The organism is Nonomuraea sp. NPDC047529 (genome assembly GCF_040642995.1).
Taxonomy (GTDB): Bacteria; Actinomycetota; Actinomycetes; order Streptosporangiales; family Streptosporangiaceae; genus Nonomuraea.
The window spans coordinates 113932-171602 of sequence record NZ_JBEYTJ010000008.1; the positions used below are offsets into that span (position 1 = coordinate 113932).

Sequence of the window (57671 nt, forward strand, 5' to 3'; positions counted from 1 at the left end):
ATCACTATATGCATACTCCCCCGCACTTCGCGGTCGGCCGGTTGCTCGACACCAGTATGGCCCGATGGGGGAGCGCCGCGTTTAGGGCATCGGCATGCGGCTAGCATCTCGTTACGTGGCGAAGGTAACGGATCTTGTCAAACGCGTGCTCGTGGGGCGCGCCCTGCGAAGCGGGCAGCTCCACGAGCAACTCCTGCCCAAACGCATCGCCCTGCCGGTCTTCGCCAGTGACGCTCTGTCCTCGGTGGCCTACGCCCCGCAGGAGATTTTGGTCATCCTGTCGCTGGCGGGCGTCTCGTTCTATTCCTACAGTCCCTGGATCGCCGTCGCCGTCGTGGTGGTGATGCTGACGGTCGTGGCGTCGTACCGGCAGAACGTGCACGCCTACCCCAGCGGCGGCGGCGACTACGAGGTGGCCACCACCAACCTCGGCAAGAACGCGGGGCTCACCGTCGCCAGCGCCCTCATGGTCGACTACGTGCTGACCGTCGCCGTGTCGGTGGCCAACGGCGTCGACTACGTCGGCGCGACCATCCCGTTCGTGGCCGACCACCGGCCCGCGATCGCCATCATCATCGTGATCCTGCTCACCGTGGTGAACCTGCGCGGCATCCGCGAGTCCGGGGCCGCCTTCGCCGTCCCCACGTACGCGTTCATGTTCGCGGTGATCGGCCTGGTCGCCTGGGGCGGCATCCGGCTGCTGGTGTTCGGCGACGAGCTGCGGGCGCCCAGCGCCGGGTTCTCCATCCGGCCCGAGCAGGCGAACCTGGCCTCCTTCGCCGCGGCCTTCCTGATCCTGCGCGCCTTCTCCTCCGGCTGCGCCGCGCTGACCGGCGTCGAGGCCATCAGCAACGGCGTGCCCGCCTTCCGCAAGCCCAAGAGCAAGAACGCCGCCACGACCCTGCTCATGATGGGCCTGATCGCCATCACCATGTTCGGCGGCATCATCGCGCTCGGGCTGGCCTCCGGCGTGCGGGTGGCCGAGCCGAGCGTCGTCGCCCACGACCTGCTCAGGCCCGACGGCACGCCGGTCGGCGACGGCTACTACCAGCAGCCGATCATCTCCCAGGTGGCCGACGCGGTGTTCGGCGGCGGCTCGCTGCCGTTCGTGGTGATCTCCGCGGTGACCGCGCTCATCCTGTTCCTGGCCGCGAACACCGCCTTCAACGGCTTCCCCGTGCTCGGCTCGATCCTCGCCCAGGACCGCTACCTGCCGCGCCAGCTCCACACCCGCGGCGACCGGCTGGCCTTCTCCAACGGCATCATCATCCTGGCGCTCGGCGCCTGCCTGCTGCTGTGGGGCTTCCAGGCCGACGTCAGCCGACTGCTCAACCTCTACATCGTCGGCGTGTTCGTCTCCTTCACGCTCAGCCAGATCGGCATGGTCATCCACTGGACCCGTCATCTGAAGACCGAGACCGACCGCCAGGTCCGCCACCAGATGCACCGCTCCCGTGTGATCAACTTCTTCGGCGCCATCATGACCGGCCTGGTGCTGATCGTCGTGCTGCTGACCAAGTTCCTGGTCGGGGCGTGGATCGTGGTCATCGCGATGCCGGTGCTCTTCCTCATGATGAAGGGCATCCGCCGCCACTACGACAAGGTCGCGGCCGAGCTGGAGATCACCGACGACTACGAGCCCGCCATGCTGCCGGCCCGCAACCACGCGATCGTGCTCGTCTCCAAGATCCACAAGCCCACCATGCGCGCGCTCGCCTACGCCCGCGCCACCCGTCCCTCCTCGCTGGAGGCGATCACCGTGGGCGTCGAGGGCGACGAGGCGCGCCGGCTCCAGGAGGAGTGGGAGCGGCTGGGCATCCCGGTGCCGCTCAAGATGCTCGACTCGCCCTACCGCGAGATCACCCAGCCCATCCTCGACTACGTCAAGACCCTGCGCCGCCGCTCGCCGCGCGACGTGGTCACCGTCTTCATCCCCGAGTACGTCGTCGGCCACTGGTGGGAGCACCTGCTGCACAACCAGAGCGCGTTGCGGCTGAAGGCCAGGCTGCTGTTCAAGCCGGGCGTCATGGTGACCAGCGTGCCCTGGCAGCTCCACTCCTCCGACCGGCTCAAGGGCCGCCCCGAGCCGTACGCGCCGGGCGCGGTGCGCCGTCCCTGGCACCAGACCGTCAAGGACGAAGGCGAGATCAAGGCGCGCTGACCAGCGTCCGCAGCCGCCAGGTGTCGGACGCCGTCCAGCCGCGCGGCGCGGCGACGGCGGCCCACCCGTCCACGATGTTGGCGCCGTAGCGGTGGCCGTGGCCGGGCGGCACGGACATCGCCGCCGTCATGTCCACCAGCACCTGCCAGAACGTCACCAGCGGGAACCAGTTCATCTGCGGGTTCACCCCGGGCCCGCGCTCGCCCTCCAGCCAGGCGGGACGGTGGTAGATGAGCGTGGGCGACCACCACACGACGGGATCGGTGGCGTTCTGCAGGTAGACCACGCGGGGGAGCGGCCACGGGCCCTTGGGACGTGACAGGTCGGCCGGGTGCTGGGCGAAGCGGGCCGTCCTGCCGTCCTGGTAGACGGGCCGCCAGATGGGGGTGCCGGGGTCGCGGTGGGCGGTGAGGTGGTTCCAGACGGGGTTGGCGTTCGGCGGGCCGACGAACAGCGCGCCGTCGGTCCGGGTGGCCAGGTCGGCCAGGTCGCGGAAGGAGTTCTCCAGCTCGTAGGAGCCCAGGCTCTCGCCGGCGACCAGCAGCCGGGGCCGGTGGGCGGGCGGGAGCCGGTCCCACCTGGCGCGCACCGCCTCGAACAGGGCCCGGCCCGCGGCCGCCGCCTTGTGCCTGTCGGCCAGGAACGACACCCAGCTCGGCAGGTAGGAGTACTGCACCGCGACCATGGCGGTGTCGCCGTTGTACATGAACTCCAGCGAGTCGGCGATGTGCTGGTCGACCCAGCCGGTGCCGGTCGTGCCGAGCACCGCGAGCACCGGACGGCCGAAGCCGCCCGTCCGCTCCAGCTCCCGTACGGCCACCGCGGCCTGCTCCTGGGGCGAGGTGGTGGCGTCGAGCCCGACGTACACGCGGATGGGCTCGGCGGCCGGACGGCCGGAGAAGGTGGCCAGCTCCGTGACCGTGGAGGCGGTGGCGGTGAAGCGGCGGCCCTCGCGGCCCAGGGAGTCCCAGGTCACCAGCGAGCCGGGGCCGCCGGACACCTTGGCCGAGCCCGGCCTGCGCACGCCCGGGTGGGTGCCCTCGTTGGCGACCGAGGAGACGTCGCTCATCTTGCTGAGGAAGCCGGAGAACAGCACGTCGTCGGCGAACAGCGCGACCATCGAGGCGACGATCAGCACGCCGACGACGTGGCCCACGTACGCGGGGACGTACCGGTCGAGCCAGTCGATCAGCTTGCGGCCGGCCAGCCGTACGAGACGGGACAGCAGCAGGAACAGGGCGAACAGCGTGACCGCCACCGCCAGGATCACCGGCGGGAACCAGGTGATGCGGGTGTCCATGCCCATGAGCGCCCGCACGTCGCGCTGCCAGTCGATGCTGTACCACAGTGCCACGACCGTCAGCCCGCAACAGCCGCCGACCATGATCTGCCAGGCGGCCCGCCGCCCCCGCTCCGGCAGCCGGTACGGGATCATCGCCCGCCCGAGCGCGCCCGCCGCGGCCCCCACCCCGTAGCCGAGGATGCCGGTGACCGCGCCCATCACGCCCTGGAACAGCCACGTGCGTGGCAGCAGCGAGGGTGTCAGCGAGGCGCAGGCGAACAGCACGGCCAGCAGCGTGCCCCCGAATCCGAGCCGCCGGCGCACCACCCGAGTCCTGTCCATCATCACCCACAGTAGTGACTCAAGTCCGGAACGTGGTCGTCCGGGGCGCGAGGCGGGGCACGCGGACGCCGCCCGTGGCGGCTCACCATAGGGTGGGGGTGTGGAACAGGCATCTCTGGAGTTGACGGTCGGTCCGGTCGCGCATGGCGGCTGGTGTGTGGCGCGCCATGAAGGGCGGGTGGTCTTCGTCCGGCACGCGTTGCCCGGCGAGCGGGTGATCGCCGACGTGACCGAGGAGACGAGCCGGTTCCTGCGCGCCGACGCCGTGGAGATCCTGGAGCCCTCGCCCGACCGCGTCGTCCCGCCCTGCCAGTACGCCGGCCCCGGCCGGTGCGGCGGCTGCGACTGGCAGCACGCCACGCTGGAGGCGCAGCGCCGGCTCAAGGCCCAGGTCGTGGCCGAGCAGCTGCACCGCCTGGCGGGCATCGAGCGCGAGATCGTCGTGGAGGAGGTGCCCGGCGCCAAGGACGGGCTCGGCTGGCGCACCCGCGTGCAGTTCGCCGCCACCCCCGCGGGCGAGCTGGGCTTCCGCCGGCACCGCTCGCACGAGATCGAGGTCGTCGACGCCTGCCTGATCGCCCACCCCGAGGTCGAGGCGGTCGCGGCCGAAGACCACGACTGGCCCGGCGCGGCGGGCGTCGAGGTCATCGCCTCCGCCGGCGGCGACCGTGCCGTGGTGGTCTCCCCGCGTCCGCGGCGCAGCGTGAGCGTGCCCGACCTCGACGCGCCGGCTTCGATCCTGCTCGACCAGGGCAAGGGCCGCTCGGTGCCGCGCCGCGGCTCCGGCGTGCTCCACGAGCACGTGGGCGACCGCGAGTTCCGGGTGGCCGGCAGCGGCTTCTGGCAGATCCACCCGGGGGCGGCCGAGACGCTGCTCGACGCGGTGCTCGCCTACGCCGCGCCCGAGCCGGGGGAGTGGGCCCTCGACCTCTACTGCGGGGTCGGCCTGTTCGCGGCCGGGCTGGCCGAGGCGGTCGGGCCGGAGGGCGCGGTGTTCGGGCTGGAGTCCGACGCGGCGGCCGTCCGCGACGCCCGTGCCAACCTGCGCGACCTCCCGCAGGCCAGGGTCGAGCGCGGCCGGGTCGAGGAGGCGCTCGACCGGTTCCAGATCGAGCGCGCCGACCTCGTGGTGGTCGACCCGCCGCGGTCGGGCCTCGGGCGCGAGGTGGTGGAGCGCGTCGCGGGGCTGGAGGCGCTGCGCATCGTCTACGTCTCCTGCGACCCCGCGACGCTGGCCCGAGACCTCAAGTGGCTGGGCGAGCTGGGCTACGATCTGACCGATCTGCGGGCCTTCGACGCCTTCCCGATGACCCACCACGTCGAGTGCGTGGCGCTGCTGGTGAAGCGCTGAGAGCCGCCGCCCGGCCAAGGCGTGACCTCATCGTGACGGTTTGCCGGAACCTCGGGAGGGTGAAGCTGTCTATCGTGCATCCATGGTCGCCTCCGGAGGCACGGGCCGCTCAGGATCGGACAGGCCGCCGATGACACCGCTCGCGATGAGCCATCGGCACCTGCCCGGCGTGACCGTGATCGAGGTGCGCGGTGAGGTCGACGCCACCAACCACACACGATTACGGGAACACGTCCGGCAGGCCAGGGCGCGTCCGGGCGACCACGTGGTGTTCGACCTGAGCGCGATGACGTTCATGGACAGCTCGGGGCTGCACGTCCTGCTCGCCTGCCACCAGGAGGCGCTGGAGCACGACGCGCGCGTCCACCTCGCCGCCCCGCAGGGTGCTCCCGCCCGGCTGCTGGAGATCACCGGGGTCGACGCGCACCTGCCGGTCCACACGACCGTCGACGCCGCCGTGGCCGCCGCGGTCACGGCCGGTCCGCCCTCCTGAGCCTCTGGTCCGAGCCTTTGGTCGCGTCCGGCGAGACCAAGGACGGACGCGCCGCGCGGGGAGGCGTCCCTAGCGTCGGGGCATGACGCACACCACCCTCGCCGGGCGCGTGCAGGAGATCGACGCCGTACGCGGTTTCGCGCTGGCGGGCATCCTGGTCGCGAACATCGGCTTCCTGGCCGACCCCGGGTACGCGCTGTCGGGCGCCATGCCCGCCCCCGACGGGCCCGTGGCCCTGGCCGTCACCGCCTTCGTGCTGACGAAGTTCTACATCATCTTCTCGTTCCTGTTCGGCTACTCCTTCACGCTCCAGATGCGGGCGGCCGAGCGGGCGGGGGCGAGCGTACGGGCCAGGACGCTGCGCCGGTGCCTGGCCCTGTTCGTCATCGGCGTGGCCCACGGCCTGTTGTTGTGGATCGGCGACATCCTCACCCTGTACGCCGCGCTCGGCGTGGTCCTGCTGGCCCTGCGCGGGCTGAAGCCCAGGACGGCCGTCATCGCCGGCTCCTCGATCATCGGCGTGCTGACCCTGTTCTGGCTGGCGCTCGCCTGGCTGTCGACCCTCGACCCGGCCGCGGGGCAGCCCGTTCCGGCCGATCCGGCCGAGGCGGCCCGCGTGCTGGGCCTGGCGACCGGCGGCCCGCTGGACTTCCTGACGATGCAGACCGAGCTGTACCCGCCGCTGGTGACCATGATCTGGCTCTTCCAGGGGCCGGCCGCGCTGGCCATGTTCCTGTTCGGGCTCGCGGCCGGCAAGTCCAGGCTGCTGGAGGACCTCGGACGCTGGTCGCACCTGCTGCCCCGCGTCCAGTGGGTGGGCTTCGGCGTCGGCCTGCCCGGTGGCCTCCTGTACGCCTGGACGTCGGGCCGGAACGGCGCGGTGGAGCTGGTCGGCGGCGCGGTCAACACGATCACCTCGATCCTGCTGGCCGCCGCGTACGTCGCCACCCTGCTCCGGGTGATCGGCCGGTACCCGGCGGCGGGCCGCGTCCTGGCCGCCCCGGGACGGGTGGCCGCCTCCAACTACGTCGGCCAGTCCCTGCTCATCGCCCTGGTCTTCACCGGGTACGGCCTCGCGCTGGCGGGCCGGCTGTCGCCGATCGCGGTGATGGGCGTCGCCCTGGTGATCTACACCCTGCTGGTGTGGGCGAGCGGACGCTGGCTGCGCACCCACCGCCACGGCCCGGTGGAGTACGTGCTGCGCCGGGTCACCAACTGGCGCTGAGGGTCAGAGCCAGCCCATGCGCTGGGCGGTGCGGATCGCCTCCAGCCGGTTCTGGGCGTTGAGCTTGGTCATCGCGCTGGACAGGTAGTTGCGCACGGTGCCCTCGGTGAGATGGAGCTCGCCGGCGATCCTGGAGATCGTCGCCCCGTCGCCCGCCAGGCGCAGCGCGTCGCGCTCCCGCTCGGTCAGCGGGCTGTCGCCGGCCGCCATCGCGGCGGCGGCCAGCTCGGCGTCCAGGTAGCGGCCGCCGGCCATGACCTTGCGGATCGCCATCGCCAGCTCCTCGGCGGAGGCGTCCTTGCCGAGGAATCCGCTCACGCCGGCGGCCATCGCCCTGCGCAGGTAGCCGGGGCGGCCCAGGCTGGTCAGGATGACGATCTTGCACTGCGCGCTGATGTGCTCGGCGGCGCTCAGGCCGTCCATGCCGGGCATCTCGATGTCCAGCACGGCCACGTCGGGGCGGTGCTCGGCGACCGCGGCCACGACCTCGTCGCCCCGGCCCACCTGCGCCACGACCTCGATGCCGTCCTCCAGGTCGAGCAGGGCGGCGATCGCGCCGCGGATCAGGTGCTCGTCGTCGGCGAGCAGCACGCGGGTGGTCATGCCGGCACCGCCGCGCGCAGCAGGTAGCCGCCGTCGCCCGTCGGCTCGGCCCGCAGCACGCCGCCCGCCGCGCCGACCCGCTGGGCCAGGCCCGCCAGCCCGATGGCCGCGTGCTCGCCCACCGGGCCGCTCACCCCGTCGTTGGACATCTCCAGAACCCCGTTCTCGATCGTGATCGTGCAGCGTTCGGCCTTGCTGTGCTTGAGCACGTTGGTGGCGCCCTCGCGGACGACCGTGGCGAGCAGGGTGCGCGCCTCCGGGGCCAGCGCCGCGGTCTCGGCCCGTACCGTGCAGCGGACCTCGGCGGCCTCCAGCACCGCCCGGACGCTGGACAGCACCTCGTCCAGGTCGAGCGCCCGGTAGTTCTGCACCACCGCGCGCACCTCGCGCAGCGACCGCCTGGCCAGGTCGCGCACCTCGAACATGGTCCGCCCGGCGGCGGCCGGGTCGGCCGGCAGCGACCCGGCGGCCTGGGCGGTCCTGGCCGAGACGTCGGCCAGGCTCTGCCCGAGCAGGTCGTTGAGGTCGCGGGCGAAGCGCAGCCGCTCCTCCGAGACCGCCAGCCTGGCCCTGGCCTCCTGCCCTTCGTGCGCCTCCTTGGCCACCCGCCACAACCACAGGTTCGCCAGCACGCCGCCCACGCCGATCGCGGTGAACATCGCCAGGACCACGACCGCCATCAGCATCGCCATGGGCATGCCCATGGTCAGCGCGAGGACGAGCGCGAGCACGGCGATCCAGCCGACGGACAACCAGACGATCGTCCGCCGGCGGACGTAGGGGGCGAGCATGGCCAGCCACACCGGTATGGCGTACAGGACCGTGCAGGCCGAGAGGACCAGGGCGAGCACCCCGGAGACGGCCAGCAGCGCCGTCGGACGCGGGCCGCCGCGCACGGCGATCCGGAACGGCCGCGTGGCCAGCGCCATGAAGACCAGCAGCAGCACCCCGGCGACCACGAACGCCTGCGAGGGCAGGTCGACCGACTGGGCGAGGATGTACAGGTTGTAGAAGCCGGTCGCGGAGACCAGCAGGATGATGTCGGTGGAGTAGACGATCAGCCAGCGGACCTTGTCCAGCCGGGTCGGCCGCCTCATGCGGGCACCGCCGCGCGCAGCAGGAACTCGCCGGTGGGCGTCGGGGCGGCCGAGAACGAGCCGCCCGCCGTGGTCAGGCGCTCCGCCAGGCCGCGCAGGCCGCTGCCGGGGGCCACGGGGAGATCCTTGACGCCGTCGTTGCGCATCTCCAGCACGCCGCCGTCGATCGTGATCGCGCAGGTGGTGGCCGAGCTGTGCTTGAGCACGTTCGTGCCGCCCTCGCGCACGACCCACGCCAGCAGCGCGCGTCCGGCGGGGGACAGGTCGGCGGCCCTGGTCTCGATCAGGCAGCGCGCGCCGGCCGCCTCCAGCGCGGCCCGTACGCCGGCGAGCTCCGCGTCCAGGTCGAGCGTGTGGTAGCCGTCCACGGCCAGTTGCACCTCGGCCAGCGAGCCCTGGGCCAGCCGGCGCACCTCGTCCATCTCGGCGAGGGCTCTGGCCTGGTCCTTGGCCGACAGTTTGGCCGCCAGCTCGCTCTTCAGCGTGATCACCGACAGGCTGCGGCCGAGCAGGTCGTGCAGGTCGCGGGCGAAGCGCAGGCGTTCCTCCGCGATGGCCAGGCGGGCCTTGGCCTCCTGGCCGTCGTGGGCGTCCCTGATCGTCCACCAGAGCCAGCGCCACAGCAGCGTGGCCGCGACCAGCAGGACGCAACTGACCACCTCGGTGATCAGCGTGCCGACCCAGGACCGGTCGGTGATCAGTGTGACGTACGCGCTGACCAGGCCGGTCACGGCGGCGCCCAGGCAGGCCGTGGCCCACAGCGGCAGGTAGAGCGCGGCCACCGACACCCACAGGACGCCGGCCTCCAGCCAGGTGCTCATGTCGGCCAGCTCCTGGTGTGGCAGCAGCAGCACCGAGCCGGCCGCGAACGCCCCGGACAGCAGCAGCCTGGCCGTGGGCCGCGGCCGGCCGTCGAAGGCGGCCCGCAGCAGCAGGGGGAACAGCGTGAACTGGCCCACCAGGCAGGCGATCGTGAGCAGCGCCCGCGGGACGGTGATGACGCCCCGCGCCGCGAAGATGACGACCAGGGTCACGAACACCACGCCCAGGAGGGTGATCATGGCGTCCATCCAGTAGATGAGGATCTTGCGCGCGCCCTCGGCCCGGTTCGCCACCGTCTCCCTCACCCCCTGGATTTGTGCGAAATCCTATGTCAGGAGTGGGTAAGCCAGAGAATTCGGGATACGTCCGGTTTGGGAGGTTTGCCGCGCAGCGACAGCCAGGCCAGCCCGTGCCGGACGGCGTAGTCCGACAGTTTGCGGGCCTCGGTCTCGTCCAGATCGCCGGCCCTGGAGAGCACCGGGGTCAGGGCCAGCCGCTCCCACGCCTGCTCATCGGCGGGCTCCTCGGCGGGCCCCTTGGCAGACGGGGCGTAGGCCCGCGCGAGCTGACCGGCCGCCGCCCGCACGGCCGATCCCAGCCTGCGCAGCCGCCCCTCCGGCCCGCCGCGCGGCTCCATCTCGGCCAGCAGTTCGACCGTGTCCACCCGGGCGCCCTCCCGCCGGGTCGTGCGCAGCATCGCCAGGTCGGCCGCGTCCAGCCCGTCCGGCTTCAGACGCAGGGTGAAGCTCACCCGCAGCGGCCGTTCCCCTTGCAGGGCGCGCAGCGCCCGCGCCCTGCGCAGCACGGCGGCCGGGTCGGCGGCGTCGCGGATCTCGACGCCCGCCGCGGCGGCCCCGAGCGCGCCGACCGCCCTGCGGTAGGCGGTGGCCAGGCCGCCGGGCCTGGTGCAGGTGGCGGCCGGATCCTGCCCATCGGGGCCGCCGAACACCGGGAAGGCGTCGCCGCCCGCCGCCCGCAGCCGCCCGAGCCCGGCGGCCACCGGATCGCCGCCCGGTCCGTCCCACCGGACGAGGCAGCCGTCGCCGCCCGCGACGAGATGGCCGAGCGCGTACCGGCGGACGCCGCTGCCGCGCGACTCGGCGGCCAGGTCGAACTCCGGTTCGCGGGCGGTGTCGACGAACCCCACGAACGAGCGCGGCGGCTCCCGCACGGCCACCGGCGGCCGCGGCGGCGCGAAGCGGGCGGGGGCGGCGGACGGCGGCGCCGGGCTGGCGCCCGCGGGCAACATCCGGATCGCCAGGCACGTGGCCCCGGCCAGCACCAGCGCGGCCAGCACCGCCAGGGGACGGGGAAGCGTGCCGGACTCTCTTGCCTTCCGCGACATATGCCACCCATCGTGATTGATCGGCTACTTTCAGCGGTTGATGGTGAAGGTAGCAAGCCTTCGCCGGGTGGCGGGGGGCTTTTCCGGTCGCCGTCCGATGTGGGCGGATAATGAGCCTCATGAAGCTGCGGATCTTCACCGAGCCCCAGCAGGGCGCCACCTATGACGACCTGCTCGCCGTCGCCCAGGCCGCGGAACGCCTGGGGTTCGACGCCTTCTTCCGGTCCGACCACTACCAGCGCATCGGCCCCGGCGACCCCGGCGCCGGCTCGACCGACGCCTGGGTGACGCTCGGCGCCCTGGCCAGGGAGACGTCCACGATCAGGCTCGGCACGCTGGTGACGCCGGCCACGTTCCGGCTGCCCGGCCCGCTGGCGATCACCGTGGCCCAGGTCGACCAGATGAGCGGCGGCCGGGTCGAGCTGGGCTTCGGCACCGGCTGGTTCGACGGGGAGCACTCCGCGTACGGCATCCCGTTCCCGCCGCTCGGCGAGCGGTTCGGCCGCTTCGAGGAGCAGCTGGAGATCGTCACCGGCCTGTGGACGGCGAAGGACTCCTACTCCTTCGAGGGCCGCTACTACCGGCTGGTCGACTCGCCGGCGCTGCCCAAGCCGGTCCAGCGGCCCCGTCCGCCGGTGATCATCGGCGGCTTCGGCGCCAAGCGCACGCCCCGGCTGGCGGCCGAGTACGCCGACGAGTACAACGTGCCGTTCCGCACCCTGGCCGACACCGGGCAGGCGTTCGCGCGGGTGCGCGAGGCGGCCGACGCGGCGGGCCGCGGCCTGATCCTGTCGGCGGCGCAGACCGTCGTCGTCGGCGCCGACCAGGCCGAGATCGAGCGGCGCGCCGCCGCCATCGGCCAGGACCCCGGCCTGCTGCGCGAGGGCGGCCTGTGCGGCACCCCCGACGAGGTGGTGGCCAAGCTCGGCGCGTTCGCCAAGCTCGGGGCCGAGCGGGTCTACCTCCAGGTCCTCGACCTGGCCGACCTCGAACACCTGGAGCTGATCGCCGCAGAGGTGTTGCCGCACGTGTAATTCCGTTGGCGGTGCTTCGTCCGGCTACGGCACACTTGGGGCGTGCTGCTGACGATCACGACCACCGCCAAGCCGGCCACCGACCTGGGCTTTCTCCTGCACAAGCATCCTGAGCGCGTGCAGGAGTTCGGCCAATCGTTCGGCACGGCCACGGTGTTCTACCCGGAGGCGGGCGAGGAGCGCTGCACGGCGGCCCTCCTGCTGGAGGTCGACCCGATCGCGCTGGTCCGGTCGCGCGGCCGCAACTCGCCCGACTTCAGCCTGTCGCAGTACGTCAACGACCGCCCGTACGCGGCCTCGTCGCTGCTGGCCGTCGCGCTCGCCGACGTCTTCCGCACCGCGCGGGCGGGCCGCTGCAAGGCCCGTCCCGAGCTGCCGGGCACCGCGTTGCCGCTGGAGATCCGGGTGCCGGCGCTGCCCTGCCGGGGCGGCCCCGAGCTGGCCCGGCGGCTGTTCGAGCCGCTGGGCTGGACGGTGGAGGCGCAGCCGCTGCCGCTGGACGAGGGCTTCCCCGAGTGGGGCGAGTCCCGGTACGTGCGGCTCACCCTGAGCGGCACCGTGCTCCTGGCCGACGCGCTCAACCACCTCTACGTGCTGCTCCCCGTGCTGGACGACGGCAAGCACTACTGGATCGCGTCCGACGAGATCGACAAGCTCGTCAAGGCGGGGGCGGGCTGGCTCGGCGAGCATCCTGAGCGCGGCCTGATCACCCGGCGCTACTTCGGGCGGCGCTGGTCGCTGGCCCGCGCCGCGCTGGCCAGGCTGGCCGAGCTGGGCGACGAGACCGAGGAGGAACTGGAGCCGGCGCTCGCCGAGGAGGCCCCCGCCGACGAGGCCGCCGCCTTCACCGCCGACCCCGCCGCTTCCGACGCCGCCGCTTCCGACCCTGCCGCTGCCGACACTGGCGCCGCTGCCGACGTTCCGGAAGCCGGACCCGAGGGGGAGGCCGCGCCCGGAGGGCCGCCGGAGCCGAAGGCGCGGCCGCTCAACACGCTGCGGCGCGAGGCCGTGCTGCGCAGGCTCGAAGAGCTCGGCGCGACGAGCGTGATCGACCTGGGCTGCGGGCAGGGCGAGCTGGTCGCCGCGCTGCTGGCCAGGCCCAGGTTCGCCCGCGTCGCCGGCATGGACGTCTCCTCCATCGCGCTCACCATCGCCGCCCGCAAACTGCGCCTGGACCGCATGCCCGACGCCAAGCGGGCCCGGCTCACCCTGTTCCAGGGCGCGCTGACGTACACCGACAAGCGGCTGGCCGGCTACGACGCCGCCGTGCTCATGGAGGTCGTCGAGCACGTCGACCCGCCGCGGCTGGCCGCGCTCGAACGCGTCGTGTTCGGCCGCGCCCGGCCGGAGCACGTGCTCGTCACCACCCCCAACATCGAGCACAACGTGCGTTACGAGTTCCTGACCGGCCTGCGCCACCCCGACCACCGCTTCGAGTGGACCCGGGCCGAGTTCGCCGCCTGGGCCGACCGGGTGGCCGCCCAGTACGGCTACCACGTCGCCTTCGAACCCGTCGGCGAGGACGACCCCGAGGTCGGCCCGCCCACCCAGATGGGAGTCTTCACCCGTGATCAGCGTTCCTGAGCTGTCCCTCGTGGTGCTCGTCGGCGTCTCCGGCAGCGGCAAGTCCACCTTCGCGCGCCGCCACTTCAAGCCCACGCAGGTCATCTCCTCCGACTTCTGCCGCGGCCTGGTGTCCGACGACGAGAACGACCAGGCCGCCACGCCCGCCGCGTTCGACCTGCTGCACCACATCGTCGGCGTCCGCCTGTCCAGGGGCCTGTTCACCGTCGTGGACGCCACCAACGTCCAGTACCCGGCCCGCAAGAGCCTCATCGAGCTGGCCAGGCAGCACGACGTGCTGGCCGACGCCATCGTGCTGGACACGCCGGAGGAGGTCGCCGTCGAGCGCAACGCCGCGCGTCCCGACCGCGACTTCGGCCCCGGCGTCGTGATCCGCCAGCGCAAGGAGCTGCGCCGCTCGCTGTCCAAGATCTCCGCCGACGGCTTCCGGCGGGTGCACGTGCTGCGCGGCCTGGAGGAGATCGACAACGCCGAGATCACGTACGAGAAGGCGTGGTCGGACCGGACCGAGCTGACCGGCCCGTTCGACATCATCGGCGACGTGCACGGCTGCCGCTCGGAGCTGGAGACGCTGCTGCGGAAGCTGGGCTGGCAGGGCCTGGCCCACCCCGAGGGCCGTACCGCCGTGTTCGTCGGCGACCTGGTCGACCGCGGGCCCGACACGCCGGGCGTGCTGCGCCTGGTCATGGACATGGTCGAGGCGGGCACCGCCATCTGCGTGGCCGGCAACCACGAGCAGAAGCTCGTGCGCGCGCTGAACGGCCGCAAGGTCACGGTCGCCCACGGCCTGCGCGAGTCGCTGGACCAGCTCGCCGCCGAGCCGCCCGAGTTCGGCGAGCGGGCCAGGACGTTCATGGACGGCCTGCTCAGCCACTACCGCCTGGACGGCGGCCGGCTCGTCGTCGCGCACGCCGGGCTGAAGGAGTCCTACCACGGCCGCGCCTCCAAGCGCGTACGCGCCTTCGCCCTGTACGGCGACACCACCGGCGAGACCGACGAGTACGGCCTCCCGGTCCGCTACCCGTGGGCCGACGAGTACCGCGGCCGGGCCATGGTCGTCTACGGCCACACGCCCACGGTCACCCCGGAGTGGGTCAACAACACGATCTGCCTGGACACCGGCTGCGTCTTCGGCGGCCACCTGACCGCGCTGCGCTACCCCGAGCGCGAGATCGTCCAGGTCCCGGCCGAGCAGGTCTGGTACGAGCCGGTCAAGCCGCTCGGCGGGCCCGCCCGCGAGCCCGGCATGCTCGACGTCGGCGACGTGATCGGCACCCGGCACGTCGAGACCCGCTTCGGCGGCCGGGTCAAGGTGCTGGAGGAGAACGCGGCCGCCGCGCTGGAGGTCATGAGCCGGTTCGCCGTCGACCCGAGCTGGCTGGTCTACCTGCCGCCGACCATGGCGCCGCCCGAGACGTCCAGGCTCGACGGTTACCTGGAGCACCCGCACGAGGCGTTCGAGGAGTTCGCCGCGGCGGGGGTGAGCGAGGTCGTGTGCGAGGAGAAGCACATGGGCTCGCGGGCGGTCGCCGTGCTGGCCAGGACGCCCGAGGTCGCCGCCGCCCGGTTCGGCGTGGCCGACGGCAGCGCGGGGGCGGTGTTCACGCGTACCGGGCGGCCGTTCTTCCGGGACATGACGCCGCTGGTCGAGGCGCTGCGCGCGGCCTGCGAGCCGCTGTGGGAGGAACTGCGCTCGGACTGGGTCGTGCTCGACTGCGAGCTGCTGCCCTGGTCGGCCAAGGCGGGCGAGCTGATCAGGTCGCAGTACGCCTCCGTCGGCGCCGCCGCGCGGGCCGCGCTGCCCGAGGCCGTCACGGCCCTGGAGGCGGCGGCCGGACGCGGGCTCGACGTGGGCGGGTTGCTGACCCGCACCCGGCGCCGCTCCGCCAACGCCGCCCTGTTCCGCGACGCGTACGCGCGCTACTGCTGGCCGGTCGACGGGCTCGACGGGATCAGGCTGGCGCCGTTCCAGATCCTGGCCTGCGAGGGACGGGCCACGGCGCTGGAGCCGCACGCCTGGCACCTGTCCACGCTGGCGCTGCTCGACTCGCCGCTGATCGCCCCGACCAGGAACGTGACCGTCACGCTCGGCTCGCCGGAGTCCAGGGACGCGGCCACCGCCTGGTGGGAGTCGCTGACCGCCGCCGGGGGAGAGGGCATGGTGGTCAAGCCCGCCACGTACGTGCCCGGCCGGGTGCAGCCCGGCGTGAAGGTACGCGGCCGGGAGTACCTGCGGATCATCTACGGGCCCGACTACACCGAGTCCCTCGACGTGCTGCGCCGGCGCTTCCTCGGCAAGAAGCGCTCCCTGGCGCTGCGCGAGTACGCCCTCGGCCTGGAGGCGTTGTCGCGCCTGGCGGACGGCGAGGCGGGCTGGCGGGTGCACGAGCCGGTCTTCGCGGTGCTGGCCCTGGAGTCCGAGCCGGTGGACCCGCGCCTGTGACCTTGGAGGAGACGAGATGACCACCGTCCTCTCGAAGGAGACGACATGACCGCCGACCGTCACCGTCCGGGTTACGTCCGGCGCCGGCTCGGGCGTGCGCTGCTGGGGTACGCCCTGGCGCTGCTGGCGGCGGTCGTCGTGATCGCGGTCTTCTGGCTGACCCGGTCCTGATGCCCGGTTTGCGGCAAGGTTGGGTAAGCGCCGCGCTACACAGGTGATCTCCGGGTAGGTCCCCGATCACGGGGAAGGGACCTGTATGGCAACTCGGTACACCCATCAGGAGCATCTGGGCCACGTCGTCTTCATCACCGCGGCGGCGGCCATCGGCGGCTTCCTGTTCGGATACGACAGCTCGGTCATCAACGGCGCGGTCACCGGCATCCAGCGGCACTTCCAGGTGGGCGCGGTCCAGATCGGCTTCGTCGTGGCCATCGCGCTGCTCGGGTCCGCGCTCGGGGCCTGGATCGGGGGCGGGCTGGCCGACCGGTGGGGGCGTACCCGGTCGATGCAGGTGGCCGCGGGCCTGTTCACCGTCAGCTCGATCGGGCAGATGTTGCCGTTCGCGATCTGGGACCTGGGGTTGTGGCGGGTCATCGCGGGCTTCGCGATCGGCATGGCCTCGGTGCTCGGTCCGGCCTACATCGCCGAGGTCGCGCCGCCCGCCTACCGGGGGAGGCTGGGCTCGTTCCAGCAGCTCGCCATCGTACTCGGCATCGCGGTCTCGCAGCTCGTCAACTACCTGATCGCCGAGCTCGCGGGCGGCGACGTCAACAACCACCTGTGGGGGCTGCAGGCGTGGCAGTGGATGCTGGGCGCCTGTGCCGTTCCGGCCCTGCTGTACCTGCTGTTCGCCTCCACCATCCCCGAGTCGCCGCGCTACCTGATCATGTCGGGGCGGTCGAGGAAGGCCCGCGAGGTGCTGGCCGAGGTCGAGGGTGACGACGTGGACCTCGACGCCCGGATCGCCGAGATCCAGCACGTGCTGCGGACCGAGCGCGTGCCGGGGCTGAAGGACCTGCGCGGGAGCGCGCTCGGCCTGCTGCCGATCGTCTGGATCGGCATCATCCTGTCGGCGTTCCAGCAGCTCGTCGGCATCAACGTGATCTTCTACTACTCGTCGGTGTTGTGGCAGTCGGTGGGCATCAACCAGAGCGACTCGCTGCTGATCAGCTTCTCCAGCTCGATCATCAACATCATCGGCACGTTCATCGCCATCGCGCTGGTTGACCGGATCGGGCGCCGGCCGCTGCTGCTGATCGGCTCGGTCGGCATGACGATCGCGCTGGGCACGGCGGCCTGGGCGTTCAGCGCGTCGCGGGAGATCGGCGGCGTGGTCTCGCTGCCGAGCCCGCAGGGGCCGATCGCGCTCATCGCGGCCAACGTGTTCGTGCTGTTCTTCGCCCTGTCGTGGGGGGTGGTGGTCTGGGTCCTGCTCGGCGAGATGTTCCCCAACCGCATCCGCGCCGCCGCCCTCGGCGTCGCCGCGGCCGCGCAGTGGATCGCCAACTGGCTGATCACGATCTCGTTCCCGGCGCTGTCGGAGTGGAACCTGCCGCTCACCTACGCCATGTACGCCCTGTTCGCCCTGCTGTCATTCCTCTTCGTCACCAAATGGGTCAAGGAAACCAAGGGCCGCAGACTCGAAGAGATGGGCTGACCACGCCGCGGAGTGGACTAACCTCCGGCACGTGCTTGTCGACGTGCTCGGTCCCCGCCTGAACGTGCTCTTCTGCGGCATCAACCCCGGCCTGATGTCCGAGGCCACCGGCCACCACTTCGCCCGGCTCGGCAACAGGTTCTGGCCCGCGCTGCACCTGTCCGGCTTCACGCCGCGCCTGCTGGCCCCCGCCGAGCAGCACCTGCTCCCCTCGTACGGGCTGGGCATCACGAACATCGTCCCCCGGGCCAGTGCCAAGGCGTCGGAGTTGAGCAGGGACGAACTGGTGGAGGGTGGCCGGGCGCTGGCGGAGAAGGTGGCGGAATCGGGGCCGCGGGTGCTGGCCGTCCTGGGCATCTCGGCGTACCGGACGGCCTTCGAGCGGCGCAAGGCGGTCATCGGACCCCAGCCCGAGCAGGTCGGCGAGGCCCGCGTGTGGGTGCTGCCGAACCCGAGCGGGCTCAACGCCCACTGGACCGTGACCACGATCGCGGAGGAGATGGCCCGCCTGCGGGCCTCACTGGACCGGCCGCACTCCGGATAGGCCCGGCGAGCGCCGCACAGCCGGTCGCTGAACTGCGCTTGCGGACGGATCCAAGTGACGCACAAGCGTTGATCGCTAGACACGTGCCCGGTTCGTTGCGTCTTCGCACTGGGGGGTCTGGTGGCAAGCCGGCGATTGTCGCGTGTCTTATGCGCATTGGCGTTACTCACGGGTCTGGTGGCGCCCGTGCCGCCGCCGGCCGTCGCGTCCACACAACCGGACGCCGAGACGGCGGCCTTGTTGTCCGCGGTGGAACGGTTCTCCACCGCGAGCGGCGGCCTGGCCGCGGTCGGGCCGATGGGCGAGCAACTGCCGCTCGTCGGCCTGGTGCCCGGCGGCGAGGACGCCCTGGGCCTGGGCGACCTGTTCCAGGTGGCCGTCCACGACAAGCTCAAGAACCTGACGGCCCTGGACGACCTCCAGGACGAGTACGAGCTGTCCGGCCCCCGCGCCGGCAAGCTGCTGGCCAAGGCGAGCACCCAGGGCGGGATCAGGCGGCTCGACCTGACCCTCGACGTCGCCAGGACGGTCGCCGGCCGCCCGATCTCCATCGCCAGCGCCCAGCCGAAGGTCTCGCTGACCACCTCGGGCGGCGTGGACGTCACGCTGAAGCTCACCGCGAAGCTGCCCTTCGCCTACGACCCCGCCACGAAGTCCGCCTGGCTGGGCAAGGACGCCACGGTCACCGTGCGGGCCGACGGCAAGCTCGCCGCCGGGGCCAGGCCGACCGCCGCCTTCGGCATCCTCGGCGTCGACCTGTCGGCGGCCTCGGCGCTCTCCTTCACCGCCGAGTTCACCGCCACCGCCGCCGACCCGGACGGCAACGGCAGGCTGGACCCGGGCGAGCTGGGCTCGGAGAGCCTGTTCACCTTCGCCCGCAAGGGCTCGGCGACCGCCAAGCTCCAGGTCACCGCGCAGCCGTTCGCCGGCGCCCCGGTCGAGGGGGCCACCGCGACCATCGACGTGAGCTGGCCCGACCTCGCGACCGGCGGCCCGGCCGTCACCGTCACCCAGGCCGACCTGGACCGGCTCGACCGCTTCCAGACGCTCACCCCGAAGGACCTGCTCGACGGGCTGACCCACCTGGCCAACGCGATCACCGCCGCCCAGCGCGCCCGCTGGGACGGGCGGGGCGACCTCGACCTGCCGTTCATGCGCGGCTCCCTGGCCGACGCCGTGCAGGTGTCGGAGGCGATCCACGCCTTCGCCGCCGCCAGCGTGGACCGGAACACCGGCCGGCCCACCTTCACCTCGATCCAGGACCTGTTCGCCGCGCTCGGCAAGGCCCGCGGCCTGCCCGGAGGCGCGATCATCAAGGTCGCCGACGCCGGCTACGACGACGCCGCCAAGAAGATCGCCTTCACCCTCGTCGTGGACCGGACCGTGAACCCCACGCCCGAGCCGCTCAACCCCGCGGGGCAGACCGTCAGCGGGACGGGCACGGGCGTGACGTACACGGCCAAGACGCTCAAGCACGCCGGGCAGAAGTGGACGCCGGGGCAGTTCACCGGGCGTACGGTCACCGCGGGCGCGTCCAGCGGCATCGTGGCCGACAACACCGCCGACACCGTCACCCTCGCCGAGCAGGGGTGGCGCGGTGGTGTGCCCGCCGCGGGCGCGCCGTACCGGATCTCCGCGAGCGACCCGATGATCGGGCAGGTCGCCTTCGGCGACACCTTCAAGACCGCCGCGGGGCTCGACCGCGCCAACGCGACCGCCGCGGTGGCGGGTGTCATGCGCGGCTACCACGCCTCGGCCACGGTCGTGCTCGACCTCGGCGACCCGGTGACCGGCCAGGGGTGCGCGCAGCGGCCGGACGGGCAGCAGAAGGCGTGCCCGTACAAGCACGTCAACGCCGACGGCAGCGCCACCGTGGTGAACGAGCTGCCCAGGGCCGCGGACCGGATCATGTTGCGGACCGGCCGCGACCTGTTCGGCGCCCGCGTGTCGGTGCTCTCCTCGGTGAACGTCAATGCCGTCGCCGGCTACCTGGGCGTCCAGATCACCGGCGACCTCACCATGGGCAGCAGGAACGACGGCGACCTGGTCAAGGTCGGCCTCAAGGACCTCGGCGACGTGCCGCTGACCCGGCTGTTCGAGCGGCTGGCGAGCAAGCCGGGCGACGTCCTGACCTCCCAGGTGGACGCGGTCGCCAAGGCGCGGCTCACCCTGGGCGTGCCGGGCCTGGCCGACTTCTTCGGCGGCAAGGTCTCCGGCGAGGTGGAGATGCCGGACATCGGCAAGCCCACCACCGTCACGTTCAGCGGCTTCGACCAGATCGGCAGGGTCAAGGACTTCGCCTTCGATCCCGACAACCCGCAGGCGCTGTTCGGCGCGCTGATCAAGTCGCTGGGCGCGGTGGCCGCGTACCTCGACAGTGTCAAGGGCAGCGGGCCGGTCGGCGAGGCGATGACGGCGAAGGTGCCGCTGCTCGGGCGTTCGCTGTCCGAACTGGTGGCCTCCGAGGAGATGGGCTCGGGCCCCGGCGTCGTCTACGGCGACGGCGCCTGCGGCAACGAGAACGCCTACGTCACCGACCCCTCGCGCACGTTCACGCAGGCGCACATCGGCCGTCGGGTGGCCGTCGGCACCCGCGTGCTGACCATCGCGACCGCGTGCGGCGAGCACACGCTGTCCTTCGCCGAGAAGTTCGGCCAGGCCGTTCCCGAGGCGGGCGCCGCCTACGCGCTGCGCTCGCCGCTCAGGGACGCGATCGACCGCCTGACCGCCGCCCCGCCGGACACCGTCCAGGCGCTGGTGGCCGAGCTGAACAAGGCGCTGGGCGGCCAGGCGCACATCGGCTACGAGGACGGCGCGCTGCGGCTGTCGCTGGCCTACGACAAGAAGGCGGCCGTGAAGGAGCCGCTGCGCTTCGCGTTCGGCGAGAGCAGCCTGGTCGCCGCCAAGGGCTCGGCCACGCTCGACGCCGCCGTCGAGGGCGAGGTGCGTCTCGGCCTGCGCGTGGCGCTCAAGCGCGACTTCGACCCGGCCCGCGACCTGCTCATCGAGACCGACTCCGGCCTCGACCTCCAGGCGAAGGCGCAGCTCGACGGCGTGGTCAAGGCCGACGTCGGGCCGCTGCCGCTGGCCGTGGGCAAGGAGGGCGACGACCCGCTTCAGGCCAGGCTCGGTTACGGCGTGAGTCTGCGCTACGGCGGCGAGGCGCAGGACGCCGTCACCCCCGCCGCGTTCTTCTCCGGGCTCGACCTGGCCCTGAACGAGACGAGCGAGCCGGTCGCCTGCGACCGCGACCCGCACCGCGACGACACCGACCTGGCGCTGTGCGCCGTCCTGCCCGCCTACCTCAACGGCGCCCCGCTGACCGCGGACGGCAAGCACGCGCTCGTGCTGCGGCTGCCCAGGTCCGCCCCGCTGGCCGAGATGTTCGACCTGACCAGGAAGCTGCCCGGCGACGTGAACCGGCTGGAGCTGCCCTCCTTCGACTTCTCGACCCTGCCTCCCGGCCTGGAGCTGGACTGGACCAACCTCGGCGACGGCATCGACCGTTACCTCACCGCCCTGGAGACCGGCATGCGCATGGCCTCCGGCCAGGGCCGGCTGCCCATGGTCGGCGCCGACCTCCAGCAGGGGGCCGACTTCGTCGGCGCCAAGCGTCAGGAGATCAAGGCCGCCCTCGCGAAGCTGCCCAACGGCGGCAAGGTGCCCACCGGCGGCGACCTGCGCAAGTGGTACAACGACGAACTCGCGCCCAAGGTCGGGCCCGGCGTGCAGCCCGTGATCACCTGCGTGCAGGCGCCCGTCCCCGACCCGGCCAAGCCCGAGGCGTGCGACGCGGCCAAGGGCGCCGAGCTGACCGGCATCGCGTTCAAGGTCAGCATCGGCAGGGGCGACGTCGATCCCGAGCAGGGCTGCGTCAAGGACTGCCTGGGCGTGGAGCGGCCGCTCGACATCGGCGTCCCGGGCCTCGCGCTGCGGCAGGGCGCGGGCAAGGGCGTACGGGCCGAGCTCGGCTGGCACGCCGAGGCCATGGTGGGCCTGGACCGGACCAGCGGCTTCTACCTCGACGCCGGCGAGGCCAACCGCCCGCGGGCGACCGTCGGCGTGAACGTCTCGCTGCCCGAGGAGATCAACGCCAGGCTGGCGATCCTCGACGTCACGCTCAAGAACCGCGAGCAGAACGCTCCCGACCTGTTCGCGGGCGCCTTCACCATCGGGCTCAAGCCCGTCGGCCGGATCGGGCTGGACCAGCTCGCCGACGCCACCGGCCTGGTGGAGACCTCCCTGCATGCCAAGGTCGCGGTGGACTGGCGTTTCAAGGTGACGGCCGGCTCGGCCATGTTCCCCGGCCTGTTCGGCGACTTCGACCTGGACTGGGACCTCACCAAGGGCGGCTCCCCCGACCCGGCGAACCTGAACATCGCCTTCAACAACGTGAACCTGGAGGCCGGCGACTTCTTCCGCAGCGTCCTCGGCCCGGTGGTGACCCAGGTCAAGAAGGTCACGGACCCGGTCAGACCGGTGATCGACCAGCTCTACGCGCCCATCCCCGTGCTGTCGGACCTGAGCAAGGCCGCGGGCGGCGGCGAGGTGAACCTGATGACGATCGCCAAGAAGTACAACACGGTGGCGGGCGGCGGCACGACCAAGTTCATCGAGCGGATGATCGAGGTCGGCAGGCTGGTCTCGGCGCTGCCCGACTGCCAGGGCGAGCTGCACATCCCCATCGGCAGCTTCACCGTGGCCGGCGACCGCGCGCTGAACACCGAGAACTCGCCCGACGTCGCGGACTCGCTGATCAAGGACATGGCCCCCGCCACGGACGACCTGTTCGCGGCGCTCGACCAGGGCGCCGGAACGTGCGGGAAGGGCAAGGCCGCCGTCGCCGACGCGCAGGGGCCCATGGAGCACTCCGCCAAGGCGGGCTTCAGCTTCCCCGTGCTGCAGAACGCCGGACGGTCGATCTTCAGCCTGCTCATGGGCAAGGACGTCGAGCTGGTCGCGTTCGACTCCGGGCCGCTGCGGCTCGGCTTCTCCTACAGCCAGTCCTTCGGCCCGGTCTGGTCGCCGCCGCCCATCATGGTGGTCATCTCCGGCACCGCCGCGGTCGAGGCCCACATCAGGGCGGGTTTCGACACGTACGGCATCCGCAAGGCGATCGAGCAGCGCAAGCTCGACCTCCAGGTCCTGGACAGCCTGTACCTGAAGACCACCGACGACCAGGGCAGACCCCTGCCCGCGATCACCCTGACCGGACGGCTGGAGGCGGGCGCGGCGGTCGACGTGGTGCTGGTCAAGGCGGGGGTGAGCGGCGGCGTCTTCCTCACCGTCGCCATGAACTGGCTCGATCCCACCAACGACGGCAAGTTCAGGTTCTCCGAGTTCGCCGACGTCCTGCTGCGCAACCCGCTGTGCCTGTTCTCCCTGGACGGTGAGCTGAAGGTCTACCTGAAGGCCTGGGTCGAGGTGGGCATCTCGATCTTCAAGAAACGGTTCGACTGGACGATCGTCGAGGCCAAGCTCCTCGACTTCTCGGTCAGGCCGAAGTGCGACGAGGACCCGCCGAAGCTCGCGACCGTCGCAGGCGACGCCCTGGTGCTGCACGTCGGACCGATGCGCAAGGCCAGGGGCGGCAGCACGGCCAAGCCGGGCGACGACGCCGAGCAGTGGACCGTCAGCCAGCTCCCCGGCGACGAGGGTTTCGTGGTCAGCGCGCTGGGCGTGCGCGAGGAGCACCGCAACGCGGGCCTGACGCGGGTGCTGGCCGACGGCCGCGGCGCGAAGGGCGCGCTGCGGCTGGTCTTCCAGGGGTACGGCGACGACACCTCCGGGCCGCGCCCGTTCGACCGGACCGTCGTGGCGTTCGGCGGTGACGGCGACGACATGATCCTGGCCGGCGCCGGCCGGAACGTGATCGACGGCGGCAAGGGCGACGACCAGATCACCAGCGGCGACCAGTACGACGGTCCCGCCGCGATCGTGGCCGGCGGCCCCGGCGACGACTACGTCACCATGGGCGGCGCGGGCGGCTGGGTGGCCGGTGACGGCCACCTGACCCCCGCCACCCGCAAGGTCGGTGACGTGCAGGTCGCCGACTGGACCGCCGAGGATCTGCCCGGCACGCCCGCCGACGGCTCGTCCGACGGCGCCGACCGCATCGCGGCCGGGCTCGGCGAGAACCGGCTCTATGGCAACGGCGGGAACGACACCATCGCCGTGGCCTCCGACAGTCCGCTGGCGACGACGGACGGTTCGCCGCGTTTCCGGGCGCAGCCGAGCCTGTTGGTCGGTGGACCCGGTGCGGACACGCTGACCGGTGGTTCGGCTGCCGATGAGATCTACACCGGGCCGCGGGAGGAGTTCGGCCGGGACGAGGCGGGCCCCGCCGATTCGGGGCCGAACCACGTCGACACCGGCGCGGGTGCGGACAAGGTGTTCGGCGGTCAGGCCGTTGATCTGGTCGCCGGTCATTCCGCTCCGGGTGAGGTCGTGAAGATCATCGGTGGTGGCGGGGACGACGTGCTGGCGGGTGGTCACGGCAAGGACGAGATCTTCGGTGGTCCCGGTGACGACTGGGTGATCGCCGAGCCGTCCGACGTCGGTGAGGCGCAGGGGCGTGACGACTTCGGTCCTGCCCGGCAGGTGCGTCATCTGCCGCTGCCGGCGGGCGTGCAGCCCTCGGCCAAGCGGTTGTCCGGCGGCGACGGGAACGACCACGTCGTCGGCGGCGACGGAGGCGCGACCGTCTTCGGCGACCGCTGGCGGGACGAACCGTGTGAGGAGCACGACGGCGCCGCCGACGGCCGGGACCTCGTCCTCGGCGGCGCGGGCAAGGAGATCGTGTCGGCCGGCGGCGGCGCCGACCGGGTCGAGGCCGGTGGCGGCCAGGACCGGGTCTGCGGCGAACGCGGCGACGACCGGCTGGCCGGCGGCTCGGGCGACGACCAGGTCGCGGGCGGCTCGGGCGACGACACGGCGCTCGGCGACGACGGCGATGACGAGGTGACCGGCGGCTCCGGCGACGACACCCTGTACGGCGGCGCTCACGACGACACCGTGGTGGGCGAGTCCGGGCAGGACCGGCTGTTCGGCGGCGAGGGTGACGACCTGGTCATCGGCGGCACGCGTACGGCGGGCAAGGACGACAAGGGCGACGTCCTGTACGGCGATGCGGGAGCGGACCGGCTGATCGGCGACAACGGCGACGCCGGTGGCCCGTTCGACCTCGACGGCACCCCGGAGGAGGCCGGCGGCCCGGACGTGATCCACGGCGGCGACGGCGCCGACGCGGGGTACGGCGGGATCGGGTCCGACGAGGTGCACGGCGACGCGGGCGACGACCACCTGGAAGGCGGCGTCGGCGGCGACAAGGTGTACGGCGAGGCCGGCGAGGACGAACTGGTGGGCGGCGCTTCGGGCCCGTACCCGGACGGCGGCGACACACTGCTGGGCGGCGAAGGCCCGGACGTGATCACCGCCGACAACGCCCTCCTGACCATCTCCCTCCAACCCCCGACCTCGACGCCGACTCCGAGCAGCACCGCAACGCCGTCGGCCACGGCCACACCGTCTGGGACGTCCGCATCCGACATGGACGCGGCTACTTCGGTGGCCGCGCGGCCGGGGCAGGCGGTTACGCACCGGGTGAAGCTGCTCGCGGGTGGCTTCGGCCCGGACGTGGCCGACGGCGGTGCGGGCAACGACGCGATCTTCGGCCAGGGCGGCCCCGACCGGCTGCGCGGTCAGGAAGGCGACGACTACGCCGAGGGCGGCGCGGGCGTGGACTGGGTCGAAGGCGACCAGGGCAACGACGACCTGGTCGGCGGCACCCACACGACAGCCGACACCACAGCGGACGACGTCGCGGACGCCCTGTACGGCGGCCCCGGTGACGACGTCATCGCCGGCGACAACGCCGTGGTGACGCTGACGGGCCCCCCGGCCGCCGCCACCGTCCGCCTGGGCTCGTCGGGCACCCCGATGACCCCACGCGCGGTCACCCTCCTGGGCGACGGCTCTGGAGGGGACAGGATTTCGGGGGGTTCTGGGGTGGATGTCCTGTGGGGGCAGAGCGGGGACGACCAGATGTCGGGTGGGGGCCAGGGGGACTACGCCGAGGGTGGTGACGGCGCGGACCAGATCCGTGGTGACCTGCCGTTGTCGGCCGAGTCCACCAGGACCATCAACCGCCCTCTGCCCGACCCCGGCTGGAAGGGCGACCCCAGCGGCCCCGCCGACCTGGAAGGCGACGACACCCCCGGCCAGGACGACCTGATCGGCGGCTCGGCCCGACAGGCCGCCACCGACCAGGCCGACGCGATCGAGGGCAACGGCGGCGCCGACGTCCTGCTCGGCGACAACGGCTCCCTCGTCCGCACCCTCACCGGCACCAGCGAGAAGGTGCACGCCGAGCGCTACCCCGCGGGCCAGGCGCCCGCGGACGCCACCCGCGTGCGCAGCCACGACCCGGCACTGCCCGGCGACTCCACCAGGTTCTGCACCCAGGCCCAGGCCACCTGCGAGCCGGCCGGCTCCTCCGGCGCCGACCACCTGTACGGCGACGACGGCGACGACGCGCTGTGGGGCCAGGACGGCGACGACGAACTGCACGGCGGCCAGGGCGACGACGACCTGTTCGGTGAACTGGGCGACGACACCCTGTATGGCGGCCCGGGCGAGGACGCCATGCTCGGCGACCGGGGCGGCGTGCTGAACGAGCGCATCGACGCCTCCGACGCCCAGCGGCTCGGCTTCACCGTCAGCCTCAACGCGCCGCCGAAGGAGACCTACAAGGGCTTCCAGGCCGGCACGTACGACCGCCGCACCGACCTGCTGCACGACACCGACGGCGAGGCGTGGGTGAGCGCCGCCATGCCGCACGACGGTTTCGCCAAGGGCGGCGACGACCGCCTGCGCGGCGGCCCCGGACGCGACAGCATGCACGGCGGCGCCGGCGATGACCTGGTCAACGGTGACAGCGGCGGCGACGAGGTGTTCGGCGGCGACGGCGCGGACGTCATCTGGGGCGGCAAGGGCTGCGACCCGGTCCTGGACGCCGCCACCCCGGACTGCCAGTCCGGCGGCGCGTTCGACCCGGCCGCGCGCGGCACCGGCGACCGTTTCGTGGACCACGTCTTCGGCGGGGCCGGCGCGGACCTGCTCGACTACAACCCGCGCGGTTCGTACCCCGGCTCGTGCGCCCCCGGCAAGATGCCGGAAGGCGAGCTGACCACGGTGGTGGACCCGTGCGCGTGGTTCCGGATGACCGACAAGGACAACGCCGCCACCGACGACGACCAGCACCACCAGGGCGTGGACTGGCAGTACGGCGGCGCCGACCGCGACGTGCTCCAGGGCGACCGCACGGCCAACGGCCCCAACCCCGGCGACAAGATGATCGACTGGAACGGCGGCTTCAACCTCTACACCCACTGCGGCCCGGCCAACGGCGGGCACAACATCGTCCGCCAGCACTCCCCGGCGATGCTCGACTTCCTGGCCAAGGTGGCCTGGGGCGCGGGCGCCGGGCGTGCGGCGGGCGACCCGTCGGGGACGCGGGAGGTGGCCGTCCCGGCCTCGGGCGACAGCGGTTCGCCCTATCCCACCTCACCAGGACACTTCGACTCGCCCGTGGCCTGCGCGGGCTGATCAGGAGACATGCCGATGTCACGCCGTCTGATGGCGACCATCCTGGCGGGGGTGCTGGCGGCCGTGGGACTCACCACGGCCCCGGCCCATGCCGCCGCACCCGGGCGTCCCCCGTGCGACCCGGGGGACTGCTTCACCGTCGAGGTCTCGCTCGACCGCGCCCCCGCCGTCGGGCAGAGCGCGAGACTCACGGTCGTGGTGACGCCGAAACAGGACATACCCGACGCCACCACGATCATCGAACTGCCGGAGACCATGCGGTGGGCGACCCCGCCCGCCGGGCTCTCCCGTGCCGCCGCGACGATCGGCCGCAGCCCCGTGGACCGGGCCACCCGGACCTGGCGGGCCCGCGCCGGCAAGCCGGTCCGGTACGAGGGTGTCGTCACGGCGGTCAGGCCCGGCCCGGCCTCGATCCGCGTCCAGGCCCGCGACGGGCGGCCCGGACCCGGCTCGGACGGGCTCGCCTACGTCACCGTCGGCGCGGAGTCGTCGGTGTTCGGCATGCCGCGCGAGGGCCGCGGACGCCGTACGGAGAGATCGGCGGCGACGGCGGTGGCCGGCGACACGTGCGTCCAGGGACGCGTCACCCACGTCAGGACGGACGGTTCCATCGGCGGCGTGCCGATGGCGGAGGTGGACGCGTTCGACACCGACGCGGGCGGCCGGCTCATGCTCGGCTGGGCCGAGACCGACGCCTCCGGCGGCTACAAGGTGTGCTTCCCCGGCACCGAGGAGGACGGCACCGGCCAGGACGTCACCATCGAGGTCAGCCCCGCCAACATCTACTGGACCGTGGGCTTCTCGGAGAAGGCCGACGACATCTACACCGACGCGAGCGCGCCGACGCAGGACGTTCCCCCCGGCACGTCGACCACCGTCATCGACTACCAGAGCGCGGGCGGCGATCCGATGGAGGGGGCCTTCCGCCTCCACTCCGCCGCCTACGACACGTGGAAGGCCTACACCGGCTGGCTGAACGACCCGGCCGACGACTGCTGGAAGCCGGGCGAGCAGAACTGCCAGTCCGTGACCCTCATCTGGGCCCCGGACAGGGTCCTGCCCACGTCGTACTACTGCCCGGGCTCAGACGGCGCCGACTGCCTGGGCCGGTTCCAGATCAACCTGGACGCGTCGATCCCGCTGGCGAAGATGACGGTCCCCCACGAGCTGGGGCATTTCATCATGGACTACACCTACGGCCTGATGCCCTCGGACGGCACCGACTGCGGGAAGCACTACATGACGACGCCGATGAGTAGCACGGTCTGCGCGTGGGGAGAGGGCTGGGCGGACTGGGTCGCCGTCCAGACCTACGACGAGACGCACTACCGGTGGTACACGACCGGTCTGGACCTGGAGAGCCCGCACTGGTTCAGCGAGGGCTGGCCGACCAAGGCGGACGCGAGCAAGACCGAGGGCCGCGTGGCCGGGGTGCTCATCGACCTGGCCGACTCGGGAACGCGCGACGAGAAGTACTGGGACCTCGGCGGCCTCGGGCCCGAAGCGATCGTGGCCACGTTCAGGAAGGGGGTCGCCCAGGACCTCGACGACTTCCTGAACCTGCTGGACCCCCAGCACCACGACCTCGCGCAGGCGGCGCTGTTCCAGAACGCCATCCCTGCCCAGCACGTGGAGGACCTGGCCGACCGGACCCCGACGCGCCGGCCCGCCAACGTCCCGCTCCAGACGGCCTTCATCACCACTCCGGACAGATGGCACGTGATGGCCGCGGTCGCCGGACCGGACGGCGCGGACGTGGACCTGGCCACGACGCCCCACGGCAGCGGCGCCACCGTCAGGAGCGCCGAACTGGCCGCCACCAGCGCGGACTTCGTCGCCGTGCAGCCCAGCCCGGCCACCCGCAACTGGTTCGTGAACTCGGTCAGCTCGGACGCCGACTACGAGGAGTACGGGATGGAGGTGACCGAGGCGCCCGCCGGCAACCTGGAGGCCGGGACGCCGCAGCAGTTCCCCATGGCCGCCGGCCGGCTGGTCGAGGTGCGTACGACGTGGATCGAGAAGGGCGTGCCCGCCACGCTCACCGTCGTGCCGCGCAACGGGCAGGACCTCGACCTCTTCGTGATGGCGCCCGACCCCGCCGTGTGGGGCCTGCCCAGGTCCGCCGCCCGCAAGTCCGCGAGCGGCGGCCCGAACAAGATGGAACGCCTCACCATCAGCGACCCGAAGGTGACCGGGCTGTACGCGGTCGTCGTGGTCAGGAAGGCGGGCGACGGCGACGTCCTGCTGACCCGCGTCTGACGCAGGAGGTGCCCCGCGTGTCTGCGCGGGGCACCCGTGACGGTTACTTGGCCGCGAAGTCCTGCGTCCAGTGGAGGGGGCCCTGGCCGTTCCTGGCCACGCCCACGCCGATCACCGTGTACCGGCAGTTCATGATGTTGGCCCGGTGGCCCGAGCTGTTCATCCAGGAGCTCATCACGGAGGCCGGGGTGGTCTGGCCCTTGGCGATGTTCTCGGCGAAGGCGGTGCCGCCGGTGAAGCCGGCCGCGCGGATGCGGTCCATGAAGCTGCGGCCGTCCTTCGAGGTGTGGTCGAAGTAGTTCTTGGCCGCCATGTCGGAGGAGTGGCCGAACGCCGCGGCGCGCAGCTGCGCGTCGTGCTTGAGCGGGTTGCAGCCGCCCTTGGCGCGCTCGGCGTTGACCAGGCGCAGGACCTCGTTCTCCTCGGCGGTGCCCACCGTGCCGGCGGGCCCGGACGGCTTCGGCGCCGGGGTGGCGGAGGTCGTCGGGCTGGGCTTCGGGGACGGGGTGGCCGTCGGGGTCGGGCTCGGCGTGCCGGTCGGCGCGCAGGACAGCCTGACCGCCTTGGACGTCGCGCCGCGGCCTCGGTGGTCGGTGGCGACCGCGTAGTAGACGCCGGGCGCGCAGGGGAGGGTGAGCGCGAGGCTGCCCGACCTGGTGGCGCCGCTCTTGACGACGGGGTCGGTGCCCGGGACGGCGCGCTTGAGCCGGACGCGCAGGAGCGCGTCCGTACGGCAGCCCTGGCGGGCGGCGGAGGAGACGATCTGTGCGGTGTCGGTGACGCGAGGCGTGGCCACGGTGACCCGGCAGCGGCCGGCGGCCTCGCTGCCGGCCGTGGCGGCCGTGGCCGCGGTCATCGGCGTACCGAGTGCCGCCAGGCTCACCAGGCCGGCGAGTACCCCTAGGGGTCTGCGCATTGGGGGCTTCCTCCAGTTGCGATGGACGCTGGATCGCACCGCATTCTGGTAGGACCGCAACCCCTGTGTCACGAAATTTGCGAAATTTCCCTGAGGTCCGAGTAAACCAAAGTGTCGGGAAACGCGTCGTGGCCCGTTCCAGCCGCCGACGCGCTCAGACCCGGAACTCCTCGGTCCGGTGGGCGTACGGGGGCACCGCGGCCCGCATCTCGTCGGTGACCGACGGCGGCGGCAGCGGCACGATCTCCCGCCGGTGGAAGTCGCGGACGTCCTCGCCCTCGGCGAACAGCTCCTGGACCGCCCGCAGGCAGGGGCCGATCACGCCGGGATCGGTGATGCGCCGGCCGCCGCGTCCGCCGCCGTACTCGTCGTAGAGGACCTCGTACATCAGGCCGGGGGAGAAGATCACCAGCTCGGGCACCGGTTCGAGGGCGGCCACGCGCGCCGCGGGCACCACCCGGCAGGGGGAGCCCGCCCTGGCCCGCATGTCCAGCAGGTGCATCTCCCACTGCAGGTACGGGGTGACCGGGAACTCCACCACGCGTACCCGCCGGACCGGCATCCGGTGGCGGAAGTAGCCGGTCACCAGCGGCGCCATCTGCTCGGACAGGGCGAGGGAGCCGGTCCAGTCGCCGTCCATCATGGCCCGCCAGCTCGCCACGTCCGGCTCGTAGAAGGTCTGGGCGCGCTCCAGCTTCCACAGCGGGACGGCGCAGCCCTCGTGGTCGCGGTCGAAGGCCGCCAGGTAGCCGGGCGCGTCCAGGACGAGTGCGTCGGCGCCGCCCACGGCGGCGAACGGATTCGTGACGGCCACCACGGAACCCGGCTCTGCCATACGACGCCCCTTCGTTCGGTGAGACCCGACCAGATCATGAAATGTCACTTGACCCGGGTCAAGACCCAACATCACAAAGGGGCGTGAAGGTCACCCGCGGTAGTGAAATCGGCGGTGGACCAAGTTGGCGACGGTGGCCACCACGAAGACCGCCAGCAGGATCTTGAAGAGGCCGAACCCGAAGACCATCCCCAGCACCCCGAAGAGGATCAGGAAGGGAAGGAACGGTCCGGGGCCGCGGTGGCCGTGCCGGTGACGGCGGGAATGGTCGTGCCAGGGGCGGCCGGCGTGCGCGTGCCGCATGGCCTCCATCTGGTGGCGGTGCGCCCTCATCGCCTCGCGCCAGGCGTCCCGGTCGAACTGGGGGACCTGCTGGGGCGGCGCGTAGGCGGGGGACGAACCGGGCAGGTCGGCCGTCACCTGGGACAGGTCGCGGACCGTCTTGGAGGCCAGCGCCCGGTCGAGCCGCTCGTCGAGCTCCTCGTGGGTCAGACGGCCCTGGGCGAAGTGCTCGCGCAGGGCCGCCATCGTCTGCTCGCGCTCGGCGTCGCCGATGCGGAGATCGTTGTGGTCCATCTCTGGTTCCTCGCTCTCCCCGAACCGGCCTGTCGCTGCGGAGCCGGTCACCTGGTTACTCCTCACCCGGTTCGCCGTCGGCCAGGATCTGGTAGAGCTTGCGCCGGGTCTCAACCAGAGTCTTACGCGCTTCGCGGATTTGTGCGTCGTTTCCGGTCTGAAGAACCTGCATCATGGCGAATGCCGACTGTCGGGCGATGTGCCAGAGGTCGGCGGTGTTGTCGTCGATGTCCGGACGCATCTCGTCCCAGGGGGCGCGGACCTCGTCGGCGTGCGCGTCGATGTAGGCGCGGCCCTCGTCGGTGAGGCGGAAGGTCTTGCGGCCCTCGTTCTCCTCCGAGATCACCAGGCCCTCGTCGGTGAGCTGCTGCAACGCCGGGTAGACGGCGCCGGGGCTGGGCTTCCAGCCGCCCTCGCTGCGCGCGGCGATCTCCTGGATGATCTGGTAGCCGTTGCGCGGCTCCTCGGACAGCAGGGCCAGGATCGCGGCGCGGACGTCACCCCGCTTGGCCTTGCGCCCCCGGCCGCCGCCCCACCCGTGGTGCCCGCCCCAGGGGCCGCCCGGACCGAAGGGGCCGCCGCGCCCGAAATCGAACGGGAACGGTCCGCCGGGACCGCCGCGCCGGCCGCGCTGCCTGTGCTCGTCGTGACCGCCGCCGCCCCGGCGATGGTGGTGGTGGCCGCCCATCTGCTCGAAGGCGTCGGCCATGGCCCTCAGCTTCTCGCGGGCCGCGCGCAGGTTCTCCCGCGGGCCGAACCACTGGTTGCCCGCCGCATGTGCGTATGTCATGTTCTTTCTCCTTGTATCGCGATCTATTCTCGATGCGTCAACGATATATCGCTACTGTTTCGTTGGCAAGGCGCGGAAGAGAGTGAGACAGATCACGAAAAAGTTGCGGAATCGGGGAACAGTATTGGGATGCCCGCCGTTGAACAGAGCAGACGAGGTCGTTCCGCGTCGGCAGGGCTGGGGGGTGCTGTCGCCGCGGAGACGACCTCGTCTGCGTTTACGGGTGTTCTCGCCGGACCGTTCCACCGTGAGGACAACCTGGCGGCGGGGCTCTCCGCGTAAAGCGGTTCTTTGCAATACAGTCCCGATCATGATGGGGCACACGCACGCGATGACCGGGGCGATCGCCTGGCTGGCGCTGGCGCCGCCGCTGGCCGCGCTGCCACTGCTGAACGAGAGCTCCCGGTTCATCGAGACCGGCATCATGGCCGGGGCCCTCGGCCCGGCCGAACTGATCGCCGGCGCGCTGGTCTGCGCGGGCGCGGCCATGCTGCCCGACCTCGACCATCCCAGCGCGACCATCGCCCAGACGTTCGGCCCGGTCACCTGGCTGCTCAGCAAGTTCGTGTCGTGGATCAGCGGCGGCCATCGCGGCATGACGCACTCGCTGGCCTTCGCCGCGGCGCTCGGGTTCGGCGTCCACTGGCTGGCCAACACCTATCCGATCGGCCGGGACATCATCGTGGTGTTACTCGTCGGGCTGGCGTTGCGGGCCATCGGCATCGGCATCCCGGGCAACAAGGCCGGATCGGTGATGGTCAACATCGGCCTGACCGCCGGGCTCTATGCCGTCTTCATGTCGTTGCAGGTCGGGTACGCCTGGCTGGGGCTGGCCGTGGGCGTCGGCTGCCTGATCCACGTGGTGGGCGACTGCATGACCGAACGGGGATGCCCGGTGCTGTGGCCGCTGGGCGCCAAGTTCGTGCTGCCGTGGAAGATCGGCATCAAGACCGGCAAGAAGTTCGAGCAGAAGATCCTCGCGCCGATCCTCTCCGTCGCCATCATCGGCCTGCTCTTCTGGCGCCTCGCGCCGCTTTAACTTGATGTCGAGATACCGTAGTAATATCTTGACGTCGAGACATCCGCCGCGAGCCCCGCAGGTTAGGTTCACCTAACGTACATGTCGTTCCGTGGGTGCGGCAGGATTCAAGTGAGCAATTGTCTGATGGAGGAGGCGAATCACCGTGTCCGCGAACAGCTTCGGCAGCCGTGACACGCTACGCGTCGGAGACGCGGCGTACGAGATTTTCCGGCTTGACGCCGTCGAGGGCGCCGCACGCCTCCCGTACAGCCTGAAGATCCTGCTGGAGAACCTCCTCCGCACCGAGGACGGCGCCAACATCACCGCCGACCACATCCGTGCGCTCGGCGGCTGGGACCCGAACGCGACGCCCAGCGTGGAGATCCAGTTCACCCCGGCCCGCGTCATCATGCAGGACTTCACCGGCGTCCCCTGCGTGGTCGACCTGGCCACCATGCGCGAGGCCGTGCGCGACCTGGGCGGCGACGCCTCCAGGATCAACCCGCTCGCGCCCGCCGAGATGGTCATCGACCATTCCGTCATCGTCGACTACTTCGGTCACCCCGACGCCTTCCAGCGCAACGTCGAGCGCGAGTACGAGCGCAACCACGAGCGCTACCAGTTCCTGCGCTGGGGCCAGACGGCCTTCGACGAGTTCAAGGTCGTGCCGCCCGGCACCGGCATCGTCCACCAGGTCAACATCGAGCACCTCGCCCGCGTGGTCATGATCCGCGACGGCAAGGCCTACCCCGACACCTGCGTCGGCACCGACTCCCACACCACGATGGAGAACGGCATCGGCGTGCTCGGCTGGGGCGTCGGCGGCATCGAGGCCGAGGCCGCGATGCTCGGCCAGCCGATCTCCATGCTGATCCCGCGCGTGGTCGGCTTCAAGCTCAGCGGCAAGCTGCCCGCCGGCGCCACCGCCACCGACCTGGTCCTGACGATCACCGAGATCCTGCGCAAGCACGGCGTGGTCGGCAAGTTCGTCGAGTTCTACGGCGAGGGCGTCTCCTCCGTGCCGCTGGCCGACCGGGCCACGATCGGCAACATGAGCCCCGAGTTCGGCTCGACCTGCGCCATCTTCCCGATCGACGGCCAGACCATCGACTACCTGCGCCTGACCGGCCGCTCCGAGGAGCAGGTCGCGCTGGTCGAGGAGTACGCCAAGGCCCAGGGCCTCTGGCTCGACCCGCAGGGCCCCGAGCCGGTCTTCTCCGAGTACATCGAGCTCGACCTCAGCACGATCGTCCCGTCGATCGCCGGCCCCAAGCGCCCGCAGGACCGCATCGAGCTGTCGGCGGCCAAGGACGCCTGGCGCCGCGACGTCCAGAACTACGTGGCCGACGGCGTCGACGAGGAGGGTGAGGAGTCCTTCCCGGCCTCCGACGCGCCCGCCTCCAACGCCCGCGCCGACGGCGGCCGGCCGCACAAGCCGGTCCCGGTCACCTCGGCCGACGGCACGTCGTTCGAGATCGACCACGGCATCGTGTCGATCGCGGCGATCACCTCGTGCACCAACACCTCCAACCCGTACGTCATGCTCGGCGCCGCGCTGCTGGCCCGCAACGCCGTGGAGAAGGGCCTGACCCGCAAGCCGTGGGTCAAGACCTCGCTGGCCCCGGGTTCGCAGGTCGTCACCGGCTACTTCGAGCGCTCCGGGCTGCAGCCGTACCTCGACAAGCTCGGCTTCAACCTGGTCGGCTACGGCTGCACCACCTGCATCGGCAACTCGGGCCCGCTGCCCACGGAGATCTCCGACACCATCCAGGCCAACGACCTCGCGGTCACCGCGGTCCTGTCCGGCAACCGGAACTTCGAGGGCCGCATCAACCCCGACGTCAAGATGAACTACCTGGCCTCGCCGCCGCTCGTGGTGGCCTACGCGCTGGCCGGCACGATGGACATCGACCTCGACAACGAGCCGCTCGGGCTCGGCTCCGACGGGCAGCCGGTCTACCTCAGGGACGTCTGGCCCGCGCCGGAGGAGATCGCGGCCGTGGTCAACTCCTCGATCGGCCGTGACATGTTCGAGCGCGACTACGCCGACGTGTTCAAGGGCGACGACCACTGGCGCTCGCTGCCGATCCCGACCGGCGACACCTTCGAGTGGGACCCGTCCTCCACGTACGTGCGCAAGGCCCCCTATTTCGAGGGCATGCCGGAGAAGCCGGAGCCGGTGACCGACATCCCGGGCGCCCGCGTGCTGGTCAAGGTCGGCGACTCGGTCACCACCGACCACATCTCGCCGGCCGGCTCCATCAAGGTCGGCACCCCCGCCGCCCAATACCTGCAGGCCAACGGCGTCGAGGTCAGAGACTTCAACTCCTACGGCTCGCGGCGCGGCAACCACGAGGTGATGATCCGCGGCACGTTCGCCAACATCCGCCTGCGCAACCAGATCGCGCCGGGCACCGAGGGCGGCTACACCCGCGACTTCACCCAGGCCGACGGCCCGGTGTCGTTCATCTACGACGCCTCGGTCAACTACGCCGAGGCCGGCACGCCGCTGGTGGTGCTGGCGGGCAAGGAGTACGGCTCGGGCTCCTCGCGCGACTGGGCGGCCAAGGGCACCGCGCTGCTCGGCGTGCGCGCCGTGATCGCCGAGTCCTACGAGCGCATCCACCGCTCCAACCTGATCGGCATGGGCGTGCTCCCGCTGCAGTTCCCCGAGGGGGCCACGGCCGGCTCGCTCGGACTGACCGGCGAGGAGACGTTCGACATCACCGGCGTCGAGGCGCTCAACGGGGGCGGCATCCCGTCCACGGTGCACGTCAAGGCAGGTGACGTGGAGTTCGACGCGGTCGTCCGCATCGACACTCCCGGCGAGGCCGACTACTACCGGCACGGCGGCATCATGCAGTACGTCCTGCGCTCGCTGCTGGCCAAGTAGGAACTTCCCGAGTCCGCGTCCGGTCAAGAGCCGGACGCGGGCCGGGGACGGGGCGCGGATCCTCACGCGCCCGCATCGGGGGTATCACCCGACCCGTGAGAGCCGTCCGGCGGAACACCCTCCGCCTGGCGGCTCTCCGCTGTTCACCGGCCCTTTCCGGTCACCGGCTGGACGTGCGGTACCGGTGGGTCGCCAGCGGGGCGAAGATCGCGATGAGCGCCACCGACCACAGCAGGCTCGCCGCGACCGGATGCCGCAGCGGCCAGACCGAGCCCGCCGAGGTGGGGTTGCCGAACAGGAGACGGGCGGCGGCCACGGTCGCGCTCATCGGGTTCCAGTCGGCCACCGGCCGCAGCCAGGCGGGCAGTCCCTCGGTGGGCACGAACGTGTTGGCCAGAAAGGTCATCGGGAACAGCCAGCCGAACGTGGCGGCGTCGGCCTGCGCGCCGCTGCGCACGTACAGGCCGATGTAGGTGCCCACCCAGATCATCGCCAGGCCGAACAGCGCCAGCAGCCCGAACGCCGCCGCCGTCCGGCCCGGCGAGCCGTGGGTACGCCATCCGGCCAGGAACACGGCCGCCGCGACCATCGCGGCCAGCGACATCAGGTGCATCGACAGGTCGGCCACGCTGCGCCCGATGAGCACGGCGCTGCGGGCGATGGGCTGCGCGCGGAACCTGTCGATGATCCCGCGTTCCATGTCCTCGCCCACGGCGGTGGCGGCCGCGGTCGCCGTCATGGCCATGACCTGCATGAAGATGCCCGGCATGAGGAAGTCGCGGTAGTCGCCGCCGCCGGGGAGGGTGATCGCGCTGCCGAAGACGTACCCGAACAGCACGGTCATGAGGATGGGGAACACCAGGAAACCGGCGATCTCTCCCGGTTGGGCCCGCCATCGCGAGTACGTGCGGCCCGCGATGGTCAGGGAGTCGCTGACGGTCCAGCGCAGGTTCATACTCGTGGCTCCTGTCAGGGGGCAGGCGGTCAGGCGGTCAGGCGGTCAGGCGGAGGAAGACCTCGTCGAGGGTCGGACGGCGGAGCGCGAGGTCCTCGACGGCGATCCCGGCCGCGTCCAGGGCGCGGGCGACGCGGACGAGCGACTGCGCCCCGTCGGGAGCCGGCAGCGTCACCCGCGTCCCGCCCGGCTCCGACACCAGCCCGGCCCCGAGCCCGGCCCCGAGCCCGAGCGTCCTGAGGCCCGTCTCCACGTCTCCGGGCTCGCGGAAGACGATCTGGACGCGGTCGCCGCCGACCTGCTTCTTGAGCGCGCCGGGGGAGCCCGCCGCCGCGACCCTGCCCTCGCGCAGCACCACGACCTGGTCGGCGAGGTGGTCGGCCTCGTCGAGGTACTGGGTGGTCAGCAGCAGCGTGGTGCCCTCGCTGACCAGGTCGCGCAGGGCCTGCCAGAGCTGGAGGCGGCTGCGCGGGTCGAGGCCGGCGGTCGGCTCGTCCATGAACAGCACGGGTGGCGCGACGATCAGGCTCGCGGCCAGGTCGAGCCGCCGCCGCATCCCGCCCGAGTACGTCCTGACCAGCCGCCGCCCGGCCTCGGCCAGCCCGAACCGTTCCAGCAGCTCGTCGGCCCTGCTCCTGGCCCTGGCCCTGGACAGGTGGTAGAGGCGGCCGAACAGCTCCAGGTTGCGCCGGCCGGTCAGCAGCTCGTCCACGGCGGCGTGCTGTCCGGCCAGGCCGATGCGGAAGCGCAGCCGCGCCGCGTCGCGCACCACGTCGAGCCCGGCGACCTCGGCCCGGCCGCCGTCCGGGCGGAGCAGGGTGGCCAGGATGCGCACGGTCGTCGTCTTACCTGCCCCGTTGGGGCCGAGCAGCCCGCAGACCGTGCCGGCCGGGACGTCGAGGTCGATGCCCCTGAGCGCCTCCTTGGCCGCGTACCGCTTTCGCAATCCCTCCGCGCAGATCATCGCGAGGCTCCTTAACGGTGTTAAATCTAACAGCGTTAAGGATGCATTGAACGTTGTTAAGCTGTCAACCGTGGCACTTGAGAAGGGCACCATCGTGGCCGCGGCCCTGCGGCTGCTCCAGGAGACCGGGCTCGACGGGCTCACGCTGCGGCGGCTCGCGGCCGAGCTCGGCGTCCAGGCGCCCGCCCTCTACTGGCACTTCAGGAACAAGCAGGAACTCCTCGACGCGATGGCCGAGGCGATGACGGCCGCCCACATGGACCGCCCCGCGCTCACCGAGCCCGCCGCGTGGCGGGAGTGGGTGCGCGACCACGCTCACCGCGACCGGGCGATGCTCAACTCCTACCGCGACGGCGCCCGGCTGGTGGCCGGCACCCGGCCCTCACCGGTGCTGTTCGAGGTGGTGGAGCGGTCGGTGGTGGCCCTGGAGTCGGCCGGGTTCGCGGTGGCCGACGCGGTGCGCGGGCTGTTCGCGGTCAGCGTGTACGTCGCCGGGTTCGTGCTGGAGGAGCAGGCCGACCGGACGCGGCCGGACGCCGACGGGGCCATGCCGGACATGGCGGCCTTCCAGCGGGCCCACCCCCGGCTGACGGCCGGGCTGACGGAGGTGGGCGACCCGCAGGGGGAGCGGTCGTTCGAGGGCGGGCTGCAGCTCATCCTCGACGGCATGCAGGGCCGCCTCGACCGTCAGGAGACCTGCCAGGCGGGGGCCGACCAGGTGTCGCAGGCCGCCGGCGAGACGGCCCGGTAGCCCCGCTCCAGCCAGCGGACGCGGTTGGCGCCCGTGCCGTGGCTGTGCTCCCCGTCCTCGTCGCCGGCGGCCCTGGTGGCGTCGAGCAGCGCGGTCCAGTCCTGCCGGGTACGGCTCAGCGACGGCCACACGCTGCCCAGGAACGCGCCCGCCAGGCAGTCGGCCTGGAGCTCGTACCGCCGGCTCTGCGCGCCCTTGCGCACGCCGAGGAGGCTCTGCGCGTGGTGGCCGTACTCGTGGGCGGCGACCTTGAACGGGTAGAGGTCGGTGCGGCCCTCGATCCAGGCGCCGGTCAGGGGGAAGACGAGGGTGTCGCGGCCGATGCAGTAGAAGGCCGCCGCGTGCTCGGGCCAGGCGAACCCGCACACCTCGCGCACCGGCTCGTCGTAGTAGCGGACGACGGGCTTGCGGAACGTCCGGCCGGTACGCCTGAGGTAGGCGGACCAGGACTTGTCCAGGCATTTCACGATCGTCGTGAGGTATTCGCGGCTTCTGGGGATGCCGCCGGAGCTGATCGCCGTCTCCGGGCACGCCGAGCGGCCGAGCCTGGGTGTCGCGGCCTGCGCGGGCCCGGCCTGGAGGACCGTCGCCCCGATCAACAGGGCTGCCAGGATCGTGGGGGCGCGCGGGGCGGGGGAGTGCACGGTGAGCAGCATAGGGCTTCTGGTGGCGGCGGATCGTCCGGTGTGCCCGCTTTCCGGCCACGGGTGGTGGCGGAAAGTATGGGTGATTGACTGCTCTGCGTGAGTGATGAGGTGTTGGTACTGGTTGTCGGTAGTTTGGCGGTTTTTGTCGGGGCGGTCGTTCAGGGGAGTGTGGGGTTCGGGTTAGGGCTGGTGGCCGCGCCCGTGCTGACGATGCTCGACCACAGCCTGATGCCCGGCGCGATCCAGGTGGTCAACATGACGCTGCCGCTGTTCACGCTGGCCGTCGAGTGGCGGCGGGTGGACTGGCGGGGGCTGGGGTTCGCGCTGCTCGGCCGCGTTCCCGGCAGCGCCGTCGGCGCCCTCATCGTCGTGTACGTCTCCGTCCAGGCGCTCGGCGTGCTGGTCGGCGTGATGGTGCTGCTGGCGGTCGGGCTCACCGCCCGCACGGTCAGCATCGCCCGCAACGGCGCGACGATCACCGGCGCGGGCTTCCTGTCCGGGATCACCGGCACCGCCACGGGCATCGGCGGCCCGCCCCTGGCCCTGGTGTACCAGAGCGCCAAGGGGCCGCAGATCCGCGCCACCCTGGCGATGTTCTTCTTCCTGAGCGCCGCGCAGTCGATCGCCATCCTGGCGTTCGTCGGCCATCTGCCCGCCCGCGCGCTGGCCACGGGCGCGACCCTGATCGTGCCGATGATCCTGGGCTTCCTGGCCTCCGGGCCGCTGCGGCGCTACCTGGACGGCGGCAAGGTGCGCGTCGCCGTCCTGGTCGTGGCCACGGTCTCCGCGCTGGCCCTGATCACGCAGAGCCTGCTGGCCTGACCCGCCGGGCTACTCGCCGGTCTGCCCGTCGACGGCCTCGCGGATGAGGTCGGCGTGGCCGTTGTGCCGGGCGTACTCCTCGATCATGTGGACGAGGATCCAGCGCAGGTGGGGACGGCGGCCGTCCGGCCAGGCGCGCTGGGCCGGCTGGTCGAGCCCGCCGGCGGCCAGCGCCTCGGCGGTCAGGGCGCGGGAGCGGGCCACCGCGTCCCGCCAGAGCGCGCGCAGCTCGTCGGGGGAGTCGGAGGCGGCGGAGTGCCAGTCCCAGTCGGGGTCGGCCGTCCAGTCGACGGTGTCCCAGGGGGCGTGCGGGTCGCGCCCGTGCAGCCGGCGGGAGAACCAGTGGTCCTCGACGTAGGCCAGGTGCTTGAGCATGCCGCCGAGCGTCAGCGTGGACGCGGCGACGGTGGTGTCGAGGCCCGCCGCGTCGAGGCCGGAGCACTTCCACTCCAGGGTGGCCCGCAGGAAGTCGAGGAAGCCCAGCAGGGTCTCCGCCTCGTCGCCCATGAAGGGCGGTTCCGGGCGTCCCTGCTCGTCGAAGTCGGTCATGGGCGGGCAGTCTACCGACGGGTTCGAACGCGCGGCGGGCGGTCGGGCGGCTTCTGTGTACGCTCGCGTAATGGTCAACGTGGTGGAGTGGACCAGGCTGGAGCCGTGGCGGGTGGCCCGCGGCCGTACCGACCGCGACGAGAGCGTGATCGTCAAATGGACCGGGCCGCACGCCTCCGGCTCCCACGACGAGGCGTGGCGGGTGCGCACGGAGGCGGCCGCCCTCCGGTTCCTGTCGGAGGACCTCGGGGCCGGCCTGGCCCCGCGCGTGCTGGCCGTCGATCTGGCGGCGGGACGGCTGGTGCTGGAGGACCTCGCGCCGCGGACCGCGCTCGACGGGCTGCTGCGCCGCGACGGCGCAGCGGCGCACGCCGACCGGCTGGCCGCCGCCGCGCGCGTCCGCGGTGAGCTCGGCGCGATCACCGCGGGTCACGCGGAGGCGTACTACCGGCGGCGGAGCGCGCTCGGGCCGGTCGATCCGGCCGCCGACCGGCTCGGGCGGGTCGCCCGGCAGCGCGCGTCGGGGATGCCGTCGGTGCCGGACGTGCCGGTCCCGGGCGGGGTGGAGCGGGAGTTCGGCGCGGCCCTGGACGAACTGGCCGATCCCGGCCCGTTCCTCGTGCTCAGCAACGGCGACGCCGAGGCCAACAACGTCCTGGTACGCGCGGACGGCCACGCCGACCCGCGGCTGATCGACTTCGAGTTCGCCGGGTTCACGCACGCGCTGCACGACGCCGTCCCCCTGTACGTGCCGGGCCCCGGCTGGTTGTCGCTGGGCGGCGCGGCCGAGGCCGAGATCCACCGGGGGGCGCTGGCGGCCGGGGTCCCGCAGGTCGAGGACGACGGGCGCTACGGGAGGGGGCTGGCGGCGGCGTGCGCGTCGTACGCGCTGGCCAGGCTGACCCGGCTGCCCGTGCTGGACGGCCGCCCGGCGGGGGACGACAGCCGCGCCCAGCTCGTCGCGACCCTGGAGGCGGCCGCCCGTGCCGCCGAGGGGGCCCTGCCCCGGCTGGCCGGGTGGTGCCGCCGGGTGGCCGCCGCGCTCCGGCGTCGCTGGCCGGACGCGGACCGCGACTTCGGGGTGCTGGCTCCGTACACGTCGCGCCGCTGACGCCCGGTCGGCGGGCACGAGGAACGGCCCCCGCGGGTGCGGGGGCCGTTCGGCGCTCGCCTAGGCGACGGAGAAGCTTCCCGCCCCCGCCGGGACGTGGCTGCCGTAGCCGGGCCGGACCGTGACGGAGGACCCGAGACAGAACGGGTCGCCGTAGATGCGGACGGCCTGATCGGTCTGGTTGTTCAGCACGTGGGCGGCGAGGGGCAACTTCGTGCAGCCGCCGGGGTCGTCGTAGATCTCCAGGGGGAGGGCCTCGACCTGGAAGACGACGACCCGGCCGGTCGCGGCCCGGGCGGGGGCCGCCGCGACGAACGGCGCGGTCGCCGAGGCGAGGACCAGGGTCAGGGCGGCCAGGCGAGCAGAGTGGCGCATGGGCGGGGTTCCTTTCGTTTCGAGGGCCCCTCCATCCTCATGCGCCTCATCCGTCACGCACAGTAACCGTAAGGTGACATTCGATCTCGCCGTGGATCCATGCAGTGGCCTCCTGAGCAGCCATGTCGCTCGGCGTGGTCATCCGCGGGCCATTACTCTCCGTGACGGATCAAGGTGTGCATTCCGGGGTGTCGTCCCGCAGGCCCAGGCGTCCCTCGTAGACCGCCACCTTGTTGGTGATCAGCTTGAGGCAGCCGTCGAGCTCCCGCATCCGGGCGAGCACCCGTTCCTGATGTTCGCGCAGCACCTCCAGCCGTTCCGCCTCGTTGCCGCGGCCCGCCCTGACGAGTTCGGTGTAGCGCCGGATGTCGGTCAGGGGCATGCCGGAGGCGCGCAGCCGGATGCACACGCCCAGCCAGTCGACGTCACCCTCGCCGTAGACCCGGCGTCCCGTCGTTCCCCGCTGTACGGGCTGGGCCAGCAGGCCCTCACGCTCGTAGAACCGGAGCGTGTGCACGCTGAGCCCGGTGCGCTCGGCGACCTGGCCAATGCTCAAACCTGACATGCTGTCCAGTTTGACCTAGAGCCGACTCTAGAACCTACGGTTCCGGGATATGAGATATCGCATCCTCGGCGGCACCGGCATCGAGGTCAGCGCCCACTGCCTCGGCACCATGATGTTCGGCGCGGCCGGCAACCCCGACCACGACGACAGCATCCGCATCATCCACGCCGCCCTCGACCATGGGATCAACTTCGTCGACACCGCCGACATGTACTCGGCGGGCGAGTCGGAGGAGATCGTGGGCAAGGCGTTGCAGGGCAGGCGGGACGAGGTGGTGCTGGCCACCAAGGTGCACTTCCCCATGGGGGAGGGGCCCAACCGGGGCGGCAACTCGCGACGCTGGATCGTACGCGAGGTGGAGGCGAGTCTCAGGCGGCTGCGCACCGACTGGATCGACCTCTACCAGATCCACCGCCCCGACCACCGGACCGACATCGAAGAAACCCTCTCCGCACTCACCGACCTGGTACGGCAGGGCAAGATCCGCGCCTTCGGCAGCTCGGCCTTCCCGGCGCACGAGACGGTCGAGGCCTACCACGTGGCCCGGCAGCGCGGCCTGTACCGGTTCCGTACCGAGCAGCCGCCGTACAACCTCCTGGCCCGCGGCATCGAGGGCGACGTGCTGCCCACGGCGCAGCGGCTCGGCATGGGCGTGCTCACCTACAGCCCGCTGGGCTGGGGGTTCCTGACCGGACGTTACCGCAAGGGACAGCAGGTCGACCTGTCCCGGGGGCGCGCGGCGCGGGCGCCCGAACGGTTCGACCCTTCCATCCCGGTCAACGCGGCCAAGCTGGAGGTCGTGGAGGAGCTGGTCAAGCTGGCGGACGAGCTCGGCTGCACCCTGCCGGCCCTGGCCGTCGCCTTCGTCACGTCGCATCCGGCGGTCACCTCGGTCATTCTCGGCCCGCGCACGATGGAGCAGCTGGAGGGTTCGCTGAAGGGCGCCTCGCTGCTGCTCGACGACGCCGTGATGGACCGGATCGACGAGCTCGTGCCGCCCGGCACCAACGTCTACCACCCGGTCGGCCTCTGGAGCCCCGCGCCCCTGACCGACCCCGCGCTGCGCCGCCGCCACCTGGGTGACCGCGCCGCGAGCTGACCCCGGACATCCGCCGGACCTCGCGCGACGAGGTCCGGCACCCGGCATCCGCTCCGGTCGCGCCACCCCGCCCGACCGGAGCTCCGGCCGCCCATGAGCCGGCCACTTCCCGCCGCCGGCCGCCCATGAGCCGGCCACTTCCCCCGCCGCCGCTCGCCCCGGAGTCGGTCACTTCCGGCGGCGCCGGCCCGCTCCCGGTCACGGAACCGCGTCCTCGTGTTTCTGGATTGTTACCGGAAACAACAAACTCCCGAACGGAAGGGTCTTCCAAAGCAGGCTGTGGCGGAATACGTTGCCGCAAACAACATTCATCCGGGCCCCTCCGGAAGAAAGGACCCTGCATCATGCGCAAGGGGATCCTCAGCCTGACCGCCGCGGCGGCGACGCTCGCCCTCGGTCTCACCGCCTGCGGGGGCGACAGCGGTCAGACCGGCACCACCGCCACCTCCTCCGCCACCGCGGCGCAGCCCGCCAAGGCCGGCAAGATCGGCGTCATCCTCCCGGACAGCAAGTCGTCGGCGCGCTGGGAGACGGCGGACCGCAAGTACCTGGAAGAGGCGTTCAAGGCCGCCGGCGTCCAGTACGACATCCAGAACGCCCAGAACGACAAGACGGCGTTCCAGACCATCGCCGACCAGATGATCACCAACGGGGCCACCGTCCTGATGATCGTCAACCTGGACAGCGGCAGCGGCAAGGCCGTGATCGAGAAGGCCAAGTCGCAGGGCGTGGCCACCATCGACTACGACCGCCTGACCCTGGGCGGCGGCGCCGCCTACTACGTCAGCTTCGACAACACCAAGGTCGGCACGCTCCAGGGCGAGGGCCTGAGCAAGTGCCTGGCCGACAAGAAGGCCGACAAGCCCATCGTCGCCTACCTGAACGGCTCGCCGACCGACAACAACGCGACGCTGTTCAAGAACGGCTACGACGGCGTGCTCAAGCCCAAGTTCGACGCCGGCGAGTACGTCAAGGGCCCCGACCAGGCCGTGCCCGACTGGGACAACGCCCAGGCCGGGACGATCTTCGAGCAGATGCTCACCCAGCAGCCGAAGATCGCCGGCGTGCTGGCCGCCAACGACGGCCTCGGCAACGCCGCCATCACCGTGCTGAAGAAGCAGAACCTCAACGGCAAGGTGCCGGTCACCGGCCAGGACGCCACCGTCCAGGGCCTGCAGAACATCCTCGTCGGCGACCAGTGCATGACGGTCTACAAGGCGGTCAAGAAGGAGGCCGACGCCGGGGCCAAGCTCGCCGTCGCGCTGGCCAAGGGCGAGAAGCCCACGGCGAGCGCCAGCGTCAAGGACCCCGAGACCAGCCAGGACGTTCCCTCCGAGCTGCTGGAGCCGCAGGCCATCACCTTCGACAACGTCAAGGACGTCGTGGCCGACGGTTACGTCACCAAGGAGGAGCTCTGCACCGCCGACTTCGCCAAGAAGTGCACTGAGGCCGGAATCCAATAGCAGGGACGGGCGCGGCCGGATGCCGTCGGCGCGAGGCCGCGCCCCTCTTTAGGGAGCCCCATGACCCCCCTCCTCGAAGTGCGCGGGATCGACAAGAGCTTCGGTCCGGTGAAGGTGCTGCACGAGGTCGAGTTCTCCGCCTACCCCGGCGAGGTCACCGCGCTCGTCGGCGACAACGGCGCCGGCAAGTCGACGCTGGTCAAGTGCATCGGCGGCATCTACCCCATCGACTCGGGCGAGATCCTGTTCGACGGCCGCCAGGTCACCGTCCACACCCCCCGGGACGCGGGCGAGCTCGGCATCGAGATCGTCTACCAGGACCTGGCGCTCTGCGACAACCTCGACATCGTCCAGAACATGTTCCTCGGCAGGGAACGCAAGAACGGCTTCCTGCTCGACGAGGACAGCATGGAGGAACTGGCCGAGAAGACCCTCAGCAGCCTGTCCGTGCGCACGGTGAAGTCCATCAGGCAGCAGGTCTCCAGCCTGTCCGGCGGCCAGCGGCAGACCGTCGCGATCGCCAAGGCCGTGCTGTGGAACAGCAAGGTCGTCATCCTCGACGAGCCCACCGCCGCCCTCGGTGTGGCCCAGACGGCCCAGGTGCTCGAACTCGTGCGCAGGCTGGCCGACACGGGCCTGGCCGTCGTCCTCATCTCGCACAACATGAACGACGTGTTCGCCGTCTCCGACCGGATCGCGGCGCTCTACCTCGGCAGGATGGCCGCCCAGGTCAAGACCGCCGACCTGACGCACGCCCAGGTCGTCGAACTGATCACCTCCGGTCGCAGCGGCGAACTCGGCCTCAAGAACGGGGTCACCCCATGAGCAAGGTCAAGGAACTCCCGGGCGAGGCCATCGTCGTCGCCGCGCAGTCCCCGTCGATCGCGCACAGCGTGCGCGCCTACTGGGAGCGCGTGCGCGGCGGCGACATGGGCGCGCTGCCCGCCGTGCTCGGCCTGATCGTGCTCTGCACGGTCTTCGCCCTGGCCCGGCCCGCCTTCGTCACCTCGATCAACTTCGCCAACCTGTTCACCCAGGGCGCGAACGTCACGCTCATCGCCATGGGCCTGGTCTTCGTCCTGCTGCTGGGCGAGATCGACCTGTCGGCCGGCTTCGCCAGCGGGGTCTGCGCGGCGGTGCTCGCCGTCACGCTCGCGAGCTTCGGCCTGCCCTGGTACGTCTGCGTGCTGGCCGCCATCGCCACCGGCGTGCTCATCGGCGTCGTGCTCGGCACGCTGGTGGCCAAGGTCGGCATACCGTCGTTCGTGGTCACGCTCGCCGCCTTCCTGGCCTTCCAGGGCCTGGTCCTGGTGCTGGTCAACGAGGGCACGAACATCTCGGTCCGGGACAGCGTGATCGTCGCCGTCGCCAACAAGAACCTGTCGCCGCTGCTCGGCTGGATCCTGTACGCGGTGTGCGTGGCGGGCTTCGCGGGCGTGCAGCTCGCGCGGGCCAGGAGCCGGTCCGCGCGCGGCCTGGTCGCCGACCCGCTGTCGCTGATCGCGGCCCGGGTGGGCGCGCTGGCGCTGTTCGGCGGGCTCGCGGTCTACGTGCTCAACCTGGAGCGCAGCCGCAACCCCGCGCTGGTCTCGCTCACCGGCGTGCCGATCGTGGTGCCGGTCATCGTCGTGCTGCTGGTCGTGTGGACGCTCGTGCTGCGGCGCACCGCGTTCGGCCGGCACCTGTACGCCGTCGGCGGCAACACCGAGGCCGCGCGCCGGGCCGGCATCCCGGTCGACCGTATCAAGATCGCGGCGTTCGTCATCTGCTCGTCGATGGCGGCGGTCGGCGGGATCGTGGCCGCCTCCAGGGCCAGCTCGGTCGACCCGAACACGGGCGGCAGCTCGGTGCTGCTGTACGCGGTCGGCGCGGCGGTCATCGGCGGCACCAGCCTGTTCGGCGGCAAGGGCCGGGTGCTCGACGCGGTGCTCGGCGGCGCCGTGGTGGCCGTGATCGAGAACGGCATGGGCCTGATGGGCTACGGTGCGAGCGTGAAGTACCTGGTCACGGGGTGCGTCCTGCTGCTGGCCGCGGGTGTCGACGCCCTGGCGCGCAAGCGGGCGGCTGCTGCTGGTCTAAGGTGATCAGCGACCCGCAGCCCCCGAAGGAACCCCAGACGATGCGTGCCGGACCGTCCCAGGAGGACATCAGGCGCCACAATCTCGGCGCGCTGCTTCGCCATGTCCACCTGGGCGGGCCGATCTCGCGTGCCGAGCTGACGTCGAAGATGGGGCTCAACCGCAGCACCATCATGGCGCTCACCTCCGACCTCACCGCCGCCGGGCTGGTACGGGAGGAGCTGCCGCGCGAGACCGGCCGGGCCGGCCGGCCCTCGCTGGTGGTGCGCCCGGAGTCGGCGCGCGTCTACGTGTTCGCGTTCGACGTGGGCCCCGACCGGCTGGTGGCGGCCCGGGTGGGGCTGGGCGGCGTCATCCTCGACCGCAGGGAGACCACCCGCGAGCGCGGCAAGTTCGCCCTCGACGAGCTGACCGGGGTGCTGTCGGGGTTCGCCCGGCAGATGCGGCGCAAGACCCGCGACGACACCGTGTGCGTGGGCGCCGCCGCCGCCGTGTCCGGCGGGGTGCGCAAGGGCGACGGCGTGGTGACGTTCGGGCCCAACCTGATGGCCCATGACGTGCCGTTCGGCGAGGAGCTGGGCCGCAGGCTGGGCCTCGGGCTGCCGGTCAGCGTGGGCAACGACGCCAACCTGGCGGCCCTGGCCGAGCACAGCCGCGGCCTCGGCGTGGGCGTGCGCGACCTCATCTGCCTGCACGGAGACGTGGGCATCGGCGGCGGCATCATCGCCGGCGGCCACCTGCTCGGCGGCTTCGACGGCTACGGCGGCGAGGTCGGTCACATGGTCGTCAACCCCGGCGGGCGCGAGTGCTCCTGCGGCTCGCACGGCTGCCTGGAGGCCGAGGTGGGGGAGCGGGCACTGCTGGAGCTGGCCGGCCGCTTCGGGCCCGGCCAGCACGGCCGCGACGCGGTACGGGCCGTGGTCGACGCGGCCGACCGGGGAGACATCGTCGCCCAGGAGGCGCTGAGCCGGGTCGGCGACTGGCTCGGGCTGGGCGTGGCGAACCTGGTCAACATCTTCAACCCGGAGATGGTCATCTTCGGGGGCATGCTGCGGGAGGTCTACCTCGGCTCGGCGGCGCAGGTCCGCACCCGGCTGGCGCTGCACGCCATGGCCCCCCAGCGCGAGCACGTACGGCTGCGCACCTCGGCGCTCGGCGACCACGTGACCCTGGTCGGGGCGGCCGAGCTGGCCTTCGGCCACGTGCTGGCCGACCCGCTGGAAGTGCTGGCCAGGGTCAGCTCCTAGCGCACCCGCTCCTTGGCGGCCGTCCAGGTGCCGCAGGCGGCGGTGGAGCCCTCGCGGTAGCCGCGGTTCTGCCAGTAGGCCAGGTTGCGCGGGCGTCCGTGGATCTTGCTGTAGTCCGCCCGGCGCACGGCGGCCAGCCATTCGCGCCAGCCGACGTCGGGTTTGATCGAGGTGAGCGCGGCGTTGTAGAAGACGCCGGCGTAGCACTCGGCCTGCATCTCCAGCCGGTGGCTGAGCACGGTGCGCGCCCCGGTGGAGGCGGGCCAGTACAGGGCGTTCTGCGCGTCCAGCACGCCGGTGAGCTGCTGGACGTGGTGTCCCCACTCGTGCGCGACGGAGTGCGCGATGTTCATCCGGAACGGGTCGTCCAGGTCGTGCTTCATGATGCGGATGACGATCGTGCGCTGCGCCGGGCAGTACTGCGCGCCGTTGGTGGTGATCCGGCCGCAGACGGAGTCGCGTCCCGTGGTGACGGTGACCTCGGGCGGGGTGTACGTCAGGCCCGCGGCCGCGAACCGGCCGGCCCAGAAGCGGTCGGCGCACCCGGCCATGGCCCGGTGGAAGGCTTTGAGCGAGGCGGCGCTGCCCGTCCTGATGGCGGGGATCCTGCACGACAGACGTTCCCGCGCGACGACCGGCGCGGCCGAGAGCCCCCCTTGCGCGGGCCTGCCCGCCGCGGCCGCCGGAGCCGGCAGCAGAAGATCCGCGATCATGCACATGGCAAGCGCCATGAGGGGAATGCGCACGATCGCGGATCTTAGAGGAGTTTGGGCGGGTTCGGGCTAGCGGACCTTGGCCTTGGAGGCGGCCCAGGTGTTGCAGGAGCCCGCCGACCTGCCGGTGAAGCCGCGCTTGAGCCAGTACGCGACGTTGGCGTCGGTGCCGTGCGTCAGGTCGGCCGAGGAACGCGCCTTCACACCGATCGCGCTCAGGTCGAACGCGTTGTGCGACCCCTTGAGCAGCGAGTCGAACTCCTTCTGGCTGCGGCCCAGGGAGTCCCAGACGCTGCCCATGAACACGCCGGCGTAGCACTCGGCCTGCAGCTCGGTACGGCGGACCGGCTCCAGGTCACGCGGGTTGTCCAGGACGTACTCGCCGCGCTTGTTGTGCCGGAGCATGCCGGTGAGCTTCTGGACGTGGTGCCCGTACTCGTGGGCCACGACCAGCATCAGCACCGGGTCCGACGGCTGCTCGACGACGCCCGGGCTGAGCAGGAGGGTCATCGTCTTGTTGACCGGGCAGTACAGGGCCTGCGCGCCCTCGGGGAAGCCGCCGCATCCCGTCGGGGTGCCCAGCTTGGTGGTCACCCTGAACTTCGGCTTGCCGAAGGCGAAGCCCGCCTGCTTGAGCTTCGGGCCCCATGCCTTGTCGAGGCAGCCGAGCACCGCGTCGAAGTAGACCCGCGCCTCGTCCTCGGTCCCGGACTGGACCGGCGGCTCCTCGCACGTCCTGAGCGCGAGCCGGCCGGTCTTGTAGATCGGGTTCTTCGTCAGGACCGGCTTGCTTGCCGGGGCGGCCACGGCCGCGTGGGCCGTACCGGCGACGAAGACGCTCGCCAGGGCGCCGGCAATGATCGCCAATCGGGGGGTACGCATGGGAAGGCACACTACAAAAGAGGGGGTTTTACGTAAAGCGGAAAACGCCCGACGTCACTGGACGTTTCGTGCAGCCGCCGCCCAGGTGTTGCAGGCGCCCGGCGCGCCCCGGTTGAAGCCCCTGGTCATCCAGGCCGCCTGCGTCGGGCCCTTGCCATGGTCGTTCTGCGGCCAGCCCTTGGCGCCGTTCTTGTAGAACCACTGGACGGTGTAGTCCCAGTCGGACTGGTTCACCAGATCGGTGCCCTTCATCGTGCTCATGAAGATGGCGGAGAAGCACTCGGCCTGGAGCTCGGACCTGCGCGAGAGCTGGAGGCGTCCGGCCTTGCCCGCGGCGGACCTGGCCGTCCAGAAGTAGTTCCAGATGCCGGAGGCCTGCTGGACGTGGTGGCCGTACTCGTGGGCGACCAGGCGGCTGATGCCCAGCGGGAACGGGTTGCGGAGCTGGTCCCGGCTGATCATCAGGTACATCGTGCGGTCGCTGGAGCAGTAGACGCCGTCCGCGCCGGTGTTCCAGGCGCCGCAGGGCGTGCGCACCTTCTTGGTGATGATCCGCAGCCGCGGCCTGCTGAACGACATGCCGGCCTTGCGGAACTGGGTGGCCCACGCCTTGTTCAGGCAGTTCGTCACCCGGGTGAGGAAGCGGCGGTAGGCGATCATGCTGCCCGCGGGCAGGGCGCCCGGCGCGCAGTTCACGTCGACGAGCCTGCCGGTCTTGTAGAGCCGGTTCGCGGTGGCCTGCGTCTGGCCCCCGGGGGCGGCGGCGCCGCCGCTGCGGGCCGCGGCGCCCGCCGGAGGCAGGGCGATCTTCTGAGCTTGGTTGACCGGCGCACGCTCGGCCGAGGTCGGGGCGACGTCGGAAAGCACGAGCACAAGGGAGGCGGCGGCCATGGCGAGGGCGAGGGCGGCGGCGGCGACGGCCGCGATCCTGCCTTTAGGGAGGGAGTTCATATGTCCGGAAAGACTAGGTCAAGATCGGACATAAGTGGGTGGATTTGACTCGATGGAGTCAGTGAGACGTCGGCGAACTAGACTCTTCTGCGTCGTCGAAAAGGAACAGACGGCGAACGAGGCAGAGGGGAGTCGCATCCGTGAGCGGGTTGCTGGGCTCGATAGAGGGACCGCACGACGTCAAACGGCTCGCTGTTGAGGAGCTGCCGCGGCTCGCGGGGGAGATCCGTGACCTGCTCGTCGACTCCTGCGCCAGGTTCGGCGGCCACCTGGGGCCGAACCTGGGGGTGGTCGAGCTCACCATCGCCCTCCACCGCGTCTTCGACTCCCCGCACGACCCCGTGATCTGGGACACCGGCCACCAGGCGTACGTGCACAAGCTCCTCACCGGCCGCGCGGCCGGCTTCGAGGCGCTCAAGCAGGAGGGCGGCCTGTCGGGCTACCCGAGCCAGGCCGAGTCCGAGCACGACTTCGTCGAGAACTCCCACGCCTCCACCGCGCTGTCCTACGCCGACGGCCTGGCCAAGGCGTTCAAGCTGCGCGGCGACCGCGAGCGCACGGTCGTCGCGGTGATCGGCGACGGCGCGCTCACCGGCGGCATGGCCTGGGAGGCGCTCAACAACATCGCCGCGATCAAAGACCTGCCCGTCGTGATCGTGGTCAACGACAACGGCCGCTCCTACTCCCCGACCATCGGCGGCCTGGCCTCCCACCTGTCCTCGCTGCGTGTCAACCGCCGCTACGAGGACATGCTCGAGTACGTCAAGGACAAGCTCGGGAACGTTCCGGTCATCTACGACGCCCTCCACGGCTTCAAGAAGGGCGTCAAGGACGTCCTGGCCCCGCAGGTCATGTTCGAGGACCTCGGCATGAAGTACGTCGGCCCGATCGACGGCCACGACGAGCAGGCCATGGAGGCGGCGCTGCGCAAGGCCCGCGCCTTCCGCGGCCCGGTCATCGTCCACGCCCTCACCCAGAAGGGCCGCGGCTACACCCCCGCCGAGAACCACGACGAGGACCAGTTCCACTCGCCCGGCGCCTTCGACCGCGCCACCGGCGCCGAGAAGCCCAAGCCCCGCATCTGGACCAACGTCTTCAGCGAGGAGCTGGTCAGGCTCGGCAAGGAGCGCGAGGACCTGGTCGCCATCACCGCGGCCATGCTCCACCCCACCGGCCTCAACGCCTTCGCCGACGCCTTCCCCGACCGCATCTACGACGTCGGCATCGCCGAGCAGCACGCGCTGACCAGCGCCGCCGGTCTCGCGCTCGGCGGCCTGCACCCGGTCGTGGCGGTCTACGCCACCTTCCTCAACCGGGCCTTCGACCAGCTCCTGATGGACGTCGCCCTGCACCGGCTCCCGGTCACCGTCGTCCTCGACCGGGCCGGCGTCACCGGCGACGACGGCGCCAGCCACAACGGCATGTGGGACCTGTCGATCCTCCAGGTCGTGCCCGGCCTGCGGATCGCGGTGCCGCGCGACGGCGACCGCGTCACCGAGCTGCTGCGCGAGGCCGTGGAGGTCACCGACGGGCCGACCGTGCTGCGCTTCCCCAAGGGGCCGGTGGCCGAGCCCCTGGAGGCCGTGGGCCGCCTGGGCGAGATGGACCTGCTGCGCGCCGCCGAGGGCGAACCCGACGTGCTGCTGGTGGGCGTCGGCCCGATGGCGCACGTGTGCATGGAGGCGGCCGTCCTGCTCGACGCGCAGGGCATCTCGGCCACCGTGGTCGACCCGCGCTGGGTCAAGCCGCTCGACGAGGCGCTGACGCTGGCCGCCGGCGCCCACAAGCTGGTCGCCGTGGTCGAGGACAACGGCCGCGTGGGCGGCGTGGGCGACTCCGTGGCCCGCCTGCTCCGCGACGCCGACGTCGACGTCCCGGTGCGCACCTTCGGCATCCCGCAGGAGTTCCTCGACCACGCCAAGCGGGCGGCGATCCTCGGCCGCATCGGACTGACCGGCCAGGACCTCGCGCGCCAGATCACCGAGGCCGTCGCCCGGCGGACCTCCCGCGTGGAGCAGCCCGTCCGCCGTTGAGCACCCGGCGGGCCACGGCGGTGATCGCCAGCACGGCCACCACCGCCGCGCCCGCCACGGGCAGCAGCAGGCCCGCGTCCCGCCGCGCCACCTGCCCGGCCACCGCCCCCAGCACGATGTACGTGCTCACCCACGCCGTGCTGCCCAGCAGCGCCCACGGCATGAACCTGCGGTAGGGCATGCCCACCGCGCCCGCCACGGCCGGCGTCAGCGTGTGCACCACCGGCAGGAAGTAGGCCAGCGCCAGCGCCCAGCCGCTGCGCCGGAGTATCCGCTCCGCGCGCGTCCAGCGTTCCTCCCCGACGCGCCGGCCGAGCCTGCTCTGGCGCAGGCGGGGGCCGTACCGGCGGCCCAGCCAGTGGCCGCCCGTCGCGCCCAGGAGGCAGGCCAGCACGCCGGTGCCGATCAGCGCCAGAGTCTCCGGCACGCTGCCCGCCGTGGCGCCCGCGACGAGCAGCAGGCCGTCGCCCGGCGTGATCAGGCCGATCCCGACCGAGGCGTCCAGGGTCAGGAAGACCAGGACGAATGACAGCACCACCGCCACGTCCTGCCTGGCCAGCGTGTCCAGCAGATCGTCGAACATGATGCGGGTCCGCTACCCCCGGGGAGGCGCTTCACCGGGAAGCCCGGTGGGAGCGCATGATCACGGAGGGTCTGGGAAGGATCGCTGATCGTGGACATCTTTCGCACGAAGAGCGTCGAACAGTCGATCCGCGACACCGAAACTCCCGAGCACCAGCTGCGCAAGCGCCTGTCCGCCATGGACCTGATGGTCTTCGGCATCGGCGTGATCGTCGGCACGGGGATCTTCGTGCTCACCGGCCAGGTCGCCAAGGAGGTGGCGGGGCCGGCGGTCGCGGTCTCGTTCGTCGTGGCGGCCGTCGTGTGCGGGCTGGCGGCCCTGTGCTACGCCGAGTTCGCCTCCACCATCCCCGTCGCCGGGTCCGCCTACACCTTCTCCTTCGCCACCCTGGGCGAGTTCCCCGCCTGGGTGATCGGGTGGGACCTGATCCTGGAGCTGGCGCTGGCCGCGGCCGTGGTGGCGGTCGGCTGGTCGGGCTACTTCGCCTCGATGCTCGACTCCGTCGGCCTCCACCTGCCGCCCTCCATCGCGGGCGACGACCCCGTGGTCAACGTGCCCGCGGTGGTCATCGTGCTGATCCTCACCGCGATCCTGGTGGCCGGGATCAAGATCTCCTCGCGGGTCAACCTGATCCTGGTGATCACCAAGATCACGGTGGTGCTGCTGGTCATCGTGGCCGGGCTGTTCTTCGTCAAGGCCGCCAACTACACGCCGTTCATCCCCGAGCCGGTGACCACGCCGCGGGTCGAGGGGCTGAAGGCGCCGCTGATCCAGGTGCTGTTCGGGGTCACGCCCGTCGCGTTCGGCGTGATCGGCATCTTCTCGGCCGCGGCCATCGTGTTCTTCGCGTTCATCGGCTTCGACATCGTGGCCACCGCCGCCGAGGAGACCGTGCGCCCGCAGCGCGACGTGCCGCGCGGGATCATCGGCTCGCTGGCCGTCTGCACGATCCTCTACGTCGCCGTCTCGCTGGTCGTGGTCGGCATGCAGCCGTACCGGCAGCTGAGCACGAGCGCGCCGCTGTCGGACGCCTTCACCGCCGTCGGCCATCCCTGGCTGGCCACGATCATCAGCGTGGGCGCCATCGCCGGTCTGACGACCGTGGTGCTGGTGCTGCTGCTCGGGCAGACCCGGGTGCTGTTCGCCATGTGCCGCGACGGCCTGCTGCCGCGCCGGCTGGCCGTCGTCCACCCCACCTTCGGCACGCCCGCCAGGCTCACCATCCTCGTCGGCCTGGTGACCATGGCGCTGGCCGGGTTCGTGTCGTTCGGGGAACTGGCCGAGCTGGTGAACATCGGCACGCTGTTCGCGTTCATGGTGGTCTCGATCGGCGTGATCGTGCTCCGGCGCACCCGGCCGGACCTGGAGCGGGGCTTCCGGGTGCCGCTGGTGCCGCTGCTGCCGATCCTGTCGGTGCTGGCCTGCCTGTACCTGATGCTCAACCTGCCGCTGGAGACCTGGCTCAGGTTCGTCATCTGGATGATCGTCGGCGTGGTCGTGTACTTCGCCTACGGCTACCGCCACAGCAGGCGGGGCGCCGCCGTGACCGGCGAGTGAGACGGCGGGGGATGGGCCGGCCGCCCATCCCCCTGTCGGCTCAGACGGCCAGGAGCGTCCCGAGGCCCGCCTTCATCGTGCAGGCGTTGGTGTAGACCTTGCCCCACTGGACGGTCTTGCCGTACCACTTGCCGAGGATCATGACGGCACGTGGCTCCACCTCCTTGCCGCAGGCCGCGGCCGCCTTCGGCGAGAGGTTGATCTTGGCCGGGTCGCCGTTCACCTTGCGCAGGATCTCGCAGGCGGCGTGGGCGGAGGGGTGGGTGCCGCCGTCGGGGCTGCAGTTGAGCCAGGCGCCCTTGGTGGGACCGTTCTTCACCGCGACGGTGACCTTGAGGACGGCCTTGGGGGTGCGCGGCGCCGCCAGGGAGGGCGACGACGCGCCCAGCACGAGGGCTCCGGACAGAGCGATCGTGCCGACTGCTCGCATCATGGTTACTCTCCGTTCGTAGGACGGCACAGTACGCTACGCGAAGAAGGCCATGACGTACGGAGACCCGCCGGGCGGGTCTCCGTAAAATCACGCGGGCAGCGAGGCCACGCCGGGCGGAAGGAACCGAGGCTGGGCGATCCCCGACCTGTCCAGATAAGGCGTGATGCCACCCAGATGGAACGGCCATCCGGCGCCCAGGATCATGCACAGGTCGATGTCCTGCGGGCCGGCGACGACGCCCTCGTCCAGCATGATCCGGATCTCCCGGGCCAGCGCTCCGAGCACGCGCTCGCGGACCTGCTCGGCCGTGGACGGCGACGTGCCGCCGGCGAACAGGGCCACCGCCTCCGGGTCGAGCGAGAAGTCCGGACGGTAGACGCCGGGCTTGCCCGAGGCGACCAGCTTGGCCATGTTCTCCGAGACGCCGAAGCGCTCGGGGAAGGCCGCGTGCAGCGTCTCGGCCACGTGCAGGCCGACGGCCGGGCCGACGAGCTGCAGCAGCGCGAACGGCGTCATCGGCAGCCCGAGCCCGTCGATCGCGTGCTCGGCGACCTCCAGCGGCGTGCCCTCGTCCACGGCGGCCACGACCTCGCCCATGAAGCAGGTCAGCAGCCGGTTGACCACGAACGCCGGAGCGTCCTTGACCAGCACGGACGACTTCCTCAGCGACTTGCCCACCGCGAACGCCGTGGCCAGCGTGGCGTCGTCGGTCGAGGCGCCCCTGATGATCTCCAGCAGCGGCATCACGGCGACGGGGTTGAAGAAGTGGAAGCCGACCAGCCGCTCGGGGTGGGCCAGCCCGGCGCCCATCTCGGTGAGCGAGAGCGAGGAGGTGTTCGTGGCGAGCACGCACTCGGCCGAGACCACGGCCTCGACCTCGGCGAACACCTGCTTCTTGACCGACATGTCCTCGAAGACGGCCTCGATGACGAAGTCGGCGTCGGCGAAGGCGTCCTTGGTCAGCGAGCCGGTGACCAGGGACTTGAGCCGGTTGGCCTGGTCGGCCGAGACGCG

At 71.8% G+C, this 57671-nt stretch carries 46 protein-coding genes (2 of these 46 only partly in view); 24 read left to right on the forward strand and 22 right to left on the reverse strand.

Going from position 1 to position 57671, the window contains the following annotated elements; all coding sequences use genetic code 11:
* Positions 1 to 14 carry the beginning of a TrkA family potassium uptake protein gene (locus ABZ815_RS15130; protein ID WP_357697962.1) on the reverse strand. It extends 652 nt beyond the left edge of the window, so the window shows 14 of its 666 coding nt (coding positions 1–14); it begins with the start codon at positions 12 to 14; its stop codon lies beyond the left edge, outside the window.
* 101 nt (positions 15 to 115) lie between these two features.
* Between ABZ815_RS15130 and ABZ815_RS15135 the strand changes: the two genes are divergently transcribed.
* The gene (locus tag ABZ815_RS15135; protein ID WP_357697964.1) at positions 116 to 2161 is read left to right on the forward strand and encodes an APC family permease; all 2046 of its coding nucleotides are present in this window, start codon (positions 116 to 118) and stop codon (positions 2159 to 2161) included.
* On the opposite strand, the gene ABZ815_RS15140 is transcribed toward ABZ815_RS15135, so the two are convergent.
* Positions 2148 to 3785, reverse strand: coding sequence for an alpha/beta-hydrolase family protein (locus ABZ815_RS15140; protein ID WP_357697966.1), 1638 nt, complete (start codon positions 3783 to 3785; stop codon positions 2148 to 2150). The genes ABZ815_RS15135 and ABZ815_RS15140 overlap by 14 nt on opposite strands.
* A gap of 100 nt (positions 3786 to 3885) precedes the next feature.
* Between ABZ815_RS15140 and ABZ815_RS15145 the strand changes: the two genes are divergently transcribed.
* The 3 genes from ABZ815_RS15145 (at position 3886) to ABZ815_RS15155 (ending at position 6854) form a co-directional block, all read left to right on the forward strand.
* Complete coding sequence (locus tag ABZ815_RS15145) at positions 3886 to 5136, forward strand: class I SAM-dependent RNA methyltransferase (protein ID WP_357697967.1); 1251 nt, start codon at positions 3886 to 3888, stop codon at positions 5134 to 5136.
* A gap of 145 nt (positions 5137 to 5281) precedes the next feature.
* Positions 5282 to 5629, forward strand: a complete 348-nt coding sequence (locus ABZ815_RS15150) for an STAS domain-containing protein (RefSeq protein WP_357697969.1) — start codon at positions 5282 to 5284, stop codon at positions 5627 to 5629.
* Positions 5630 to 5711: 82 nt separating this feature from the next.
* Entirely contained in the window at positions 5712 to 6854 is a 1143-nt protein-coding gene (locus tag ABZ815_RS15155; protein WP_357697970.1) for a DUF418 domain-containing protein, read from the forward strand.
* Positions 6855 to 6857: 3 nt separating this feature from the next.
* On the opposite strand, the gene ABZ815_RS15160 is transcribed toward ABZ815_RS15155, so the two are convergent.
* The 4 genes from ABZ815_RS15160 to ABZ815_RS15175 are packed head-to-tail and all read right to left on the reverse strand — an operon-like array spanning position 6858 to position 10721.
* On the reverse strand, positions 6858 to 7457 hold the full coding sequence (locus ABZ815_RS15160) for a response regulator transcription factor (protein ID WP_357697972.1): 600 nt from the start codon (positions 7455 to 7457) through the stop codon (positions 6858 to 6860).
* Entirely contained in the window at positions 7454 to 8554 is a 1101-nt protein-coding gene (locus ABZ815_RS15165) for a histidine kinase (protein WP_357697974.1), read from the reverse strand. Before ABZ815_RS15165 ends, ABZ815_RS15160 begins: the two co-directional genes overlap by 4 nt.
* On the reverse strand, positions 8551 to 9681 hold the full coding sequence (locus ABZ815_RS15170; RefSeq protein WP_357697976.1) for a histidine kinase: 1131 nt from the start codon (positions 9679 to 9681) through the stop codon (positions 8551 to 8553). Before ABZ815_RS15170 ends, ABZ815_RS15165 begins: the two co-directional genes overlap by 4 nt.
* A gap of 26 nt (positions 9682 to 9707) precedes the next feature.
* Positions 9708 to 10721: a hypothetical protein gene (locus ABZ815_RS15175; protein ID WP_357697978.1), complete on the reverse strand. Its 1014-nt coding sequence runs from the start codon at positions 10719 to 10721 to the stop codon at positions 9708 to 9710.
* A gap of 119 nt (positions 10722 to 10840) precedes the next feature.
* Between ABZ815_RS15175 and ABZ815_RS15180 the strand changes: the two genes are divergently transcribed.
* The 8 genes from ABZ815_RS15180 (at position 10841) to ABZ815_RS15215 (ending at position 29848) form a co-directional block, all read left to right on the forward strand.
* Positions 10841 to 11755: an LLM class F420-dependent oxidoreductase gene (locus ABZ815_RS15180; protein ID WP_357697980.1), complete on the forward strand. Its 915-nt coding sequence runs from the start codon at positions 10841 to 10843 to the stop codon at positions 11753 to 11755.
* 42 nt (positions 11756 to 11797) lie between these two features.
* Entirely contained in the window at positions 11798 to 13339 is a 1542-nt protein-coding gene (locus ABZ815_RS15185; RefSeq protein ID WP_357697982.1) for a 3' terminal RNA ribose 2'-O-methyltransferase Hen1, read from the forward strand.
* Complete coding sequence (locus ABZ815_RS15190; protein ID WP_357697984.1) at positions 13323 to 15782, forward strand: polynucleotide kinase-phosphatase; 2460 nt, start codon at positions 13323 to 13325, stop codon at positions 15780 to 15782. The genes ABZ815_RS15185 and ABZ815_RS15190 overlap by 17 nt, the downstream gene beginning before the upstream one ends.
* A 45-nt stretch (positions 15783 to 15827) precedes the next feature.
* The gene (locus tag ABZ815_RS15195; RefSeq protein ID WP_357697986.1) at positions 15828 to 15953 is read left to right on the forward strand and encodes a hypothetical protein; all 126 of its coding nucleotides are present in this window, start codon (positions 15828 to 15830) and stop codon (positions 15951 to 15953) included.
* Positions 15954 to 16038: 85 nt separating this feature from the next.
* Entirely contained in the window at positions 16039 to 17439 is a 1401-nt protein-coding gene (locus ABZ815_RS15200) for a sugar porter family MFS transporter (RefSeq protein ID WP_357697988.1), read from the forward strand.
* A gap of 31 nt (positions 17440 to 17470) precedes the next feature.
* The gene (mug, locus tag ABZ815_RS15205) at positions 17471 to 17983 is read left to right on the forward strand and encodes a G/U mismatch-specific DNA glycosylase (protein WP_357697990.1); all 513 of its coding nucleotides are present in this window, start codon (positions 17471 to 17473) and stop codon (positions 17981 to 17983) included.
* A gap of 156 nt (positions 17984 to 18139) precedes the next feature.
* A complete protein-coding gene (locus tag ABZ815_RS15210; RefSeq protein WP_357697994.1) occupies positions 18140 to 27589 on the forward strand; it encodes a calcium-binding protein in 9450 nt (3149 codons plus the stop codon).
* A gap of 15 nt (positions 27590 to 27604) precedes the next feature.
* The gene (locus tag ABZ815_RS15215) at positions 27605 to 29848 is read left to right on the forward strand and encodes a hypothetical protein (protein ID WP_357697996.1); all 2244 of its coding nucleotides are present in this window, start codon (positions 27605 to 27607) and stop codon (positions 29846 to 29848) included.
* Positions 29849 to 29891: 43 nt separating this feature from the next.
* Here ABZ815_RS15215 and ABZ815_RS15220 read toward each other — a convergent pair whose 3' ends face one another.
* From ABZ815_RS15220 to ABZ815_RS15235, 4 genes are all read right to left on the reverse strand, one after another.
* Entirely contained in the window at positions 29892 to 30764 is an 873-nt protein-coding gene (locus ABZ815_RS15220; protein WP_357697998.1) for a CAP domain-containing protein, read from the reverse strand.
* 154 nt (positions 30765 to 30918) lie between these two features.
* The gene (locus ABZ815_RS15225) at positions 30919 to 31599 is read right to left on the reverse strand and encodes a DUF6879 family protein (RefSeq protein ID WP_357698000.1); all 681 of its coding nucleotides are present in this window, start codon (positions 31597 to 31599) and stop codon (positions 30919 to 30921) included.
* Between the two features lie 90 nt (positions 31600 to 31689).
* Positions 31690 to 32175, reverse strand: a complete 486-nt coding sequence (locus ABZ815_RS15230) for a DUF1707 domain-containing protein (RefSeq protein ID WP_357698002.1) — start codon at positions 32173 to 32175, stop codon at positions 31690 to 31692.
* A gap of 55 nt (positions 32176 to 32230) precedes the next feature.
* Complete coding sequence (locus ABZ815_RS15235; RefSeq protein WP_357698004.1) at positions 32231 to 32965, reverse strand: PadR family transcriptional regulator; 735 nt, start codon at positions 32963 to 32965, stop codon at positions 32231 to 32233.
* Between the two features lie 310 nt (positions 32966 to 33275).
* Between ABZ815_RS15235 and ABZ815_RS15240 the strand changes: the two genes are divergently transcribed.
* Together ABZ815_RS15240 and acnA are read left to right on the forward strand one after the other, a co-directional pair.
* On the forward strand, positions 33276 to 34004 hold the full coding sequence (locus ABZ815_RS15240; RefSeq protein ID WP_357698006.1) for a metal-dependent hydrolase: 729 nt from the start codon (positions 33276 to 33278) through the stop codon (positions 34002 to 34004).
* Between the two features lie 145 nt (positions 34005 to 34149).
* A complete protein-coding gene (gene acnA / locus ABZ815_RS15245; RefSeq protein ID WP_357698008.1) occupies positions 34150 to 36879 on the forward strand; it encodes an aconitate hydratase AcnA in 2730 nt (909 codons plus the stop codon).
* 160 nt (positions 36880 to 37039) lie between these two features.
* Here the strand turns inward: acnA and ABZ815_RS15250 are convergent, their stop codons facing one another.
* Entirely contained in the window at positions 37040 to 37834 is a 795-nt protein-coding gene (locus ABZ815_RS15250) for an ABC transporter permease (protein WP_357698010.1), read from the reverse strand.
* Between the two features lie 37 nt (positions 37835 to 37871).
* Complete coding sequence (locus ABZ815_RS15255; RefSeq protein WP_357698012.1) at positions 37872 to 38798, reverse strand: ATP-binding cassette domain-containing protein; 927 nt, start codon at positions 38796 to 38798, stop codon at positions 37872 to 37874.
* Positions 38799 to 38868: 70 nt separating this feature from the next.
* Here ABZ815_RS15255 and ABZ815_RS15260 point away from each other — a divergent pair, with 70 nt between their 5' ends.
* Positions 38869 to 39549: a TetR/AcrR family transcriptional regulator C-terminal domain-containing protein gene (locus tag ABZ815_RS15260; protein ID WP_357698014.1), complete on the forward strand. Its 681-nt coding sequence runs from the start codon at positions 38869 to 38871 to the stop codon at positions 39547 to 39549.
* Here the strand turns inward: ABZ815_RS15260 and ABZ815_RS15265 are convergent.
* Positions 39486 to 40205 carry a neutral zinc metallopeptidase gene (locus ABZ815_RS15265; RefSeq protein WP_357698016.1) on the reverse strand — a complete coding sequence of 240 codons (720 nt, stop codon included), beginning with the start codon at positions 40203 to 40205 and terminating at the stop codon, positions 39486 to 39488. The two genes, ABZ815_RS15260 and ABZ815_RS15265, sit on opposite strands and share 64 nt — an antisense overlap.
* A gap of 99 nt (positions 40206 to 40304) precedes the next feature.
* Between ABZ815_RS15265 and ABZ815_RS15270 the strand changes: the two genes are divergently transcribed.
* Positions 40305 to 41018 carry a sulfite exporter TauE/SafE family protein gene (locus tag ABZ815_RS15270; protein WP_357698292.1) on the forward strand — a complete coding sequence of 238 codons (714 nt, stop codon included), beginning with the start codon at positions 40305 to 40307 and terminating at the stop codon, positions 41016 to 41018.
* 9 nt (positions 41019 to 41027) lie between these two features.
* Here the strand turns inward: ABZ815_RS15270 and ABZ815_RS15275 are convergent, their stop codons facing one another.
* Positions 41028 to 41567, reverse strand: coding sequence for a DinB family protein (locus tag ABZ815_RS15275; protein ID WP_357698018.1), 540 nt, complete (start codon positions 41565 to 41567; stop codon positions 41028 to 41030).
* A 70-nt stretch (positions 41568 to 41637) separates the two neighbouring features.
* On the opposite strand from ABZ815_RS15275, the gene ABZ815_RS15280 reads away from it, so the two are divergent.
* The gene (locus ABZ815_RS15280) at positions 41638 to 42678 is read left to right on the forward strand and encodes a hypothetical protein (RefSeq protein ID WP_357698020.1); all 1041 of its coding nucleotides are present in this window, start codon (positions 41638 to 41640) and stop codon (positions 42676 to 42678) included.
* A 60-nt stretch (positions 42679 to 42738) separates the two neighbouring features.
* Here ABZ815_RS15280 and ABZ815_RS15285 read toward each other — a convergent pair whose 3' ends face one another.
* Both ABZ815_RS15285 and ABZ815_RS15290 read right to left on the reverse strand, forming a co-directional pair.
* Complete coding sequence (locus ABZ815_RS15285; protein WP_357698022.1) at positions 42739 to 43053, reverse strand: hypothetical protein; 315 nt, start codon at positions 43051 to 43053, stop codon at positions 42739 to 42741.
* 169 nt (positions 43054 to 43222) lie between these two features.
* Positions 43223 to 43618 (reverse strand): MerR family transcriptional regulator, encoded by a 396-nt coding sequence (locus ABZ815_RS15290; RefSeq protein ID WP_357698024.1) that lies wholly within the window; start codon positions 43616 to 43618, stop codon positions 43223 to 43225.
* 49 nt (positions 43619 to 43667) lie between these two features.
* On the opposite strand from ABZ815_RS15290, the gene ABZ815_RS15295 reads away from it, so the two are divergent.
* The 5 genes from ABZ815_RS15295 to ABZ815_RS15315 all read left to right on the forward strand — a co-directional run bounded on the left by ABZ815_RS15295 (position 43668) and on the right by ABZ815_RS15315 (position 49505).
* Positions 43668 to 44717 carry an aldo/keto reductase gene (locus ABZ815_RS15295; protein ID WP_357698026.1) on the forward strand — a complete coding sequence of 350 codons (1050 nt, stop codon included), beginning with the start codon at positions 43668 to 43670 and terminating at the stop codon, positions 44715 to 44717.
* 344 nt (positions 44718 to 45061) lie between these two features.
* A complete protein-coding gene (locus tag ABZ815_RS15300; RefSeq protein WP_357698028.1) occupies positions 45062 to 46180 on the forward strand; it encodes a substrate-binding domain-containing protein in 1119 nt (372 codons plus the stop codon).
* A 60-nt stretch (positions 46181 to 46240) separates the two neighbouring features.
* Positions 46241 to 47005: an ATP-binding cassette domain-containing protein gene (locus tag ABZ815_RS15305; protein ID WP_357698030.1), complete on the forward strand. Its 765-nt coding sequence runs from the start codon at positions 46241 to 46243 to the stop codon at positions 47003 to 47005.
* Positions 47002 to 48264, forward strand: a complete 1263-nt coding sequence (locus tag ABZ815_RS15310) for an ABC transporter permease (protein ID WP_357698031.1) — start codon at positions 47002 to 47004, stop codon at positions 48262 to 48264. Before ABZ815_RS15305 ends, ABZ815_RS15310 begins: the two co-directional genes overlap by 4 nt.
* Before the next feature lie 35 nt (positions 48265 to 48299).
* The gene (locus ABZ815_RS15315) at positions 48300 to 49505 is read left to right on the forward strand and encodes an ROK family transcriptional regulator (RefSeq protein ID WP_357698033.1); all 1206 of its coding nucleotides are present in this window, start codon (positions 48300 to 48302) and stop codon (positions 49503 to 49505) included.
* Here ABZ815_RS15315 and ABZ815_RS15320 read toward each other — a convergent pair.
* The 3 genes from ABZ815_RS15320 to ABZ815_RS15330 are packed head-to-tail and all read right to left on the reverse strand — an operon-like array spanning position 49502 to position 52051.
* Complete coding sequence (locus ABZ815_RS15320) at positions 49502 to 50251, reverse strand: neutral zinc metallopeptidase (protein ID WP_357698035.1); 750 nt, start codon at positions 50249 to 50251, stop codon at positions 49502 to 49504. The two genes, ABZ815_RS15315 and ABZ815_RS15320, sit on opposite strands and share 4 nt — an antisense overlap.
* 36 nt (positions 50252 to 50287) lie before the next feature.
* Positions 50288 to 51100 (reverse strand): neutral zinc metallopeptidase, encoded by an 813-nt coding sequence (locus tag ABZ815_RS15325; protein WP_357698037.1) that lies wholly within the window; start codon positions 51098 to 51100, stop codon positions 50288 to 50290.
* 54 nt (positions 51101 to 51154) lie between these two features.
* Positions 51155 to 52051, reverse strand: a complete 897-nt coding sequence (locus ABZ815_RS15330; protein WP_357698039.1) for a neutral zinc metallopeptidase — start codon at positions 52049 to 52051, stop codon at positions 51155 to 51157.
* A 149-nt stretch (positions 52052 to 52200) separates the two neighbouring features.
* Here ABZ815_RS15330 and dxs point away from each other — a divergent pair, with 149 nt between their 5' ends.
* Positions 52201 to 54084, forward strand: a complete 1884-nt coding sequence (gene dxs / locus ABZ815_RS15335; RefSeq protein ID WP_357698294.1) for a 1-deoxy-D-xylulose-5-phosphate synthase — start codon at positions 52201 to 52203, stop codon at positions 54082 to 54084.
* On the opposite strand, the gene ABZ815_RS15340 is transcribed toward dxs, so the two are convergent.
* The gene (locus ABZ815_RS15340; RefSeq protein WP_357698041.1) at positions 54029 to 54667 is read right to left on the reverse strand and encodes a DedA family protein; all 639 of its coding nucleotides are present in this window, start codon (positions 54665 to 54667) and stop codon (positions 54029 to 54031) included. The genes dxs and ABZ815_RS15340 overlap by 56 nt on opposite strands.
* Positions 54668 to 54757: 90 nt before the next feature.
* Here ABZ815_RS15340 and ABZ815_RS15345 point away from each other — a divergent pair, with 90 nt between their 5' ends.
* A complete protein-coding gene (locus tag ABZ815_RS15345; protein ID WP_357698043.1) occupies positions 54758 to 56224 on the forward strand; it encodes an amino acid permease in 1467 nt (488 codons plus the stop codon).
* A gap of 40 nt (positions 56225 to 56264) precedes the next feature.
* Here the strand turns inward: ABZ815_RS15345 and ABZ815_RS15350 are convergent, their stop codons facing one another.
* Together ABZ815_RS15350 and ABZ815_RS15355 are read right to left on the reverse strand one after the other, a co-directional pair.
* Positions 56265 to 56657 carry an SSI family serine proteinase inhibitor gene (locus ABZ815_RS15350; RefSeq protein WP_357698045.1) on the reverse strand — a complete coding sequence of 131 codons (393 nt, stop codon included), beginning with the start codon at positions 56655 to 56657 and terminating at the stop codon, positions 56265 to 56267.
* An 87-nt stretch (positions 56658 to 56744) separates the two neighbouring features.
* Positions 56745 to 57671 carry the 3' portion of a 3-hydroxyacyl-CoA dehydrogenase NAD-binding domain-containing protein gene (locus ABZ815_RS15355; protein ID WP_357698047.1) on the reverse strand. It continues 1161 nt past the right edge of the window, so the window shows 927 of its 2088 coding nt (coding positions 1162–2088); the start codon falls outside the window, past its right edge; it ends in the stop codon at positions 56745 to 56747.

Coding starts and splice junctions, on each gene's coding strand:
- ABZ815_RS15140 (WP_357697966.1), bottom strand. CDS start 3,785: ATGGACAGGACTCGGGTGGTGCGCCGGCGGCTCGGATTCGGGGGCACG.
- ABZ815_RS15150 (WP_357697969.1), top strand. CDS start 5,282: ATGAGCCATCGGCACCTGCCCGGCGTGACCGTGATCGAGGTGCGCGGT.
- ABZ815_RS15155 (WP_357697970.1), top strand. CDS start 5,712: ATGACGCACACCACCCTCGCCGGGCGCGTGCAGGAGATCGACGCCGTA.
- ABZ815_RS15160 (WP_357697972.1), bottom strand. CDS start 7,457: ATGACCACCCGCGTGCTGCTCGCCGACGACGAGCACCTGATCCGCGGC.
- ABZ815_RS15165 (WP_357697974.1), bottom strand. CDS start 8,554: ATGAGGCGGCCGACCCGGCTGGACAAGGTCCGCTGGCTGATCGTCTAC.
- ABZ815_RS15175 (WP_357697978.1), bottom strand. CDS start 10,721: ATGTCGCGGAAGGCAAGAGAGTCCGGCACGCTTCCCCGTCCCCTGGCG.
- ABZ815_RS15180 (WP_357697980.1), top strand. CDS start 10,841: ATGAAGCTGCGGATCTTCACCGAGCCCCAGCAGGGCGCCACCTATGAC.
- ABZ815_RS15195 (WP_357697986.1), top strand. CDS start 15,828: ATGACCGCCGACCGTCACCGTCCGGGTTACGTCCGGCGCCGGCTCGGG.
- ABZ815_RS15200 (WP_357697988.1), top strand. CDS start 16,039: ATGGCAACTCGGTACACCCATCAGGAGCATCTGGGCCACGTCGTCTTC.
- ABZ815_RS15215 (WP_357697996.1), top strand. CDS start 27,605: ATGTCACGCCGTCTGATGGCGACCATCCTGGCGGGGGTGCTGGCGGCC.
- ABZ815_RS15220 (WP_357697998.1), bottom strand. CDS start 30,764: ATGCGCAGACCCCTAGGGGTACTCGCCGGCCTGGTGAGCCTGGCGGCA.
- ABZ815_RS15225 (WP_357698000.1), bottom strand. CDS start 31,599: ATGGCAGAGCCGGGTTCCGTGGTGGCCGTCACGAATCCGTTCGCCGCC.
- ABZ815_RS15230 (WP_357698002.1), bottom strand. CDS start 32,175: ATGGACCACAACGATCTCCGCATCGGCGACGCCGAGCGCGAGCAGACG.
- ABZ815_RS15235 (WP_357698004.1), bottom strand. CDS start 32,965: ATGACATACGCACATGCGGCGGGCAACCAGTGGTTCGGCCCGCGGGAG.
- ABZ815_RS15240 (WP_357698006.1), top strand. CDS start 33,276: ATGATGGGGCACACGCACGCGATGACCGGGGCGATCGCCTGGCTGGCG.
- ABZ815_RS15250 (WP_357698010.1), bottom strand. CDS start 37,834: ATGAACCTGCGCTGGACCGTCAGCGACTCCCTGACCATCGCGGGCCGC.
- ABZ815_RS15255 (WP_357698012.1), bottom strand. CDS start 38,798: ATGATCTGCGCGGAGGGATTGCGAAAGCGGTACGCGGCCAAGGAGGCG.
- ABZ815_RS15265 (WP_357698016.1), bottom strand. CDS start 40,205: ATGCTGCTCACCGTGCACTCCCCCGCCCCGCGCGCCCCCACGATCCTG.
- ABZ815_RS15275 (WP_357698018.1), bottom strand. CDS start 41,567: ATGACCGACTTCGACGAGCAGGGACGCCCGGAACCGCCCTTCATGGGC.
- ABZ815_RS15280 (WP_357698020.1), top strand. CDS start 41,638: ATGGTCAACGTGGTGGAGTGGACCAGGCTGGAGCCGTGGCGGGTGGCC.
- ABZ815_RS15285 (WP_357698022.1), bottom strand. CDS start 43,053: ATGCGCCACTCTGCTCGCCTGGCCGCCCTGACCCTGGTCCTCGCCTCG.
- ABZ815_RS15290 (WP_357698024.1), bottom strand. CDS start 43,618: ATGTCAGGTTTGAGCATTGGCCAGGTCGCCGAGCGCACCGGGCTCAGC.
- ABZ815_RS15295 (WP_357698026.1), top strand. CDS start 43,668: ATGAGATATCGCATCCTCGGCGGCACCGGCATCGAGGTCAGCGCCCAC.
- ABZ815_RS15300 (WP_357698028.1), top strand. CDS start 45,062: ATGCGCAAGGGGATCCTCAGCCTGACCGCCGCGGCGGCGACGCTCGCC.
- ABZ815_RS15305 (WP_357698030.1), top strand. CDS start 46,241: ATGACCCCCCTCCTCGAAGTGCGCGGGATCGACAAGAGCTTCGGTCCG.
- ABZ815_RS15310 (WP_357698031.1), top strand. CDS start 47,002: ATGAGCAAGGTCAAGGAACTCCCGGGCGAGGCCATCGTCGTCGCCGCG.
- ABZ815_RS15315 (WP_357698033.1), top strand. CDS start 48,300: ATGCGTGCCGGACCGTCCCAGGAGGACATCAGGCGCCACAATCTCGGC.
- ABZ815_RS15325 (WP_357698037.1), bottom strand. CDS start 51,100: ATGCGTACCCCCCGATTGGCGATCATTGCCGGCGCCCTGGCGAGCGTC.
- ABZ815_RS15330 (WP_357698039.1), bottom strand. CDS start 52,051: ATGAACTCCCTCCCTAAAGGCAGGATCGCGGCCGTCGCCGCCGCCGCC.
- ABZ815_RS15340 (WP_357698041.1), bottom strand. CDS start 54,667: ATGTTCGACGATCTGCTGGACACGCTGGCCAGGCAGGACGTGGCGGTG.
- ABZ815_RS15350 (WP_357698045.1), bottom strand. CDS start 56,657: ATGATGCGAGCAGTCGGCACGATCGCTCTGTCCGGAGCCCTCGTGCTG.